General features: G+C 69.3%; 49 protein-coding genes (2 of these 49 running past the window's edge). 22 read left to right on the top strand and 27 right to left on the bottom strand.

Going from position 1 to position 57,671, the window contains the following annotated elements; all coding sequences use genetic code 11:
• The 5 genes from K0O62_RS21345 to K0O62_RS21365 all read right to left on the bottom strand — a co-directional run.
• On the bottom strand, nt 1-489 hold the 5' portion of the coding sequence (locus tag K0O62_RS21345; RefSeq protein ID WP_073858309.1) for a cysteine hydrolase family protein. It extends 108 nt beyond the left edge of the window; the window shows 489 of its 597 coding nt (coding positions 1-489); the start codon lies at nt 487-489; its stop codon lies off the left edge, out of view.
• Nucleotides 490-748: 259 nt separating this feature from the next.
• The gene (locus K0O62_RS21350) at nt 749-1,483 is read right to left on the bottom strand and encodes a 3'(2'),5'-bisphosphate nucleotidase CysQ (RefSeq protein WP_073858310.1); all 735 of its coding nucleotides are present in this window, start codon (nt 1,481-1,483) and stop codon (nt 749-751) included.
• A complete protein-coding gene (cysN, locus tag K0O62_RS21355; protein ID WP_073858311.1) occupies nt 1,480-3,330 on the bottom strand; it encodes a sulfate adenylyltransferase subunit CysN in 1,851 nt (616 codons plus the stop codon). The genes K0O62_RS21350 and cysN overlap by 4 nt, the downstream gene beginning before the upstream one ends.
• Complete coding sequence (cysD, locus tag K0O62_RS21360) at nt 3,330-4,259, bottom strand: sulfate adenylyltransferase subunit CysD (protein WP_073858312.1); 930 nt, start codon at nt 4,257-4,259, stop codon at nt 3,330-3,332. The genes cysN and cysD overlap by 1 nt, the downstream gene beginning before the upstream one ends.
• Before the next feature lie 95 nt (nt 4,260-4,354).
• Nucleotides 4,355-5,683 (bottom strand): MFS transporter, encoded by a 1,329-nt coding sequence (locus K0O62_RS21365; RefSeq protein ID WP_073858313.1) that lies wholly within the window; start codon nt 5,681-5,683, stop codon nt 4,355-4,357.
• Between the two features lie 215 nt (nt 5,684-5,898).
• Between K0O62_RS21365 and K0O62_RS21370 the strand changes: the two genes are divergently transcribed.
• Nucleotides 5,899-7,284, top strand: coding sequence for an LLM class flavin-dependent oxidoreductase (locus K0O62_RS21370; RefSeq protein ID WP_079244421.1), 1,386 nt, complete (start codon nt 5,899-5,901; stop codon nt 7,282-7,284).
• Here K0O62_RS21370 and K0O62_RS21375 read toward each other — a convergent pair.
• From K0O62_RS21375 to K0O62_RS21390, 4 genes are all read right to left on the bottom strand, one after another.
• Nucleotides 7,281-7,772 (bottom strand): beta-class carbonic anhydrase, encoded by a 492-nt coding sequence (locus K0O62_RS21375; RefSeq protein WP_073858314.1) that lies wholly within the window; start codon nt 7,770-7,772, stop codon nt 7,281-7,283. The two genes, K0O62_RS21370 and K0O62_RS21375, sit on opposite strands and share 4 nt — an antisense overlap.
• A gap of 86 nt (nt 7,773-7,858) precedes the next feature.
• A complete protein-coding gene (locus tag K0O62_RS21380; RefSeq protein ID WP_073858315.1) occupies nt 7,859-9,355 on the bottom strand; it encodes a sensor histidine kinase in 1,497 nt (498 codons plus the stop codon).
• A gap of 5 nt (nt 9,356-9,360) precedes the next feature.
• A complete protein-coding gene (locus K0O62_RS21385; RefSeq protein ID WP_073858316.1) occupies nt 9,361-10,065 on the bottom strand; it encodes a response regulator transcription factor in 705 nt (234 codons plus the stop codon).
• A 118-nt stretch (nt 10,066-10,183) separates the two neighbouring features.
• A complete protein-coding gene (locus K0O62_RS21390; RefSeq protein ID WP_131817447.1) occupies nt 10,184-10,402 on the bottom strand; it encodes a hypothetical protein in 219 nt (72 codons plus the stop codon).
• A 123-nt stretch (nt 10,403-10,525) separates the two neighbouring features.
• Between K0O62_RS21390 and K0O62_RS21395 the strand changes: the two genes are divergently transcribed.
• Genes K0O62_RS21395 through K0O62_RS21410 form a run of 4 tightly spaced genes read left to right on the top strand, consistent with a single transcriptional unit; the run spans nt 10,526 to nt 15,910 of the window.
• Nucleotides 10,526-11,503, top strand: coding sequence for an oligopeptide ABC transporter permease OppB (locus tag K0O62_RS21395; RefSeq protein ID WP_073858318.1), 978 nt, complete (start codon nt 10,526-10,528; stop codon nt 11,501-11,503).
• Nucleotides 11,500-12,399: an oligopeptide ABC transporter permease OppC gene (locus K0O62_RS21400; protein WP_073858319.1), complete on the top strand. Its 900-nt coding sequence runs from the start codon at nt 11,500-11,502 to the stop codon at nt 12,397-12,399. The genes K0O62_RS21395 and K0O62_RS21400 overlap by 4 nt, the downstream gene beginning before the upstream one ends.
• The gene (locus tag K0O62_RS21405) at nt 12,396-14,231 is read left to right on the top strand and encodes an oligopeptide ABC transporter ATP-binding protein OppD (protein ID WP_073858320.1); all 1,836 of its coding nucleotides are present in this window, start codon (nt 12,396-12,398) and stop codon (nt 14,229-14,231) included. The genes K0O62_RS21400 and K0O62_RS21405 overlap by 4 nt, the downstream gene beginning before the upstream one ends.
• A gap of 11 nt (nt 14,232-14,242) precedes the next feature.
• The gene (locus K0O62_RS21410; RefSeq protein ID WP_073858321.1) at nt 14,243-15,910 is read left to right on the top strand and encodes an oligopeptide ABC transporter substrate-binding protein OppA; all 1,668 of its coding nucleotides are present in this window, start codon (nt 14,243-14,245) and stop codon (nt 15,908-15,910) included.
• Here the strand turns inward: K0O62_RS21410 and K0O62_RS21415 are convergent.
• Nucleotides 15,897-17,177, bottom strand: a complete 1,281-nt coding sequence (locus tag K0O62_RS21415) for an alpha/beta hydrolase (RefSeq protein ID WP_073858322.1) — start codon at nt 17,175-17,177, stop codon at nt 15,897-15,899. The genes K0O62_RS21410 and K0O62_RS21415 overlap by 14 nt on opposite strands.
• A 103-nt stretch (nt 17,178-17,280) precedes the next feature.
• On the opposite strand from K0O62_RS21415, the gene K0O62_RS21420 reads away from it, so the two are divergent.
• Nucleotides 17,281-18,492 (top strand): acyl-CoA dehydrogenase family protein, encoded by a 1,212-nt coding sequence (locus K0O62_RS21420; protein WP_207551000.1) that lies wholly within the window; start codon nt 17,281-17,283, stop codon nt 18,490-18,492.
• Nucleotides 18,493-18,553: 61 nt separating this feature from the next.
• Here the strand turns inward: K0O62_RS21420 and K0O62_RS21425 are convergent, their stop codons facing one another.
• Both K0O62_RS21425 and K0O62_RS21430 read right to left on the bottom strand, forming a co-directional pair.
• On the bottom strand, nt 18,554-21,166 hold the full coding sequence (locus K0O62_RS21425; RefSeq protein WP_073858324.1) for an AAA family ATPase: 2,613 nt from the start codon (nt 21,164-21,166) through the stop codon (nt 18,554-18,556).
• Complete coding sequence (locus K0O62_RS21430) at nt 21,163-22,332, bottom strand: metallophosphoesterase family protein (protein ID WP_073858325.1); 1,170 nt, start codon at nt 22,330-22,332, stop codon at nt 21,163-21,165. Before K0O62_RS21430 ends, K0O62_RS21425 begins: the two co-directional genes overlap by 4 nt.
• 113 nt (nt 22,333-22,445) lie before the next feature.
• Here K0O62_RS21430 and K0O62_RS21435 point away from each other — a divergent pair, with 113 nt between their 5' ends.
• Nucleotides 22,446-22,946: a SixA phosphatase family protein gene (locus K0O62_RS21435; protein ID WP_205870672.1), complete on the top strand. Its 501-nt coding sequence runs from the start codon at nt 22,446-22,448 to the stop codon at nt 22,944-22,946.
• A gap of 20 nt (nt 22,947-22,966) precedes the next feature.
• On the opposite strand, the gene K0O62_RS21440 is transcribed toward K0O62_RS21435, so the two are convergent.
• On the bottom strand, nt 22,967-23,473 hold the full coding sequence (locus K0O62_RS21440) for a DUF3558 domain-containing protein (RefSeq protein ID WP_372512878.1): 507 nt from the start codon (nt 23,471-23,473) through the stop codon (nt 22,967-22,969).
• Between the two features lie 59 nt (nt 23,474-23,532).
• Nucleotides 23,533-24,060, bottom strand: a complete 528-nt coding sequence (locus K0O62_RS21445; RefSeq protein ID WP_073858328.1) for a DUF3558 domain-containing protein — start codon at nt 24,058-24,060, stop codon at nt 23,533-23,535.
• 170 nt (nt 24,061-24,230) lie between these two features.
• On the opposite strand from K0O62_RS21445, the gene K0O62_RS21450 reads away from it, so the two are divergent.
• The 3 genes from K0O62_RS21450 to K0O62_RS21460 all read left to right on the top strand — a co-directional run bounded on the left by K0O62_RS21450 (nt 24,231) and on the right by K0O62_RS21460 (nt 30,150).
• A complete protein-coding gene (locus tag K0O62_RS21450; RefSeq protein WP_073858329.1) occupies nt 24,231-25,955 on the top strand; it encodes an ABC transporter ATP-binding protein in 1,725 nt (574 codons plus the stop codon).
• Nucleotides 25,956-26,016: 61 nt separating this feature from the next.
• Entirely contained in the window at nt 26,017-27,906 is a 1,890-nt protein-coding gene (locus K0O62_RS21455) for an ABC transporter ATP-binding protein (protein WP_073858330.1), read from the top strand.
• 63 nt (nt 27,907-27,969) lie between these two features.
• Entirely contained in the window at nt 27,970-30,150 is a 2,181-nt protein-coding gene (locus K0O62_RS21460) for a molybdopterin-containing oxidoreductase family protein (RefSeq protein WP_073858331.1), read from the top strand.
• 21 nt (nt 30,151-30,171) lie between these two features.
• On the opposite strand, the gene abmR is transcribed toward K0O62_RS21460, so the two are convergent.
• Both abmR and K0O62_RS21470 read right to left on the bottom strand, forming a co-directional pair.
• Nucleotides 30,172-30,702, bottom strand: a complete 531-nt coding sequence (gene abmR, locus K0O62_RS21465) for an ATP-binding transcription factor AbmR (protein WP_073858332.1) — start codon at nt 30,700-30,702, stop codon at nt 30,172-30,174.
• A 67-nt stretch (nt 30,703-30,769) separates the two neighbouring features.
• Nucleotides 30,770-30,973, bottom strand: a complete 204-nt coding sequence (locus K0O62_RS21470; protein ID WP_073858333.1) for a hypothetical protein — start codon at nt 30,971-30,973, stop codon at nt 30,770-30,772.
• A gap of 68 nt (nt 30,974-31,041) precedes the next feature.
• Here K0O62_RS21470 and K0O62_RS21475 point away from each other — a divergent pair, with 68 nt between their 5' ends.
• Nucleotides 31,042-31,929, top strand: coding sequence for an AIM24 family protein (locus tag K0O62_RS21475; protein WP_073858334.1), 888 nt, complete (start codon nt 31,042-31,044; stop codon nt 31,927-31,929).
• A 3-nt stretch (nt 31,930-31,932) separates the two neighbouring features.
• On the opposite strand, the gene K0O62_RS21480 is transcribed toward K0O62_RS21475, so the two are convergent.
• Nucleotides 31,933-32,565: a DUF305 domain-containing protein gene (locus tag K0O62_RS21480; protein WP_073858335.1), complete on the bottom strand. Its 633-nt coding sequence runs from the start codon at nt 32,563-32,565 to the stop codon at nt 31,933-31,935.
• Nucleotides 32,566-32,626: 61 nt separating this feature from the next.
• On the opposite strand from K0O62_RS21480, the gene K0O62_RS21485 reads away from it, so the two are divergent.
• Together K0O62_RS21485 and K0O62_RS21490 are read left to right on the top strand one after the other, a co-directional pair.
• Nucleotides 32,627-32,836: a cation transporter gene (locus tag K0O62_RS21485; protein WP_073858336.1), complete on the top strand. Its 210-nt coding sequence runs from the start codon at nt 32,627-32,629 to the stop codon at nt 32,834-32,836.
• Between the two features lie 201 nt (nt 32,837-33,037).
• Nucleotides 33,038-35,290, top strand: coding sequence for a heavy metal translocating P-type ATPase (locus tag K0O62_RS21490; protein WP_073858337.1), 2,253 nt, complete (start codon nt 33,038-33,040; stop codon nt 35,288-35,290).
• Here the strand turns inward: K0O62_RS21490 and K0O62_RS21495 are convergent.
• On the bottom strand, nt 35,247-36,362 hold the full coding sequence (locus tag K0O62_RS21495) for an adenylate/guanylate cyclase domain-containing protein (RefSeq protein WP_073858338.1): 1,116 nt from the start codon (nt 36,360-36,362) through the stop codon (nt 35,247-35,249). The genes K0O62_RS21490 and K0O62_RS21495 overlap by 44 nt on opposite strands.
• Nucleotides 36,363-36,399: 37 nt before the next feature.
• Here K0O62_RS21495 and K0O62_RS21500 point away from each other — a divergent pair, with 37 nt between their 5' ends.
• A complete protein-coding gene (locus K0O62_RS21500; protein ID WP_073858339.1) occupies nt 36,400-36,891 on the top strand; it encodes a DNA-deoxyinosine glycosylase in 492 nt (163 codons plus the stop codon).
• Here the strand turns inward: K0O62_RS21500 and K0O62_RS21505 are convergent.
• Nucleotides 36,888-37,169 carry a ribosomal protein L7/L12 gene (locus K0O62_RS21505; RefSeq protein WP_073858340.1) on the bottom strand — a complete coding sequence of 94 codons (282 nt, stop codon included), beginning with the start codon at nt 37,167-37,169 and terminating at the stop codon, nt 36,888-36,890. The genes K0O62_RS21500 and K0O62_RS21505 overlap by 4 nt on opposite strands.
• A 40-nt stretch (nt 37,170-37,209) precedes the next feature.
• Here K0O62_RS21505 and K0O62_RS21510 point away from each other — a divergent pair, with 40 nt between their 5' ends.
• Nucleotides 37,210-37,647, top strand: coding sequence for an HIT family protein (locus tag K0O62_RS21510; protein WP_073858341.1), 438 nt, complete (start codon nt 37,210-37,212; stop codon nt 37,645-37,647).
• 11 nt (nt 37,648-37,658) lie between these two features.
• Nucleotides 37,659-38,108, top strand: coding sequence for a nitroreductase family deazaflavin-dependent oxidoreductase (locus K0O62_RS21515; protein WP_079244775.1), 450 nt, complete (start codon nt 37,659-37,661; stop codon nt 38,106-38,108).
• Here the strand turns inward: K0O62_RS21515 and K0O62_RS21520 are convergent.
• Both K0O62_RS21520 and K0O62_RS21525 read right to left on the bottom strand, forming a co-directional pair.
• Nucleotides 38,105-39,157: an LLM class flavin-dependent oxidoreductase gene (locus K0O62_RS21520; RefSeq protein ID WP_073858343.1), complete on the bottom strand. Its 1,053-nt coding sequence runs from the start codon at nt 39,155-39,157 to the stop codon at nt 38,105-38,107. The two genes, K0O62_RS21515 and K0O62_RS21520, sit on opposite strands and share 4 nt — an antisense overlap.
• 68 nt (nt 39,158-39,225) lie before the next feature.
• A complete protein-coding gene (locus K0O62_RS21525; RefSeq protein WP_073858344.1) occupies nt 39,226-40,077 on the bottom strand; it encodes a uracil-DNA glycosylase in 852 nt (283 codons plus the stop codon).
• A gap of 76 nt (nt 40,078-40,153) precedes the next feature.
• Here K0O62_RS21525 and tap point away from each other — a divergent pair, with 76 nt between their 5' ends.
• Genes tap through K0O62_RS21540 form a run of 3 tightly spaced genes read left to right on the top strand, consistent with a single transcriptional unit; the run spans nt 40,154 to nt 45,388 of the window.
• Entirely contained in the window at nt 40,154-41,377 is a 1,224-nt protein-coding gene (tap, locus tag K0O62_RS21530) for a multidrug efflux MFS transporter Tap (RefSeq protein ID WP_073858345.1), read from the top strand.
• 56 nt (nt 41,378-41,433) lie between these two features.
• Nucleotides 41,434-44,013, top strand: a complete 2,580-nt coding sequence (locus K0O62_RS21535) for a helix-turn-helix transcriptional regulator (RefSeq protein ID WP_327084766.1) — start codon at nt 41,434-41,436, stop codon at nt 44,011-44,013.
• Nucleotide 44,014: 1 nt separating this feature from the next.
• Complete coding sequence (locus tag K0O62_RS21540) at nt 44,015-45,388, top strand: FAD-binding oxidoreductase (RefSeq protein ID WP_073858346.1); 1,374 nt, start codon at nt 44,015-44,017, stop codon at nt 45,386-45,388.
• On the opposite strand, the gene K0O62_RS21545 is transcribed toward K0O62_RS21540, so the two are convergent.
• Genes K0O62_RS21545 through K0O62_RS21555 form a run of 3 tightly spaced genes read right to left on the bottom strand, consistent with a single transcriptional unit; the run spans nt 45,385 to nt 51,201 of the window.
• A complete protein-coding gene (locus tag K0O62_RS21545; protein WP_073858347.1) occupies nt 45,385-46,812 on the bottom strand; it encodes an aldehyde dehydrogenase family protein in 1,428 nt (475 codons plus the stop codon). The genes K0O62_RS21540 and K0O62_RS21545 overlap by 4 nt on opposite strands.
• 49 nt (nt 46,813-46,861) lie before the next feature.
• Nucleotides 46,862-48,601, bottom strand: coding sequence for an ABC transporter ATP-binding protein (locus tag K0O62_RS21550; protein WP_073858348.1), 1,740 nt, complete (start codon nt 48,599-48,601; stop codon nt 46,862-46,864).
• Nucleotides 48,598-51,201, bottom strand: a complete 2,604-nt coding sequence (locus tag K0O62_RS21555) for an ABC transporter ATP-binding protein/permease (RefSeq protein ID WP_073858349.1) — start codon at nt 51,199-51,201, stop codon at nt 48,598-48,600. Before K0O62_RS21555 ends, K0O62_RS21550 begins: the two co-directional genes overlap by 4 nt.
• 184 nt (nt 51,202-51,385) lie before the next feature.
• Between K0O62_RS21555 and K0O62_RS21560 the strand changes: the two genes are divergently transcribed.
• Genes K0O62_RS21560 through K0O62_RS21570 form a run of 3 tightly spaced genes read left to right on the top strand, consistent with a single transcriptional unit; the run spans nt 51,386 to nt 54,453 of the window.
• A complete protein-coding gene (locus K0O62_RS21560) occupies nt 51,386-52,600 on the top strand; it encodes a hypothetical protein (RefSeq protein WP_131817448.1) in 1,215 nt (404 codons plus the stop codon).
• 24 nt (nt 52,601-52,624) lie between these two features.
• Nucleotides 52,625-53,863 (top strand): cytochrome P450, encoded by a 1,239-nt coding sequence (locus tag K0O62_RS21565; RefSeq protein WP_073858351.1) that lies wholly within the window; start codon nt 52,625-52,627, stop codon nt 53,861-53,863.
• Nucleotides 53,863-54,453, top strand: a complete 591-nt coding sequence (locus tag K0O62_RS21570; protein WP_073858352.1) for a TetR/AcrR family transcriptional regulator — start codon at nt 53,863-53,865, stop codon at nt 54,451-54,453. The genes K0O62_RS21565 and K0O62_RS21570 overlap by 1 nt, the downstream gene beginning before the upstream one ends.
• Here the strand turns inward: K0O62_RS21570 and K0O62_RS21575 are convergent.
• The 3 genes in view from K0O62_RS21575 to K0O62_RS21585 are tightly spaced (at most 55 nt apart) and all read right to left on the bottom strand, a layout consistent with a single transcriptional unit that may run on beyond the window.
• Complete coding sequence (locus K0O62_RS21575) at nt 54,438-55,139, bottom strand: siderophore-interacting protein (RefSeq protein ID WP_073858353.1); 702 nt, start codon at nt 55,137-55,139, stop codon at nt 54,438-54,440. The genes K0O62_RS21570 and K0O62_RS21575 overlap by 16 nt on opposite strands.
• A gap of 55 nt (nt 55,140-55,194) precedes the next feature.
• Complete coding sequence (locus tag K0O62_RS21580; RefSeq protein ID WP_073858354.1) at nt 55,195-56,349, bottom strand: acyltransferase family protein; 1,155 nt, start codon at nt 56,347-56,349, stop codon at nt 55,195-55,197.
• Nucleotides 56,346-57,671 carry the 3' portion of a DEAD/DEAH box helicase gene (locus K0O62_RS21585; RefSeq protein ID WP_073858355.1) on the bottom strand. The gene runs 354 nt beyond the window's last position, so the window shows 1,326 of its 1,680 coding nt (coding positions 355-1,680); the start codon falls outside the window, past its right edge; it ends in the stop codon at nt 56,346-56,348. Before K0O62_RS21585 ends, K0O62_RS21580 begins: the two co-directional genes overlap by 4 nt.

Consider the following 57,671-nt stretch of genomic DNA (forward strand, 5'->3'; position numbering starts at 1 on the left):
GCCGGGCAGCGGCCGGGTGGCCGTCGCGGCGGCCACCACGGTCGGCGCGTAACCGAGGTTGAACGCACCGCGCGCGGTGGAGTTGATGCACATGTGCGTCATGAACCCGGCCAGCACCAGGTTGGTCGCGCCGACGGCCTTGAGCTTCTCGTCGAGATCGGTCTGCACGAACGAGTTCGGGTACTGCTTGACCACCACCGGTTCGTCGCCACGCGGTGCGACGGAGTCCACGATCGCGCCGACCTCGGCGGTGATGTCATACGGCGACCCGACCCCGCCGTTGTGCTGAATGTGGATGATCGGGATGCCGGCGGTGCGGGCCCGGTCCAGCAGTGCGGCGGTCTCGTCGAGCGCGGCCTGCACACCGTCGAGTTCCATCACGCCGTAGGTGTAGGTGTTCTGGCAGTCGACGAGCACCAGGGCCGAGTCCTTGAGCGACGACGGGGCGGAGGGCAGGTTTTCCAGGGTGCGCAGCGTGGGTCGGCTCATGTGGTCAGCTTACGGACGCCGGGGTTGCCGGAACAGCAATCCGCGGGACCCGACGGCCGGACTGGCCTCATGGCCGATACCCCGCCGCCGCGCACCGGAGCCGGTGAGACCGAGACGCTGCGCGAGCTGATCGACGGCACGGCCGGGCGGTGAGGGCGATGTGGCATCGCAAAAGGTAGTACTGCCCGTAGTACTACACGCAGGACGGTACTGCCGGTAGTACTGCATCCGACACGGCATTGTCGGCGCCGAAACTCCGCTACTGCGCTCGGGTCACCGCGAGCACCGCATCCGCCAACTCCGGGCGGCACACGATGAGATCGGGCAGCGACACATCGGACTGGTTGTAGACCAGCGGCGAGCCGTCGATGCGCGAGGTGAACAGCCCGGCCGCCCGGGCCACCGCCACCGGCGCGGCCGAATCCCATTCGTACTGGCCGCCGGCATGCACGTAGACATCGGAGATACCCTGCACCACCGACGCGACTTTGGCTCCGGCCGAACCCATTTCGACCAGGGTGCCGTCCAGCGCGTCACGGACCGCGAGGGCCACCGCGGGCGGGCGGGTGCGCGACACCACTACCCGTGGGGCCGCCGAGGTCGTGGCGGGCGCGGCCACCGTCGGGGTGGCCAGGGTGACGCCCTGGGCCGGCAGCGCGACCGCGCCGGCGACCAGGTCACCACGCTCCCACAGGGCGACGTGCACCGCCCAGTCGTCGCGGCCGAGTTCGGAGAACTCCCGGGTGCCGTCCAGCGGGTCCACGATCCACACCCGCTGCGCGGTCAGCCGGGCCTTGTCGTCGGCGCCCTCCTCGGAGAGCACCGCATCCCCGGGCCGGTGCTGCGCCAGCGCGGCCATCAAGAACTCATGGGAACGCTTGTCCCCGGCCGCTTTCCGGTCGGCCGCATCGGCGCCGGCCAGTTCGGCGCGCACCCCGAGCAGCAGGTCGCCGGCCTCGGTGGCGAGCCGCGCGGCCAACTCGTGGTCGCTCATCCCCGACTGCTCAACAGATCGATGACCTGCTGCGCCAACTCATCCGGCGACTGGTCCGGCGTCAGCCGCAGATCCGGGTTCTTCGGCCGCTGATAGGGGCTGTCGATCCCGGTGAAGTGGGTGATCTCGCCGCGGCGGGCCTTGGCGTAGAGCCCCTTGGGGTCGCGGCGTTCGCAGTCCTCCAGCGGGGTGTCGCAGAACACCTCGTAGAAGTCGTAGCCCTGCTCGGCGTGCACCTTGCGGGCCAGTTCCCGGTGCGATTCCAGCGGACTGATCGCCGGCACCAGCACAATCTGGCCGGAATCGGCGAGCAGCGTCGCGATATGGGCGAGCCGGCGCAGGTTCTCGGCGCGGTCATCCATCGAGAAGCCCAGATCGGCGTTCAGGCCGTGGCGCAGGTTGTCCCCGTCGAGCACATACGCGGGCCGGCCCGCGGCCAGCAACTTCTGCTCGACAAGCATTGCCACCGAGGACTTCCCGGATCCGGACAGCCCGGTGAACCACACCGTGGAGCCCTTGGACAACCGGTCGGCGGCGGTGACCAGATTCTGGTGGCGTACCGCGTTGGGGCTGGCGGACCGGTTCGCGGCCGGCTCGGTGTCACGCACCATGCCCGCGGCGACGGTGCCGTTGGTGTCCGGATCGATCAGGATGAACGATCCGGTCGCCGCGTTACGCGAATATTCGTCGAGCAGCAGCGGCACCTGGGTGCGCAGCGTGACGCGGCCGAGTTCGTTGATCTTCAACGCCGTTGCGCTCTTGTCGCGGTGCAGCGTGTTGACATCGAGCCGGTAGTCCAGCGCCGCCACCCGGGCCCTGGTGGTGCGGGTGGTGTGCTTGATGATGTAGTCGCGGCCCGGTTCCAGCGCGGCGTCATCGGCCATCCAGCACACGGTGGCGTCGAAGTCCTGGGTGACGTGCGGCTGGTTGTTGGGCCTGGCGATCATGTCGCCGCGCGAGATGTCGATATCGTCGGCGAGGCTTATCGACACCGCCATCGAGGCAAAAGCCTCGTCCAACGGACCGGACGGCCCGGCAATCTCGGTGATACGGCTGGTCTTTCCCGCCGGCAGCACCACGATCTCATCGCCGGTACGCATGACGCCGCCGGCAATGGTGCCCGCGTAGCTGCGATGGTCGGCGTGCTCGTGGGTCTGCGGCCGGATCACATACTGCACCGGGAAGCGGACGTCGACCAGGTTGCGGTCACCGGCGACGTACACCTCTTCGAGATGGTTCAACAGGGCCGGGCCCTCATACCAGGGCGCGACCTCGGACTTGGTGACCACATTGTCGCCGTTGAGCGCCGACATCGGGATGGTGGTCACGTCGTGGATGTCCAGACGCGCGGCGAACTCGTGGAAGTCATCGCGGATCTTGTTGAACCGCTGCTCATCCCAACCCACGAGGTCCATCTTGTTGACGGCCAGCACGATGTGCTGGATGCCGAGCAGCGATGCCAGGAAGGCGTGTCGGCGGGACTGCTCCAGCAGACCGTGACGGGCGTCGACCAGCACGATCACCAACTGTGCCGTCGAGGCACCGGTGACCATGTTGCGGGTGTACTGCACATGGCCTGGGGTGTCGGCGATGATGAATTTGCGCTTGGCCGTGGCGAAGTAGCGGTAGGCGACATCGATGGTGATGCCCTGCTCACGCTCGGCGCGCAACCCGTCGGTCACCAAAGCCAGGTCGGTGTAATCGTTTCCGCGTTCCTTGGAGGTGCGCTCGACGGCCGCCAACTGATCCTCCATGACGGCCTTGCTGTCATAGAGCAGCCGGCCGATCAGGGTGGACTTGCCGTCGTCGACCGAGCCGGCGGTCGCGATACGAAGCAAAGTAGCCATCAGAAGTACCCCTCGCGCTTACGGTCTTCCATACCGGCCTCGGAGATCCGGTCATCGGCGCGGGTGGCGCCGCGCTCGGTCAGCCGCGACACCGCGGTCTCGGCGATCACCTCGGCCACGGTGCCGGCCAGCGACTCCACGCAGCCGGTGCAGGTGACGTCGCCGACGGTACGGAACCGCACGGTCTTCTCGATGATGGGTTCGTCCTTGCGCGGCTGCAGGTACTTGTGCACCGCGAGCAGCATGCCGTCGCGCTCGAAGACCTGCCGTTGATGCGCGTAGTAGATGGACGGCAGTTTGATCTTCTCGGCCCCGATGTAGGACCAGATGTCGAACTCGGTCCAGTTGGAGATGGGGAACGCGCGGATGTGCTCCCCCTTGCGGTGCCGCCCGTTGTAGAGGTTCCACAGCTCGGGACGCTGGGCCTTGGGGTCCCACTGGCCGAATTCATCGCGGAAGCTGAACACCCGCTCCTTGGCGCGGGCCTTCTCCTCGTCGCGCCGCGCCCCGCCGAACGCAGCGTCGAACTTGTTCTCCCGGATGGCGCGCAGCAGCGTGAAGGTCTGCATCGGGTTGCGCGACGGGATGGTCTCGACGACGCGGCCTGCGTCGATATCGTCCTGCACCTTGGCGACGACCAGCCGCACGCCGCTCTCGGCGACCAGCTCGTCGCGGACCTGCAGCACTTCATCGAAGTTGTGCCCGGTGTCGACGTGCATGACCGGGAACGGCAGCCGGCCGGGCGCGAACGCCTTGACGGCCAGGTGCAGCATCACGATGGAGTCCTTGCCGCCGGAGAACAGCAGCACCGGCTTCTCGAACTCCGCGGCGACCTCACGGATGATGTGGATGGCCTCGGCCTCCAGCGAGCGCAGGTGGCTCAGCTCGTAGCGGGCGGCGGCCGGGTCGAGATCGGCGGGCGCGGTCATCGCATCTCCATAAAGTTGGTAGATATGACCAGAATTGCAATCATGGTTGGGTATTTAACAGCCGCGACCCCACCGCGTCAAGACTTAAGCGCAGGTCAGTTGCCGGTCACATGCGCCGCGGCGCGCCGCGGCAACCGGACCGATTCGATGAGCGTCACCGCCAGCAGCGCGCCGAGCACCAGGAATGTCACCGAGTACGAGGCGAGCTGGCTCACCAGCAGGGCGGCCACCGCGACCCCCAATCCGGCGGCGAGTTCCTGCACCGAGGCGTTGAGCGTGTTGGCGTGGGTGAGTGTGTCGCCCTCGACATCGGAGAAGGCCAGGGTGTTGTAGGCGGTGAACCCGATCGAGCGCAGCGCCCCGCTGAGATAGAGGATGCCGCCGATGAGCGCCACCGGCATCCCGGGCGCCACCAGCGCCAGCAGACCGAAGCAGGCCACCGAGGCGATGCCGTTGACCACCAGCACGGTGCGGATACCGAGACGACGCATCAGCGGCGTGGTGGCGGGCTTGATGGTCAGGTTGCCCGCGAACAGCACGGCCACCATCAGCCCGGCCTGGAACGGCGTCCAGCCGAACTCCAGGACGAACATCAGCGGCAGCAGGAACGGCACCGCGGTGATGACCATCCGGTACAGCGATCCGGCGGTCACCGTGATGCGCAGCGTCCGCACCCGCAGCACCGCCAACCTGATCAGCGGCGCGGATGTCCGCAGCAGGTGCCACAGCGCCAGGCTCAGCAGCACCACGGCGCCCACACCGCAGGCGCCGACCAGCAGCCAGTCCGTCCCGGACACCCGGATGCTCTCCAGGGAGATCAACGCCGCGGCGATACCGCCGCCGAGCAGCAGCATGCCCGGCCAGTCCAGTTTGCGCGCGGAGTCGACAGGACCACCCCGAACCAACCTGAGCGCCAAGGCGAAACCGATGATGCCGAGCGGGATGTTGACGAGGAAGATCCACCGCCAGCTACCCAGCGTCGCGATCGCCCCGCCCAGCACCGGCGCCAGCACCGGCGCCGTCATCGCCGGCCAGGTGAGCAGCGCGATGACCCGCACCCGGTCGGTGGTGGCGCTGTTGCGCAGGACCGCCAACCGCCCGACCGGCACCATCATCGCCCCGCCGATCCCCTGCGCCACGCGCATCGCCACCAGCATCGGCAGCGAGGTGCTCAGCGCACAGCCCACCGAGGCCAGCGTGAACACCACGATCGCGGCGAGAAACACCCGCCGCACCCCGAACCGGTCGGCCATCCACCCGGTCGCCGGGATCAAGACGGCGACGGTCACCAGGTAGGCCGAGATCGCGACGTTCACGTCGACCGCGCCGACCCCGAACGAGGCGGCGATCAGCGGGATGGCCGGCGTGATGATCGTGGCGTCGAGGATTTCCATGAACATCGCGCCGGCCACCAGCAGGGCCATGCCCCGGGGAAACGACTGCGAGTGTTGAGGCGCGGACACGGCAGGAAATCTAGTCCGCGCACAGCGATTCGCGCACATCGCCGGCCGACTAAAAATCGCCGATCGCCGAAGGGTTGTCAGCGCGCTGCCGGGCTCACAGGATCACCTGGATGCGGTGGACGCTCGCGCCGCTCCCGCATTCCGGGGAAGTCACGTGCGGCAGTGAGAAGGTAGGAATGTCAAAGCAGTTACACCTCAACGCCTTCCTGATGGGTGTCGGCCACCACGAGGCGGCCTGGCGGCATCCCCGCACCCGGGCGCACAACCTGCTCAGTGTCGAACACTTCCAGAATCTGGGCCGGATAGCCGAGCGCGGCCGCCTGGACTCGGTCTTCTTCGCCGACGAACTCGCGATCAGCCCCCGCATCGAACACAACGCCCAGGCCATCTTCGAGCCGATCACCCTGCTCACCGCCATCGCCACGGTGACCGAACGCATCGGTCTGATCGCCACGGCATCCACCGGATACCACTCGCCGTACACCCTGGCGCGCAGCTTCGCCTCGCTGGAGCAGATCAGCGGCGGGCGGGCGGGCTGGAACATCGTCACGTCGGCGCGCGAGGCCGAGGCGGCCAACTTCGGCCTGGACGGTATCCCCGACCACACCGGCCGCTACCGGCGCGCCGACGAGTTCGTCGATGTCGCGACCGCGCTGTGGGACAGCTGGGATGACGACGCCGTCGTCCTGGACCCGGAGACCGCGACGTTCGCCGATCCGGACAGGGTGCACACCATCGACCACGACGGCGACCTGTTCCGGGTGCGCGGGCCGCTGAACGTGCCCCGCTCACCGCAGGGCCGGCCGGTCCTGGTGCAGGCCGGATCCTCGGAGACCGGAAAGGATTTCGCCGCGCGGTACGCCGAGGCGATCTTCACCGCGCAACGCACCGTCGAGGAGGGCGTCGCGTTCTACCGGGACGTGAAGGCCCGCGCTGTCGCGTACGGCCGCAGCGCCGACGAGATCAAGATCCTGCCCGGCATCGTGCCCTACATCGGTCCGACCGAAGCCGCCGCACAGGAGCTCGAGCAGGAGTTCACCGATCTGATCACCCCGGAGTTCTCGCTGCGCCAACTCTCCGAGGTGCTCGGGGTGGACCTCACCGAGCACGCCCTCGATGCACCGCTGCCCCCGCTGCCGCCGATCGAGCAGATCCACGGCAACAAGAGCCGCCACCAGCTGATCAAGGACCTGGCCGCCCAGGAATCGCTGACGGTGCGCCGGCTGATCGCCAAACTCGGTGGTGGGCGCGGACATCGGACGTTCGCCGGGACCGCCGAACAGGTGGCCGACAATCTGCAGGAGTGGTTCGAGGCGGGCGCCGCGGACGGGTTCAACGTGATGCCGCCCTATCTGCCCGGCGGTCTGGAGGACTTCGTCACGCAGGTGGTTCCGATCCTGCAGCGGCGCGGCCTGTTCCGCACCGAATACACCGGGGAGACCCTGCGTGACCATTACGGGCTGGTCCGGCCGGCGGGCAGGTTCTCCTCGACGGCCGTGACCACCCGCGATTTCCGCACATCCACCGGCGGTCAGCGCCGGTGGATGTGCGCAAGTCGCTAGAGGGTGACCTCCTCCAGCTTCCCGGTCGCGACGTCGAAGATGAATCCGCGCAGCGACTCGTGTCTGGTGACGAACGGGCTGGCCTCGATGCGGCGCAACGACTGCCGCACATCCTCTTCCAGATCCGGGAACGACTCGGCGGCCCACTCCGGTTTCAGGCCGGTCTCGTCCTGGATGGACCGCTTGAACTCGTCGTCGGTGAAGGTCAGCATGCCGCAGTCGGTGTGGTGGATCAGGATGATCTCCCTGGTGCCGAGCAGTCGCTGACTGATGGCCAGCGAGCGGATCTCGTCATCGGTGATGACACCCCCGGCGTTGCGGATGACGTGCGCCTCGCCGTCACCCAGGCCCAGGACGCGGTACACGTCGAGGCGGGCGTCCATGCAGGCGACGACCGCGACGTGCTTGCTCGGCGGCAGCGGCAGGGGTCCGGTGAACGTCTGCGCGTACACCTCGTTGTTGGCCAGGTACTGATCGGTGACAGACATAGGCGGCAGACTAGACCCTGACGGCACCGATCCGTACCCACCAGAATCACGATGAGCCGATCCCCTCCCCGCGAGCGGGAGCGAGGTCAGCCAGGGTTCGCCGGGGGCAGCGTGACGACGAAGCGGGTATCGCCGGGCGCACTGTGCAATTCGATGGTCCCGCCGTGGGCCTTCACCACCGCGGCGACGATGGCCAATCCCAGACCGGTGCTGCCACCGCGGCGCGACCGCGACGAATCGCCGCGGGCGAACCGCTCGAACACCTCGGGCTGCAACGCCTCCGGGATACCCGGTCCGTCGTCGGCCACGGTCAACACCGCCTCGCCGCCGTCGGCGACCGTGACCGAGGTGGTGACGGTGGTGCCGGGCGGAGTGTGCACCCGGGCGTTGGTCAGCAGATTGGTCAGCACCTGGTGCAGCCGCGCCTGGTCGCCGGTGACCAGCACCGGTTCGTCGGGCAGATCCAGCGTCCACTCGTAGTCGGGTCCGGCGGCGTGGGCGTCGCCGACCGCGTCGAGCACCACCTGGGCGAGGTCGACGGGGGTGCGTTCCAGCGGGCGGCCCTCGTCCAGACGGGCCAGCAGCAGCATGTCCTGCACGAGCGCGGTGAGCCGCTGCGTCTCGGATTCCACGCGCCCGATCGCGTGCGCGACGTCATCCGGGAGCTGCGCCCGGTTGCGCTGGGCCAGTTCGGTATAGCCGCGGATGGCGGCCAGCGGGGTCCGCAGCTCATGGCTGGCGTCGGAGACGAACTGGCGCACCCGGGTCTCGCTGGCGTACCGGGCCGACAGCGCCGCGGCGATCCGGTCCAGCATCCGGTTGAGCGCCGAGCTCAACTGGCCGACCTCGGTGTGCGCGGCTGCCGGGTCGACGGGCACGATCGACGTCGGCAACTGCACCTCGCCCTTCTCCAGCTCGAGATGGGCGACATGCCGGGCGGCAGCGGAAACCCTTGCCAGCGGTGCCAATTGACGTCTGATGATCCAGACCCCGATGATGGCCGCCGCGATCAACGCCACCGCGGCGATCACACAGAACATCAGCAGAACCCACAGCATGGTGTCGTCGACAAAGGTGGTGGGGAGCCCGACGACGATGGTCTGGGCACCGCGGGTGGCCGGCCGCGCCACCACCCGATAGCTACCCAGCCCGTCCAACTGGACGCTCACCGGGGTACGGGTCGGCGGTACCTCGGCCAACTGCGCCGCGGCCTGCGAACTGATCTCGGCGGTGTCGCCCTGCGCGGTGATCACGCCGGCGTCGACCGCCCCGTCCTGCCTGATCACCGCGCCGACGGTCTGGACCTCCTGGCCGGGTGCGTTGAGGAACCCGGGTCCGGGACCCTGCTCCGGGTCGAACGGAAACCGCATCGGCATGCCGGGCGGCGGCAGCATCGGCGGCAGCGGCCGTTCCCCGATGACCACCGAGCGCCGGGCGGCGGCCAACAGCTGGGAATCCAGCTGTTGCATGAGAAACCGGTGCAACGCGAACTCGGTGGCGACACCGATGGACACACAGACGAAGGCAAGCAGGGCGACCTGGGTGATCAGCAGTCGGGTGCGCAGCGACCAGGAACGCGGCATCGGGATCAGCGCGGCGGACGCAGGACGTAGCCGGCGCCACGCAGGGTGTGGATCATCGGTTCGCGCCCGTTGTCGATCTTCTTGCGCAGATACGACACATACAGTTCGACGATGTTGGACCGGCCGCCGAAGTCGTAACTCCAGACCCGGTCCAGGATCTGGGCCTTGCTCAGCACCCGTTTGGCATTGCGCATCATGAACCGCAGCAACTCGAACTCGGTGGCGGTCAACGAGATCGGGTCACCGCCGCGAGTCACCTCGTGACTGTCCTCGTCGAGGACGAGGTCACCCACCACGATCTGCGCGTCACTCGCGTCATGGGCCACCCCGGTGCGCCGCAACAGTGCGCGCAGCCGCAGCACCACCTCTTCGATGCTGAAGGGTTTGGTCACGTAGTCGTCACCGCCGGCGGTGAGGCCGGCGATACGGTCCTCCACCGAGTCCTTGGCGGTCAGCAACAGCAGCGGCAGTCCGGGCTGCAGCTCGCGGAGCCGGCGCAGCACATCGAGACCGCTCATATCCGGCAGCATCACGTCGAGCACCACCACATCCGGCGGGTTGTCCCGGGCCAGTTCGATGGCGGTGGCGCCGTCACCGGCGGTGGTGATGTCCCAGCCCTCGTAGCGCAACGCCATGGACACCAGTTCAGCCAGCACCGGCTCGTCGTCCACGACGAGAACGTGAATCGGTTTACCGTCGGCCCGGTGCATCACTGCGCGCACTGGAACGTCGTGAGTCGATGCTCCGGCTGAAGAGGCCATGCTCTCATTATTCGCGCTCCGGTGAGCGCAACATGTGCCGTTCCTGTGAGCTGGCTATGAAATATTGCTACTCGCCCGAGTCAGCAGACTCGGGCGCGGTCGTGGTGGTGGTCGTGGTCACCGGGGCCGGGGAGGTCGGCGAGTACGTCTCCGACGGCAGCGTCGGCTCCGGCAGGGCCGGGTCGGCACTGAAGGTGGTGGTCTGGACGACGGACACGCCGGTCATGGCCAACACCGCACCGACGCCCGCGCTCGCGCACAGCAGCTTCACTTTGTTCGATGTCATGCCCGGTGGGTTACCCGCCGCCCGGATGCGGAAACACCGGCGCGCCGGGACCCCGTCTGACCCGCCCACTTCCCTGCCGATCTCATACCCTGTCCGAATGCAGCCCAGCAGCGGATCCGCCGGATGACCCGCTTCCTCGCGCGCCGGCTGCTCAACTACGTGATCCTGCTGGCCCTGGCATCGTTTCTGACGTTCACGCTGACGTCGTTGACCTTCTCCCCGCTGGACAGTCTGCTGGAGCGCAACCCGCGCCCACCCCAGGCGGTCATCGAGGCCAAGGCGGCCGAACTGAACCTCGACAAGCCGATCCCGGTGCGCTACGCCGACTGGGTGTCCGGTGCGGTCCGCGGCGATTTCGGCACCACCGTCGCCGGCCAGCCGGTCAGCGACGAACTGTGGCGGCGCATCGGGGTGAGCCTGCGACTGGTGCTCATCGGCTCGGTGGTCGGCACCCTGATCGGCGTGGTGGTCGGCGCGTGGGGCGCGGTACGTCAGTACCGGCTGTCCGACCGGACGATCACCCTGGCATCGCTGCTGATCATCAGCGCACCCACCTTCGTGATCGCCAACCTGCTGATCCTGGGCGCACTGAAGGTGAACTCGATCCTGGGGGTGCAGTTGTTCGAGTACACCGGCGAAACCTCGGCCGACGCCGTCGGCGGCGGGTGGAACCAGTTCGTGGACCGCGCACAACACCTGGTGCTGCCGACGTTCACGCTGGCACTGACCGCGATCGCCGGGTTCAGCCGCTACCAGCGCAACGCGATGCTCGACGTGTTGGGCCAGGACTTCATCCGCACCGCCCGCGCCAAGGGCCTGACCCGGCGCCAGGCCCTGTTCAAGCACGGCCTGCGCACCGCGCTGATCCCGATGGCCACCCTGTTCGCCTACAGCGTCGGCGGGCTGTTCACCGGCGCGGTGTTCGTGGAGAAGATCTTCGGCTGGCACGGCATGGGTGAGTGGGTGGTGCAGGGCATCACCACCCAGGACACCAACATCGTCGTCGCCATCACGGTGTTCACCGGCGTGACGATCCTGCTGGCCGGTCTGCTCTCCGACGTCATCTACGCAGCGCTCGACCCCCGGGTGCGTGTCTCGTGACCGATACCGAATACCAGTTCGTCTCGCGGCGCTCGCTGGTGCTGCGCCGGTTCCTGCGCAACAAGCCCGCGGTGGTCTCGGTCGTCGTGCTGGCATTGCTGTTCGTCGGCTGTTGGGTCCTGCCGCCGCTGCTGCCCTACTCGCACACCGATCTGGACTATTACGCGCTGCAGCAGCCGCCCAGCGCGCAGCACTGGTTCGGCACCAACTCGATCGGCCAGGATCTGCTGGCCCAGATCGTGCGCGGCATGCAGAAATCGCTGCTGATCGGTGTCTGCGTCGCGTTCATCTCGACGCTCATCGCCGCCACCGTCGGCGCGGTGGCCGGCTACTTCGGCGGCTGGCGGGACCGGACGCTGATGTGGATCGTGGATCTGCTGCTGGTGGTGCCCAGCTTCCTGCTCATCGCGATCGTCACCCCGCGCACCCGCGAGTCGGGCAGCATCCTGTGGCTGATCCTGCTGCTGTCGGTGTTCAGCTGGATGATCAGTTCGCGCATCGTCCGGGGTATGACCATGAGCCTGCGGGAACGCGAATTCGTCGCCGCGGCAAGGTACATGGGGGTCTCGAACCGGCGCATCATCGTCCGCCACATCCTGCCCAACGTGGCGTCCATCCTGATCATCGACACCGCGCTGAACGTCGGCATGGCCATCCTGGCCGAGACCGGATTGAGCTTCCTCGGTTTCGGGGTGCAACCCCCGGACGTGTCGCTGGGCACCTTGATCGCCGACGGCACCCGGTCGTTGACGACGTTCCCCTGGGTGTTCCTGTTCCCGGCCGGGGTGTTGGTGTTGATCGTGTTGTGTGCCAACCTCATCGGCGACGGGCTTCGCGATGCCCTGGACCCGGCGGCGCGCCCCGGCCGGCGCCTGCCCCGGCGGGGCCGATCATGACCCTGTTGGAGGTCCGCGACCTGCGGGTCGAATTCCCGACCGATACCGAGACCGTCGCCGCGGTGCGCGGATTGAACTATCACGTGGACTCCGGCGAGGTGGTCGCCCTGGTCGGCGAATCCGGTGCCGGTAAGTCCGCCGGCGCGATGGCCGTCGTCGGGCTGCTTCCCGAGTTCGCCGACGTCTCCGGTTCGGTGCGCCTGCAGGGCGACGAACTCATCGGGTTGCCGGACGCCCGGATGTCGCGGATCCGCGGGACCCGGATCGGCACCGTGTTCCAGGACCCGATGTCGGCGCTGACCCCGGTCTACACCGTCGGCGACCAGATCGCCGAGGCCATCCGGATCCACCACCCCGACGTCGGTGCCCGAGCGGCCCGGACCCGCGCGATCGAACTGCTCGAACTCGTCGGGATCCGCCGGCCCGAGCAACGCGCCCGCGCCTTCCCGCACGAGTTGTCCGGCGGGGAGCGCCAACGCGTGGTCATCGCCATCGCCATCGCCAACGATCCGGACCTGCTGATCTGCGATGAGCCGACGACCGCGCTGGATGTGACCGTGCAGGCCCAGATCCTCGACGTGCTGCGCACCGCACGCGATGTCACCGGGGCCGGGGTGCTCATCATCACCCACGACCTCGGGGTGGTCGCCGAGTTCGCCGACCGCGCGCTGGTGATGTACGCCGGCCGTGCGGTCGAGGCGGCGCCCGTCGCCGAGTTGTACCGCAACCGCCGGATGCCGTACACCGCAGGGCTGCTCGGGTCGGTACCCCGCCTCGACGCGCCGCGCGGTGAACGGCTGGTGCCCATCCCGGGGGCGCCCCCGTCGCTGGCGGCACTGCCGCCGGGCTGCCCGTTCGCACCGCGCTGCCCGCTGGCGATCGACGCCTGCCGCGCCGCCGAACCGGAACTGCTCACCGTGCGGCCGCGCCATCAGGTCGCCTGCATCAGACACGATCAGGTCGACGGGCGCAGCGCCGCCGACATCTACGGCGTGCCGACCGCGCCGGCGGCCGAACCCGCCGACACCGCGGGCGAGGTGGTGCTGAGGGTCCGGGATCTGGCCAAGACCTACGCGCTCACCAAGGGTGTGGTGTTCCGCCGGCGCGTCGGCGAGGTGCGCGCGGTCGACGGGGTGAGTTTCGACCTGGAGCAGGGCCGCACCCTGGGCATCGTCGGCGAATCGGGGTCGGGTAAGTCCACGACACTGCACCAGATCCTGGACCTGAGCACGCCGCAGGCGGGGACGATCGAGGTCCTCGGCACCGACGTCGCGACCCTGGACCGCCGGGGCCGCCGGGCGCTGCGCGGCGACCTGCAGGTGGTCTTCCAGGACCCGGTCGCCTCCCTGGACCCACGGCTTCCGGTGTTCGACGTGCTCGCCGAACCGCTGCGCGCCAACGGGTTCGACAAATCCGCCGCCGGCGACCGGGTGGCCGAACTGCTCGGCCTGGTCGGTCTGCGCCGCGAGGACGCCGGCCGCTACCCGGCGGAGTTCTCCGGTGGGCAGAAGCAGCGGATCGGCATCGCCCGGGCGTTGGCCCTGCAGCCGAAGATCCTGGCCCTCGACGAACCGGTGTCCGCACTGGACGTGTCGATCCAGGCCGGGATCATCAACCTTCTGCTCGATCTGCAGGAGCGGTTCGGGCTGGCCTATCTGTTCGTCTCCCACGACCTGTCGGTGGTGCGGCATCTGGCTCATCGGGTGGTGGTGATGCACAAGGGCAAGGTGGTCGAACAGGGCGACAGTGAGCAGGTGTTCGGCGCCCCTGGGCACGAGTACACCCGTCGCCTGCTGTCCGCGGTCCCCCGCCACCGGCCCGAAGGCGGTTAGAGTCTGAGCGCATGAGTGCGATATCGCGTCTGCTCGCGATGGGTGCAGCGGTGGCGCTGACCCTGACCGGTTGTTCCAGCCCGGATACCTCGATCCCGTCGGCCGGGGGTAATGCCGAGATCGGGGCGACCGCCGATATCAACCCGCAGGACCCGACCACCTTGGCGCAGGGCGGCAACCTGCGTCTCGCGCTGACCGGTTTCCCGCCCAACTTCAACTACCTGCACGTCGACGGCAATCTCGCCGAACTGGGCCGGATGCTGCGCGCCACCCAGCCGCGCGCCTTCGTCATCAAGCCCGACGGTGAGATGACGGTCAACAGCGACTACTTCACCAGCGTCGAACTCACCAGTACCGACCCGCAGGTCGTCACGTACACGATCAACCCGAAGGCGGTGTGGTCGGACGGTTCGCCGATCACCTGGGAGGACATGGCCGCCCAGATCAACGCCACCAGCGGTAAGGACGAGCGGTTCCTGTTCGCCTCCCCGAACGGCAGCGAACGCGTCGCCTCGGTCACCAAGGGTGTCGACGACCGGCAGGCCGTCATCACCTTCGACCGGCACTTCGCCGACTGGCGCGGCATGTTCGCCGGTAACGCCATGCTGGCCCCGAAAGCGGTGACCACCGATCCCGAAGCGTTCAACAAGGGCTTCCTCAGCAGGCCCCCGGTCTCGGCCGGCCCGTTCGAGATCACCACCGTGGATCGTGGCGCACAGCGAATCATCTTGACCCGCAACCCGAAATGGTGGGGCACGCCGCCGCTTCTGGACTCGATCACCTACACCGTGCTCGACGACGCGGCCGTCATCCCGGCCCTGCAGAACAATGCCCTGGATTCGGCCGGAATCGCCTCCCTGGACGATCTGGAGAACGCCCGGCGCACCCCCGGCGTCACCATCCGCCGCGCACCGGCGCCCAACTGGTACCACTTCACGATCAACGGCAACGAGGGTGCGATCCTGTCCGACCCGGGCCTGCGCACCGCGGTCATGAAGGGCCTGGACCGCCAAGCCATCGCCGCGGTCACCCAGCGTGGGCTCGCCGACAAACCGACCGCGCTGAACAACCACATCTATCTGGCCGGCCAGGAGGGCTACCAGGACAACAGCGTCGGTTTCGACCCGGAGGCCGCCAAACACGAACTCGACGAGCTCGGCTGGGTGCAGAACGGACAGTTCCGGGAGAAGGACGGCAAGCAACTCAAGATCCGCAACGTCTTCTACGACGGGGCGAGCACTCGCGCGGTCGCCCAGATCGCACAGAACCAGCTGGCCCAGATCGGCATCAACCTGGAGCTGGTCCCGGCTGCAGGCGGGGCGCTGTTCCCCGACTACGTCACGATCGGCAACTTCGACATGGCCCAGTTCGCCTGGGGCGGTGACGCATTCCCGTTGGCCAGCCTGACTCAGATCTACGCCTCGCAGGGCGAGAGCAACTACGGCAAGGTCGGCAGCGCCGAGATCGACGCCAAGATCGAGCAGGTGCTGTCCGAACTGGAGCCGGCCAAGGCACGCGAACTGGCCAACGAGTTGGACACGATGATCTGGGCCGCGGGGCACAGCCTGCCGCTGTTCCAGGCGCCCGGCAACGTCGCCATCCGCAGCAATCTGGCGAATTACGGGCCCACCGGCATCGGCGACATCAACTATTCGACGATCGGCTTCATGAAACCTTGATCCGGGACACGATCCGCGGCACCGCCGCGGGCAGCGTCGATTCGACGGCGGCTGCGGCGGTGATCACCGTGATCGCAGCCCGCACAAGCGGATTGACGGGCAGCCGGTCGAGTTCGGCGCCCCGCTCGGCCAGGGTGTCCAGCAGCCCGATCCGCAGCGCCCCGATGACCTCGAGTGCGGCCCGCTCCCGGGTGTCCAGCACGCTGTGACCGGCCGACGGCAGCGTCACCAGGGTGGCCCCGGGAATCAGGTCGACCACCTGCTGTGCCACCGCGGGCGGCGTGGTGAGATCGCGGCCGCCGGACAACACCGCGGTGGGCCAACCGAAACCGGGCATCTCGGCGGTCAGATCGAAGGGCTCCTTCTCGAATTCCACTGACGGATCGTGGATGTCACGCATCACCACCGATGGGTCCAGCGGGAGACCGTCCGGTTCCCCGGCGAAGTTGAGTTCGCGGAAAGCGATTCGCGACACCAGGTCGTCCTCGTGCCGGTAGGGGGCCTTGCGCAGGCTGATCCGCAGCGCGCGGCTCAGGCCCTGCCACAGCAGTGTCCGACCGCGCAGCAGCAACTCCAGCTGACGGTCGAGCAGGCGGGTACCGCCGTACTCGTAGACCAGGCTGGCGACCTGGGCCGACCCGTCCAGCCGCATCCCCTCGCCGGCCAGCTTGCGCACCTTCAGCGCCAGATCCGGGCTCTGGTCGTCGGCGCCGTCGGTGCTCTCGGCATCCTCGGTGCCATCCCAGAGCAGCCCGCGGATGGCCGTGCGCATCTCGTCGATGTCGCCGGCCGAGTGCACCGGGGAATCCAGCACCATGCCGGCGACCCGGTCGGGATGGCGCACCCCGACCCCGGCGGCGATATAGGAACCGTAGGAACTGCCGTAGATGTGCGCGGTCTGCACGCCGGCGTCGTCGAGCACCGCCGCGATGTCGTCGACCACCTGCTTGACGGTGATCGCCTCGGGCGGCAGGTCCGCGCCGTCGTCGTCGTGCCGGGACAACCCGACGCCCCGGTGCTCGACCATGATCACGTCGTACCCGGCCGCCGCCGCATGCCTACGGAAGGCCCGGTAGGGCGCTACCGAGGCCAGCCCCGGCCCGCCCGGGATGACCACCACCGGATGCGCCGATTTCCGGCCGACCCGCACGTAGAACAGGTCGAACATCCGATCTCCGCCACGGGTCACCGGCCGGCGGACGGGACGGACGCCGGGCAGGGCAGCCAGTTTGTCGTGCGCCCGGCGACGTTTGGCGGACATGGTCATCACCGCTCATTGTGCCCCGCGCGCCCGGCCGGGGCACTGCCAGATTGCTCTTAGGTTCGCGGTGATCGCAAGCAGTGCGCCCAGCGGACCGTGATCAGTAGAAATGGTCGATATGACAACCGTCGAGAATACGAACAGAATCCTGCCCGGAACACCGGAGTGGAAGGATCTACTGCGCACCATCGGATCTGGATCCAAAGATCGAGATCTCAACGACGAGAACCCTTTTGACCAGGTCGCCGCGCTCAAACGCGCCGGTTTCGGTACCCTGCGGCTGCCTGCCGAGTTCGGCGGCGCAGGACTGACTGTGCCGCAGCTGTTTTCCGCGGTGATCGACGTCGCCCAGGCCGATCCGATCGTCGCGCACATCTTCCGCGCGCACTTCTGGTTCGTCGAGGAGCGGCTGCGCTCACGCTCGCACAAGTGGCTGGACCTGGTGTCCGACGGCAAGATCTTCGGCAACGCGTTCAGCGAGAAGGGCTCGGCGGCCGTCGGTAGCCTGGTGTTCAACACCCGGCTGCTGCCCAGCCCGACCGGGGGGTTCCGGCTGGACGGCGAGAAGTTCTACAGCACCGGCACGCTGTTCTCCGACTACCTGACCACCACCGCGACCACCGACCACGACTCCGCGGCCGTCGTGGTGGTGCCCGCCGACCGTGCCGGGGTGAAGATCATCGACGACTGGGACGGGTTCGGGCAACGGCGCACCGGCACCGGGACCACCACCTTCACCGCGGTGGCGGTGGCCGAGGACGAGGTGCTCAGCGACAGCCCTTATGACGCCGATCCGGTTCCCACCGTCCAGTACGCCTCACTGCAGCTCTACATCCACGCCGTGGTGGCCGGCGTCCTGGCCAACGTCGTCGACGACGGCGTCGCACTGCTGCGCTCGCGGGAACGCAGCTTCAGCCACGCCCTGGCCGAGCGGCCCACCGACGACCCGCTGCTGCAGCGTCAGCTCGGTGAACTGGCGTCGGTGGCCTACATCGCCCGGACCGCGGTGCTCGACGCCGCCGAGGCCGTCGCCGCGGCCACCGACTCCGAGATCGACGGCGTGCCGGACGCCGACCTGGCGGCCGAGGCACAGTTGAAGGTGTCCAAGGTCAAGGTGCACCTCGACGACGTGGCGCCGGTCGCGGCCACCCGGCTGCTCGAGCTCGGCGGGGCCAGCGCGTCCAGCCGGCAACGCAACCTGGACCGGCACTGGCGCAACATCCGCACCATCACGTTGCACAACCCGGTCGGCCTCAAGGCGCGGGTGATCGGGCAGAACCTGCTGCACGGCACCGCGATTCCGGCGAACGCCTACTTCTGATCCTGCTCCGATCTGCGCACATGCACCGGCGCTCACCGCCGCTGCATGTGCGCAAATCCGCCTAGGCGGACAGTTCGATGAGCTGGGCGTCACCGATCCCGGCGTAGCGGTCCGGGCTGCAGGTCAGCACGATGACCTGCCCGTCACCGCCGACGGTGTCGAACACCGCGGACATCCGGGTCAACCGTTCCGGGTCGGTGAACCCCAGCGCATCGTCGATGACCACGGGCACGGTGTCCTCCTTGGCCACCAGCGAGGCGCACGCCAGCCGGGCGACGATGCCGATCTGTTCCTTCGCCCCGCCGGACAGCGATTCGTAACCCACCGTGCGGCCGTCCAGGGTGCGGCTGCGGATGGTCAGATCGGAGTCGATGTCGACCTCGAAGTCGGCGCCGAACACAATGCGGCCCAGCCGTTCGATCTCCCCGCGGAACGGGGCGACGTAGCGGGCGCGGGCGGAGTCGCGGTGCCGCAGCATCACCTCGCGCAGCGTCTGCGCCGCGCGGGCCCGGCGCTGCACGCGCTGATGCTCACCGTGGGCGTGCTCACGCTCGGTGAGGGCGGCATCGAGGGCGCCCTTGCGCCCCTGGGTGCCGTAGACCTTGAGGGTGGCCGACAGTTCGGTGAGCGCCGCGGCAGCGGCCTCGCGTTCGCGCAGCAGGGCCTGCGCCGCGCGGGCCGCCGCGTCGAGTTCCGCGGCGACCGCGTCCGGCTGGGCGGCGGCCAGTTCGGCGTCCAGGCGGGCCAGCTCCGCGGCGGCCCGGCCGGACCGCTCGGCCTCGGCCTCGGCCGCCACGCTCAACGCGTCATCGGCCGCGGTGCGCCGTTCGGCGGCCAGCCGGTCGTTGGCCGCGGCCAGTTCGGCCTGGGCGGCGCCCAGCTTCTCCCGCTGCACCCCGGCGGCGACCGCGGCGTCGTTGCACCTGGTGACCGCCGCCGCGGCGAGCGCACGCTGCGCTTCGGCGTGCTGGGTGGCGGTCCGGTGCGCCTCCTGGGCGGCCTCCAACGCCGCCCGCGCGCCATCGGTGTCACCATCGATATCCGGTTGTCCGGCAGTCAGTTCCGCGTACCGCGCGCGTAGCTGCTCCGGGCTTTCGTCCCCGGCGAGCGCGCCGATGGTGGACTGTAGCCGGCCCTGCTCCGAGCGCAGTTCCCGACGGCGGGCGTCCTTGTCGCGGGCCTGCTCGACGGTCTCGGCTCCGGCCCGCCGCAACGCCTCGGCCAGAACCTGCTGTGCGGCGACGAGTTGGGCGTGGGTATCCAGGGCGTCGGCCCCGGGCACCACCCGGGCCCGCAGCAGCCCGGGCAGTTCGATCTCGGTCGGGGCACCGGCACTCAGCGACCAGTCCCGGCCGGCGGCAAGGTCGACGTCCTCGTCCCCGACGCGCAGCCGGATATCGGCCAGCGCCACCAGTTCGATGTGCGCGGAGGCGAGTTCGGCCTGATCGGCGGCCCGCTCGACGGCCCGCGCGGCGTTCTCGATCTCGCGCATCAGCGCGTCGGTCATGGTGTTGCCGAGCAGTTCGCGCTGCACCTCGGCGAGCGCGGCGGTGGCCTCCTCGAGCCTGTCGATCCGGACGGTGAGCCGGGCGGCCTCGTCACGGGCGACCAGCGCGGCCAGCGTGGTGCGCGCCTCCTCCACCGCGGCCGCGGCGACCTCGGCGGCGGTGCGCGCCTGATCGGCGGCCGCCTCAGCGGACTCCACGGCTTGCCGGGCCGTCGTGTGCGCCTGCGCCGACTCGGCGGCGACGGCGATCAGATCGGCAGCAGACGTGGACCTTTCCTCGATCTCGGCGCGCAACCGGCGCCGTTCGTTGACCGCCGCGACGGAGGCGGCGTGTGTCGCGGTGGCGGCGTCGGCCACCACGCGGGCGGTGTCACGTTGCCGGGTCAGCTGCGCCACCGCGTCGGAGGCCTGCTGCGCGGCGGCGAGCCGGGCCCGCGCCGACTCGACCCGGGTGGCGGATTCGGCGAGTTCGGCGGTCAGCGTGGCGTGCCGCCGCACCGCCTGCTCCACCTCGGCGACCGCCTCGGTGGCGATCTTCACCTCGGCCTCGGCCGCCTTCAGCCGGGTCCCGGCCACCGCCCATTCCCCGGTGGGGCGGCCGGTGGGGGTGAAGTACTTCAGGTACTCGCCCTCGATCCGGTCGACCAGCAGCGGGTCGGCGTCCCCGGCATCGCCGGCGCCGTCCCCGGCCGCCACGTCGAGTGCCCGCGACAATGCGTCGCACCCGGACAGGTCGACCGGGGAGGTGGCCGAGGCCTGCAGCACCCGCTGCGCCTCCCACAACGCGGTGTCCACCGTCTCGGACAGGATGGCCAGCACCCGGTCGTGCGCTTCGTCCCCGGTGAGCTGCTCACGCTTGGGCTCGGTGATGGTCAGCTCGGTCTCGGCGCGCTTGTGGAAGCGCTTGCGGTACACGAAACGGTAGGGGCCCGTGGAGATTTCGGCCAGCACCTCGGCACCCACATCGGCGTGGGTGGGTTTGACGGCCTTGACCTCCTTCTTGGTGGACCGGTCCTTGATCGTCAGCAGCAGATCCAGCGCCTCGATCATCGACGACTTGCCGATCTCGTTGGCGCCACTGATCACCACGACCCCGCGCTCGGGAAACGCGATGTCGCGGTGGGCGACTCCGCGATAGTTGGTGAGTACCAACCGGTGCAATATCACGCGACGTTTCCTTCCAGGGCGCCACCGGACAGGCGCAGCAGCAGCGCGAGCGCGGAGCGCGCATCCTCGGCCTCGGCACCGTCTGCGCGCGCGGCGGACACCAGTTCTGCGACCGCACCGGCGGCGAACCCCCCGATCGGCAGATCGTCGAACTCCCCGTCGGCCGGCAGCACCACGATGTCGGAATGTCGCTCCCACAACCGCAGCGAGGCGAACACCCGGGCGTACCGGTCCAGGCACAGGTCCAGCTTGGCCTTGTCGGTGACGGTCAACGAACCGGTCAGCACCAACCGCACGACGGTGCATTCCTTGTCCGGCAGCTGATCCAGGTTGACGTCGAGACCGGCGATGTCGCGGTCGTCGTTCACATCGTGGCGCAGGGTGAGAAAGCGCCACCGCCCCACCCGGCGGGCGGACACCTGCACCGGATGCGCCGGATCCTGTTCGTCGATGTCGACGATCAGCACGTGGCCGGGATCGGCTTCGATGTCGTCGTAATTGGTGACCTCGGGCGAACCCGAGTACCACACCCGGCCGGTGTCGCCCACCTCGGTACGAGAATGCTTGTCGCCCAAGGCGACATAGTGCACGGCGCCCCGTTCGAGGGTGGCCGCCAGCCCGGCCAGCCGGATCAGTGAGGGCTTCCCGGGATCCGGGTCGAGGATGTCGACGCCGCCGTGTGCGACCAGGATGCGCACCGTTCCGTCGGCGGGCAGATCAGCGGTCACCGCGGCCGCCAGGTCCGTGGTCGGCGACTTGGAACGCCAAGGTGCGGCGACGATTTCCAGCCCCGGCCGCACCTCGAAGACCCCATCGGAGTCCAGCACGGTGACGTTGTCCGGGCACTCGGCGAGAAACAGCGTGCTGGTGTACACCGACCCGGCGTCGAGCTGATCATGGTTGCCGGGCAGCAGATATACCGGAACCCGGATCGCGCGGATGGCCTCCAGCGCCAGGCTCACCTCGCGCGGGGCCAGCTGGTTGTCCTCGAAGACGTCGCCGGCGACGACGACGAACTCGGCACCCACCTCATCGGCGAGTGCACCGAGCCCGGAGACGGCCTCCCGGCGCGCCGCCGAATAGCGCGATTGTGCCTCACCGCCCCCGACACTGAGGAAGTGCCGTGTCATACCGAGCTGCCAGTCGGCGGTATGCAGAAAGCGCATCTGCGCACTCCCTTCCGGGTCGGTGGTCATCGTTCGTGGCGGGTTGCCGCTTGTTCGTGGAGTCTAGGTCCGGTGTCCGACAAGTCCCGGGACGTGCCCCGGCATGGCCTAGCCTGATCGAGATGAGAACCCTTGTGCTGCTGCGGCACGCCAAATCGGACTATCCGGGCGGGGTCGCCGACCATGACCGGCCGCTCGCGCCGCGCGGTGTCCGCGAAGCCGGGCTCGCCGGCGACTGGTTGCGCGCAGAGCTGCCCGCCATCGATGCGGTGTTGTGCTCCACGGCCACCCGCACCCGGCAGACGCTGGAACGCACCGGGATCGAAGCCCCGGTCAGCTTCGTCGACCGGCTCTATGACGCCACCCCGGGCATCGTGCTGGCCGAGATCAATGCCGTCGCCGACGACGTGCAGACGCTGCTGGTGATCGGGCACGAGCCGGTGATGTCCGGGCTGGCGCTGGCCCTGGCCGACGACAGCAGTGACGCCGAAGCGGTGTCCGGCATCGAATCGAAGTACCCGACCTCGGCGCTCGCGGTGCTGCGGGTGCCGGGATCGTGGGCTGAGCTCGAGTTGGGCGGCGCACGGCTCACCGCGTTCCACGTGCCGCGCTGAGCCACACGCCGTGAGATCGACTACGAGTTGGTGGCCAGCGTCAGCTCCATCAGCTTGATCGCCATCGCGCAGGCGTCGATACCGGGCGCCTGCGGGTTCACCCACCAGCCGACGACGCCGCTGGCGTCGCTGGCCACCCCGCACGCCCCGTTGGCCGCCGGGTTCTTCATCACGATCGACTGCACACCGGCGACCCGGCGTTCCTCGATCGGGAACTTCATCTCCTCGGCGACGGCGCGCTCGGTGTCCAGGCTGCCCAGCTCGAACCAGAACCGGGTGATGTCGACCAGGCCCGACGGGTTGGCGGCCTGCCAGCGGCACACCGCGCCGACGAAGGTGCTCTGGATGTCGAGCGGGTCGGCCCCGACCGTCTCGGCCAGGATGTCCTCGGTCAGGACGTCGCATTCCTTGAGCAGGTTCGGGTAGGTCTTCTCGGAGTCGTTGTTGCGCGGCCCGGCGCTGCCGGAGCCCGCCTTCGCCGCCGTCCCGTCCACCGAACGGGAGCAGCCCTGCACGCCGAGCACCATGGTCAGCGCCGCCAGCAGCGCGATCACCACGGTCAGCGGACGTTTCACGGCGCGGCCCATCATTTGGCGTTCACAATCGATTGGCGGGTCAGTTCCTTGGCGACTTCGCAGGCATCCGGGTACGGCTTCTGAGCGAAGCTGACCGACCATTCGATGAAGTCGTCGTCGAACTGGATGCCGATCTCGCACAGGCTGGGCCCGAGCACCATGTCCTCGCCGATCGCGATGAACCCGTCGTGGCCCTCGATGTTGATGTCCTCGACGCTGGCGCGGGACAGTTCCTCGGTCTTGCGTTCCCGCCCGATCGGGCTGCCACGGAAGTGGGTGAACGAGAAGTGCGGGCCGACGATCCCGCCGCCGGCCAGCCACTGGCAGCCCACCGAGGTGCGCGCCGTGTTCACCAGCCCGACGACCTCGGTCAGCTGCGAGACGGTCTGGTCGCTGATGCCGCCGCATTCCGGGAACACCGGGCCGTGCTGGGCCTCGGGCGCCGCCTCGACACTCGGGGGCACCGACGGGGCACTCGGGCTCTCGGAATCGGAGCAGGCCGCCAACACGGGGAGCACCGCAACGGCGGTCACCAGCATCTTCGCCGCACGACCGATCCGGCCGTGGGCAATCGCAGGTCCGCTTCTGGGAATCACGACATGCACTGTAGCCGCCACCCGCTGAGGAACCGCTGAATTGCGGATTGACCTGCATTTTCGTGTCCCGGTCCGGAACCGCGGCCTGCAGGTGGGTGTGCGACAGTAGCCAGATGCTGCTCGCCCTGCTGCGCCGTTACGTGCAGCCGTACCGCGGGCTGCTCGCCGTGGTCGCGGCCCTCCAAGTGGTCAGCACGCTGGCGTCGCTGTACCTGCCGACCGTCAACGCGGCGATCATCGACGAGGGTGTCGCGGTCGGGAACACCGGACGGATCGTGCACCTGGGCCTGATGATGCTGGCGGTGACGGCCCTGCAGGTGGTGTGCGCCGTCGGCGCGGTGTTCTTCGGGTCCCGGGCCGGCATGGGGTTCGGCCGCGATCTGCGGGCGGCGATCTTCACCCGGGTGCTCGGCTTCTCCGCCGTGGAGACGGCCCGGTTCGGCGCCCCCACCCTGCTGACCCGCACCACCAACGACGTCCAGCAGATCCAGCTGCTGGTTCAGATGACGGCCACCATGCTGATCACCGCGCCCATCATGGGCCTCGGCGGCATCGCCATGGCCATCCACCAGGACGCCGGGCTGTCCTGGCTGCTGCTGGTCAGCGTGCCGATCCTGGCGCTGGCCAACGGGTTGCTGGTGTCGCGGCTGATGCCGATCTTCCGGACCATGCAGCGGGTGATCGACAACATCAACCGGGTGATGCGCGAACAGCTCGCCGGTATCCGGGTGGTGCGCGCGTTCGCCCGGGAGTCGCTGGAGCGCAGCCGGTTCGAGGAGGCCAACCGGGCGCTGACGGACACCGCCCTGACCGCCGGGCGCTGGCAGGCGCTGATGTTGCCGGTCACCACCCTGGTGATCAACGTCTCCAGCGTCGCGCTGATCTGGTTCGGCGGGCAGCGCATCGACGCCGGGCAGATGCAGGTGGGTTCGCTCATCGCCTTCCTGGCGTATTTCATGCAGATCCTGATGGCGGTGCTGCTGGCCACCTTCCTGGTGGTGCTGCTCCCCCGCGCGTCGGCGTGCGCCGAACGGATCACCGAGGTGCTGGGCACCGAACCGGAGATCACCGCACCGCCGGACCCGGTCGCGGTCGGTGCCGTCACCGGCGAGGTCGGCCTCGACCGCGCCACCTTCAGCTATCCGGGCGCCGACCGGGCGGTGGTACAGGAGGTTTCGTTCACCGCCCGGCCCGGCACCGTCACCGCGATCGTGGGCAGCACCGGGTCCGGCAAGTCCACGCTGCTGTCGCTGATCAGCCGGCTCTACGACGTCACCGACGGCGCTGTACGGCTCGACGGTCTGGACGTCCGCTCCTTCGATCCGGAAGAACTGTGGGCGGCAATCGGATTGGTGCCTCAGCGCGGCTATCTGTTCTCCGGGACCATCGCCGACAACCTGCGGTACGGGAAGGCCTCTGCCACCGAGGACGAGATGTGGGACGCGCTGAGGGTGGCCGCCGCCGACGATTTCGTGCGCGCGCACCCCGACGGCCTGCAGATGCGCGTCGCGCAGGGCGGTGTCAACTTCTCCGGTGGTCAGCGCCAGCGGTTGGCCATCGCCCGTGCGGTGGTCCGCCGCCCGGCGGTGTACCTGTTCGACGATGCCTTCTCGGCGCTGGACGTGCACACCGACGCCCGGGTCCGCACGGCACTGCGGGACGTCTCGGCGCAGGCGGCGGTGATCATCGTGTCGCAGCGGATCTCCACGGTCGCGCAGGCCGATCAGGTGCTCGTACTGGAGGACGGCCGGGTGGTCGGTGCGGGCACCCACGAATCGCTGCTCGCGGACTGCCCGACCTACATCGAGTTCGTGGACTCCCAGTCGGTGCACGCGTGACACCAGCGAGTAGCGGAGCGGGATCGCGCATCAGCCCAGCGAGTAGCGGAGCGAATCGCCTATGACAAGGCCCATCCGGGGTATGGCCGAACCACCCAAGGCGCGCTCTCGCGATTTCCGGGGCTCGGCGATCCGCTTGCTGAAAAGGCTGGCCCCGCAACGCCGCCTGACCGCGCTGGTGATCGCGCTGGCCGTCGGCGGCATCGCGATCGGGGTGATCGGGCCGCGTATCCTCGGCCACGCCACCGACCTGCTGTTCAACGGTGTCATCGGACGCGAACTACCGGCCGGGCTGAGCAAGGAGCAGGCCATCGAGGCCGCCCGGGCCCGCGGTGAGGACACCTTCGCCGATCTGCTGTCCGGCATGAACGTGACGCCCGGCCAAGGTGTGGACTTCACCGCCGTCGCGCACACACTGTTGCTCGCACTGGGCCTGTATCTGATTGCCGCACTACTGGTCTGGATGCAGGCACGCATCCTCAACGTGGTGGTGCAGCGCACCATGGCGGACATGCGCACCGAGGTCGAGCACAAGGTGCACCGGCTTCCGCTGTCCTACGTCGACGGCCGGCAGCGCGGCGAACTGCTCAGCCGGGTCACCAACGATGTCGACAACGTGCAGTCCTCCCTGGCCATGACCATCAGCCAATTGCTGACCTCGCTGCTGACGGTGGTGGCGGTGCTGGTGATGATGGTGACGATCTCGCCGCTGCTGGCGCTGATCACGGTGGTGACGGTGCCGGCCTCGCTGCTGGCCACCCGGGCCATCGCCCGCCGCTCGCAGAAGCTGTTCGTCGCGCAGTGGACCAACACCGGGCGGCTCAACGCCCACATCGAGGAGACCTACAGCGGTTTCACCGTGGTGAAGACCTACGGACACCGGGCCGCCGCCGTCGAGAAGTTCGGCGAACTGAACGGGGAGGTGTACCGGGCCAGCCTGGGCGCGCAGTTCCTGTCCGGGCTGGTGTCCCCGGCCACCACGTTCATCGGCAATCTGAGTTACGTCGCGGTCGCGGTCGTCGGCGGCATCCAGGTCGCCACCGGCCAGATCACGCTGGGCAGCATCCAGGCCTTCATCCAGTACGTCCGCCAGTTCAATCAGCCGTTGACCCAGGTCGCGTCGATGTACAACTCGCTGCAGTCCGGGATCGCCAGCGCCGAACGCATTTTCGACCTGCTCGACGCACCCGAGGAATCCGCGGCACCGGCCGCGGCCACTGTCCCGTCCACGGCGGCGGGCCGGGTGGCGTTCGAGCACGTGTCGTTCTCCTACCAGCCCGGCACCCCGGTGATCGAGGACTTGTCGCTGGTCGCCGAACCCGGGGCCACGGTGGCCATCGTGGGCCCCACCGGCGCGGGTAAGACCACGCTGGTCAACCTGCTGATGCGGTTCTACGACATCGATGCCGGACGGATCACGCTCGACGGCGTGGACATCGCGGCCATGCCACGTCAGGCCCTCCGATCCCGGATCGGGATGGTGCTGCAGGACACCTGGCTGTTCGGCGGCACCATCTACGACAACATCGCCTACGGCCGGCCCGACGCCACCGCCGAGGAGGTGTACGAGGCCGCCCGGACCGCACACGTCGAGCGGTTCGTGCAGACCCTGCCGGAGGGCTACCAAACCCGGGTCGGCGATGACGGCGGCGCGATCAGCGCCGGGGAGAAACAGTTGATCACCATCGCCCGGGCGGTCCTGGCGCAACCGCAGTTGCTGATCCTGGACGAGGCGACCAGCTCGGTGGACACCCGCACCGAACTGCTGATCCAGCAGGCGATGGCCGAATTGCGGCGGGACAGGACCAGTTTCATCATCGCGCACCGGTTGTCGACCATCCGCGACGCGGATCAGATCCTGGTGATGGAGGCCGGGCGCATCGTCGAGCGGGGTACGCACGCCGAACTGCTGGAACGCCACGGCGAGTACTGGGCGATGTCGCGAGCGTAATCAAGCGGTCTGCTCAATCCCAATTGCCAGACAGTGTCGGATCGGTGTTGACAGGATCACGATATGACTGCGGCGACGGTGCACACCTTCTGCCGGTACTGCCTGGCGTCATGCGGCGTGGAGGTCACCGTGCAGGACAACCGGGTCCGCAGGATCGCCGCCGACAAACTCAACCCGCACAGCTGGCACGACTTCTGCGCCAAGGGCCGCACGGCCGCGGAGGTGGTCGAACATCCCCGCCGCATCCTGGCGCCGATGCGCCGGGTCGGCGACGGGTATGTCGAGGCCGACTGGTCAGAGGCGTTGCGGGACATCGCCGACCGGATGAACCGGCTGATCGGATCGGACGGCCCGGAGGCCGTCGGCGCCTACTACGGGAACCCGGCCGGGTACTCGTCGTCGAACCTGATCTTCATGAACGGCTGGCTGGACGCGATCGGCACGCACAACCGGTACGCGGTCGGCTCGGTCGACCAGAACGCGGTGCACGTGGTGGCCCAGGCGATGTACGGGTCACCGCTGATGGTGCCGGTCTCCGATATCGACGACTGCGACTTCTTCCTGCTGGTCGGGGCGAATCCCGCTGTCAGTGCCTGGAATTGGCTGGAGTCCGCACCGGGCGGATGGCGCCGGGCGCTGGAGCGGCAACGTGGCGGGGCACGGATCGTGGTGGTCGACCCGGTGCGCACCGAGTCCGCGGACAAGGCCGATACCCATCTCGCAGTGCGCCCGGGCCAGGACTGGGCGCTGCTGCTGGCGATGGTGAAAGTCATCCTGGACGCCGGCCTGCAGCACCGCGACTGCACCGAACTGGCCACCGGAAGTGCCGAGGTCCGCGCCCTGGCGGCGGCGGCAGACCTGGACGACCTGGCCGCCCGCTGCGATATCCCCCGCGATGGGATCGAGTGTTTGGCAAGGGATTTCGCGGCTGCCCGGACGGGTATGGTGATCACCCGGACCGGTGTGTCCCTGCAGGAGTCGGGGACCGTCGCCGAATGGCTGGGCCATGTGCTCAACGTGATCACCGGCCGGATGGACCGCCCCGGCGGGCGGCGCTTCGAGCCCGGTTATGTCGATACGCTGCGCCTCGCCGGTCTGGCGCAGACACCGCCGCACCGCAGCCGGGTCGCCGGGCGCGAGATGGTGGCCGGCGCGCACGCGCTGGCCGAGCTGCCCGATGAGATCACCACCGGCGGGCCCGGCCGGCTCCGGGCGTTGGTGATCAATTCCGGCAACCCGGTGATCGCCGGGCCGGACGGGTCCCGGCTCGATGCGGCGCTGGAGCAGCTGGATCTGTTGGTGGCCATCGACTTCGTGCAGCGGGAGAGTCACCGCCACGCGGATTGGCTGCTACCCGCCGTGCACTGGCTGGAGCGCGAGGACCTGCTGGCGTTCACCAGCGGCATGCACGACGAGCCGTTCGCCCAGTTCGGCGCCCGCGCCGTGGCCCCGCCGCCGCAGGCCCGCGAGGAGTGGCGGATCTTCGTCGACCTGGCGTTGGCCATGAAGCGTCCGCTGTTCGGCGCACGGGCCGTGAACGGGTTCATCCGGGCCAGCCGCCGAGTCGCGGCGTGGTCGGGGCGACCGGGGCTGGAGTTCAGTCCCCGCTGGATCGACCGGTTGATGATCGCAACATCACGGAAGGTCAACGGCCGCAGGCTCAGATGGCGGGATCTGCGCGACAATCCGCACGGTCTGGTGCTCGGCCCCCGCGAGTTCGGACGCTTCCGGAACGCGTTGCGTACCGAGGACAAGTTGGTGCGACTGGCCCCGCCGGAGTTCCTGGCGCGGGCACGCGATCTGCTGGCCGCGCCGGCCACCACGCCCAGCGCGGACTTCCCGTTCCTGCTGGGCAACCGACGCAACCGCCATGCCATGAACTCCTGGCTCAACGAGTTGCCCGGGCTGCATCCGTCGGGCAAGCGCAATGTCGTGTTCATCCATCCCGAGGACGCGTCCATGCTGGGCGTCGAGGACGGCGACCAGGTGCGGGTGTGCTCTGCGAGGGGGTCGGTACAGACCGTCGCGGCGCTCTCGGACCGGCCCCGCCGCGGGCTGGTGATCATGGAACACGGCTGGGGCTCAAGGGTGTTCGATCCGCGCGGCGGCGCGGCGCCAGAGGTCTACGGCGTCAACCGCAATCTGCTGGTCGGCGCCGCCGCGATGGACCCGCTGTCGCAGACCTCGGCGCTGGGGGGCGCGCACGTCCGCATCGAGCGACTCGGGCGCGCTCACGTTCGTTAAGTGAATGCGAGCGCGCCGAAATCACTGGAGGTCGGGGCCGTCGGCGCGGACGTCGTCGACCGCGGTCATCGCCTCGCGCAGCCGGGACAGCCAGTCCTCGGTGTGCTGCCCGACCAGCTTGACCGACCAGGCCAGCGCGTCCGAGCGGGACCGGGCGACACCGGCGTCGACGAGGGTGTCGAGTACCTGTCGTTCCGGCTGTTTGAGTCTGGTCATCACCGGCACGGCGATATGGGTGAACAGGGTGCGTTCGGCGCCGGCCTGCACACCCCAGGACACCTTGCGGCCGAACCTGTCCTGAGCCTCGTCGGCGATGCGCATCCGCTCGCCGCGCGTCTCTTCGCGGAACTTCGCGACCCGACCCGAGGTCCGGGCCGCGCTCTCCTCTTCGGCGGCCTCGGGCAACTGCCCGATGACCGTGATCTCTTCGCGGTCGACCACGACGGTCGGATCGCCGGTGAACCAGGCGTCGGGCAGGCGCCCGGCGAACCAGTCGGCGATATCGGTGGCGGCGTCGTCTGTGCTGCGCCGCCCGTGCTGATGGCGTTTCATGATTACATGATTACACCGTTACAGGACCGTGCGGGCGCGTTCACGCACGGCGTAACCGACACCGCCGCTACTTCTTGCGGAGCAGGACCAGTCCACCGCCCAACACCAGGGCCACCAGCAGCAATCCCGCCCAGCCGGGGCCGGCCAGCCACCACACCGCGGCGAGGGCGATGATCCCGGGCGAAGCCAGGAACAACACCATGCCCGGATGCTGTTTGACCACGTCAAGCGCGCTCTTGGCCCGCACGCGGTCGATTTCGTCACCTGCCATAGGACCCAGGATGCCAGCCTATGGTGGTGCTGTCCGGGATGAATCGACGTCACAGTTGAGGAGCGCACGTGAGTGGTCAATGGTTGCGGGATCCCGAAGGGCGCTACGAGTACCGCTGGTACGACGGCCAGAACTGGACCGATCAGGTGTCCCACCAGGGCCAGATCGGCCAGGTACCGCTGAGCGGCGCGCCCGCCGGTGGACCCCAGTCCCATGACGCACCGCCCCACGCCCAGGCCTACGCCGCACCGCAGCCCGAAAACCCGGCGCCGGCCCCCGGTGACGGTTTCGCCGGGATCACCGGCGACCTCATCGACGGCCGATTCAGCGAGAAGGAATCCGCCGCGATCGCCAACCAGAACGAGAAGCTACTGCGGGTGCGCCTCGGCGAGCCGTTCATGGCGCGGCAGGGCTCCATGGTGGCCTATCAGGGCAATGTGGACTTCGCCTTCGAGGGCGGCGGCGCGGGCCGATTTCTGAAGAAGGCCTTCACCGGCGAAGGACTGCCGTTGATGCGCTGCCAGGGCCAGGGCGACGTCTTCCTGGCCGATCAGGCCAACTACGTGCACCTGTTGCACCTGAACAATTCCGGGCTGTCCATCAGCGGCAAGAACGTGCTCGCGTTCTCGGCGAGCCTGGACTGGAACATCGAGCGGGTCCGGGGCGGCAGCATCGCCACCGGCGGATTGTTCAACACCACGTTGCGGGGCAGCGGGTGGGTCGCGCTGACCACCGACGGCCCGCCGGTGGTGCTCAACGCCGCCGAGGCGCCGACCTACGCCGACACCAATGCGGTGGTGGCGTGGTCGGCGAACCTACAGACCCAGCTCAAGACCAGCTTCAAGGCCGGCGCCCTGATCGGGCGCGGGTCCGGCGAGGCGCTGCAGGTCGCCTTCCACGGTCACGGCTTCGTGATCGTGCAGCCCTCCGAAGGCGTCGCGGTCCCGGTCCAATAGCCGCTAGAGCGACTCCAGAATCTGCTTCATCTCGTCGATCTCGCGCTGCTGGCTGTCGATGATCGCGCGGGCCATGGCGATCGCCGGTTCGTGCTGACCATCGTCGATCTCGGTCTGCGCCATGGTGATCGCACCCTCATGATGACCGATCATCTGGGTCAGGAACAGCCGGGCGGCCTCGGGGCCCGGCGCCGACCGCAGCTTCTCGATATCGGCCGGCGCGACCATGCCTTCCATCGAGCCGTGGTCCATATCGGGCATGGGCGGGTTGCCCCAGCTGGTCAGCCAGCTTTGCATCTGCTCGATCTCGGGCGCCTGGGCCGCCTTGATCTCTTCGGCGAGCTTGCGAACCCGCGGGTCCACGTCCTGTTTGAGCAGCAGGATGTCCGACATCTCCACGGCCTGACGGTGGTGCGGGATCATGTGCTGCGCGAACATCACGTCCGCGCCATTGTGGGCGCCGTCGTGGGCGCCGTCGACCGGGCCGGGACTCGCTCCGCTGCCGCTGTGATGGCTGGTTCCGTGGTCATGGTCGGTGTGTCCGTCGTCGCTGGTCTCGGCGGACTGGTTGGTACAGCCCGCCGCGATCAGGGCGGCGACCGCCGCCGTCGCGACCATGATGGCCGGTTTGCGCATTGTGTCTCTCCTCGCACCCGTGGACGTTTACCCATACCCCCTACCGGTATATCATGGCGGTATGAGCATCGTTCTCAAGGTCCAAGGTATGAGTTGTGGGCACTGCGTGTCGACGATCACCGCCGCCGTCAGCCCACTGGCCGGTGTCAGCGGGGTCGAGGTCGACCTGGCCGCCGGGCAGGTCACGGTGGACGGCACCCCCGACAGCGCGGCCGTCACCGCGGTCATCGAAGACGCCGGTTACGACGTGAGTCCTGCGGTATCGGCCTGAGCGCACACCGCCCCGGCCCACATCTCATATTGAACGGGAGGCAAGCCATGAGCCCGCGCAGCCGACCGCAAGTGAGGATCGCAGCGAGGTACGAGCGAGGACCGGAACGAACGGGAGGCAAGCCATGAGCCCGCGCAGCCGACCGCAAGTGAGGATCGCAGCGAGGTACGAGCGAGGACCGGAACGAACGGGAGGCAAGCCATGAGCACCGTCACCCTCGATGTCGGCGGCATGACCTGCGCATCCTGCGCGGCGCGGATCGAGAAGCGGCTCAACCGCATCGACGGCGTGCAGGCCAGCGTGAACTTCGCCACCGAACAGGCCCGCGTCGACTTCCCCGACACCGTCTCCCCCGAGGAATTGGTGGCCGCGGTGGAGGCCACCGGGTACACCGCGGCACTGCCCGCGGAGGCCGCGTCCGACACCGCGCCCGAGGACGACGAACCCGACGAGTCCGCGCCGTGGCGCCAACGCCTGACGATCTCCGCGGCACTGTCCATCCCGGTTGTGCTGCTGTCGATGATCCCGGCGCTGCAGTTCAACAACTGGCAGTGGCTGGCGTTCACCCTGGCCTCCCCCGTGGTGGTGTGGGGCGCCTGGCCCTTCCACCGGGCCGCCTGGGCCAATCTGCGCCACGGTGCGGCGACGATGGACACCCTCATCTCGGTCGGCGTGATCGCCGCGTACGCCTGGTCGGTGTGGGCGCTGTTCTTCACCCACGCCGGCATGCCCGGCATGAAGATGCCCTTCGAGCTGATCTCCACCAGCTCCGAGCCGCACCTGTACCTGGAGGTGGCGGCGGCCGTCACCACCTTCCTGCTCGCCGGCCGCTACTTCGAGTCCCGCGCCAAACGCCAGTCCGGCGCCGCGCTGAAGGCGCTGCTGCACATGGGCGCCAAGGATGTCGCGGTACTGCGGAACGGGGCTGAAACACGAGTTCCGATAAGCCAACTCGCCATCGGCGACGTATTCGTGGTGCGCCCCGGCGAGAAGATCGCCACCGACGGGGTGGTCACCGCCGGCACCTCGGCCGTCGACACCTCGATGCTCACCGGTGAGCCGGTGCCCGTCGAGGTCGGCGAGGGTGACACCGTCGTCGGCGCGACGGTGAACGTGGGCGGTCGGCTCCAGGTGCGGGCCACCCACATCGGCGCCGACACCCAGCTGGCCCAGATGGCGCGGCTGGTCACCGAGGCACAGAGCGGCAAGGCCGAGGTGCAGCGGCTCGCCGACCGGGTGTCGGCGGTGTTCGTGCCCATCGTGATGGCGTTGTCGGTGCTGACCCTGCTGGGCTGGTTGTTCCTCGGGGACGGTTCGGTCGCCGCGGCGTTCACCGCCGCCGTCGCCGTCCTGATCATCGCCTGCCCGTGCGCACTCGGGCTCGCCACCCCGACCGCGCTGCTGGTCGGTACCGGCCGGGGCGCCCAGCTCGGCATCCTGATCAAGGGCCCGCAGGTGCTGGAATCCACCCGGCGGATCGACACCGTGGTGCTGGACAAGACCGGCACGGTGACCACCGGGCGGATGTCGGTGGTCGACGTGCACGTGGCCGGCGGTGAATCCCGCCCGGACATCGTCCGGCTGGTCGGCGCGCTGGAGCACGGCTCCGAACATCCGATCGCCCGCGCGATCGCCGGATACGCCGCCGCACAGGGATCGTTGCCGGAGGTCACCGACTTCCGTAATCACGGCGGGCTCGGCGTCGCCGGTATGGTCGACGGCCACCCGGTGGCCGCCGGACGGGTCGCCTGGTTGCGTGACGACTGGTCGCTGACGCCGCCCGAGGACCTACTCGCTGCCGCCGATGCGGCTGCCGCACAAGGACATACACCGATCTGGTTTGCCTCCGACGGTCAGATCCGCGCCGTCGTGGTGGTGGCCGACACCATCAAGGACACTGCCGCCGAAGCCATTTCGGGTTTCCGTGCGCTGGGCCTCACGCCGGTGCTGCTCACCGGTGACAACCGCCGCGCCGCCGAAACCGTGGCCGCCGTGCTGGGGATCGAGCGGGTGGTCGCCGATGTGCTGCCCGCAGGCAAGGTCGACGAGATCAAACGGCTGCAGGCCGACGGCCGGGTGGTCGCGATGGTCGGTGATGGCGTCAACGATGCCGCGGCACTCGCGCAGGCCGACCTGGGGTTGGCCATGGGCACCGGTACCGACGTCGCCATCGAGGCCTCCGACCTGACGCTGGTGCGCGGCGATCTGCGGGCGGCGGTCGACGCGATCCGGTTGTCACGCGCGACGTTGGGCACCATCAAGGGCAACCTGTTCTGGGCGTTCGCCTACAACGTCGCGGCACTTCCGCTGGCCGCGGCCGGGCTGCTCAATCCGCTGATCGCCGGCGCCGCGATGGCCTTCAGTTCGGTGTTCGTGGTGACCAACAGCCTTCGGCTGCGGCGGTTCTCGTCTACTGCGTCCGGCGGGCCCGGAACAGCTTCACCTCGTCCTTGATGCCCTTGAGTCGTTTGGCGCCGGCAAAGGACCATTCGACGCCGGTGTCTTCACCGACCTCCGCGCGCACCGTCTCGGTCACCAGCACCGCACCGGGCCGAGCCGCGCCGGTCACCCGGCTGGCCAGATTGACCGGGCTGCCGAACCAGTCACCGCCCCGGCTGACGGCCATCCCGGAGGCCAGGCCCACCCGCAACCGGGGGAAGTCCTCGTCCGCGGCGGCCGCGTCCAGCAAGGCCAGCGTTGCGGTCAACAACGGTTCGGCCTCCGGGCTGACCAGCATCACCGCGTCGCCGATCGATTTGATGAACCGGACCGGCGGGGCCACCACCTCGTGGGTGAGCTCGACGAGGTGATTGGCCAACCCCTCCAGTTCCTCGGGCGGCACCGCCTCCCCCAGCCTGGTGAAGCCCACCAGATCCGCGAACGCCACGCTGACCTGCCGGGCACCCGGCAGCGGCAGTCCCTCGGCGCGCTCCCCCGCGGTGACCGCCTCGGTCTCCATGGTGCGCCGCAACTCGAGGCGCAGCATGTCCTCGATCATCGGCCCGAGCAGTGGATTCACCCGTTGCAGAAGCGCTTCGGAGGAGGCCGCCACCTCCAGTTCGGTGACACCGGGCGCCATCACCGCCGACATCGAGGTGAACCGCATCGCCTCGGCGGTCTTGGCCAACCCGTCGGCCAGGGCGCGCACCACCATCACCAGGTTGTCCTCATCGATGCCAATCTCGACGAACTGCTGTGCGTACCTGGCGATCTCACCGTCGACCCGGAGGTGTACGGGCTCATCGGGATCATCCACCCGGGGCAGCCCGAGCACCCGCTGAATACGCTGCAGCAGAGCCAGATCGATTCCGGTGTTCGCGCTGATCTGCCGCGCCGAGACGTACTCGCCGTCATCGCCGAGGATGCGCCGCGACGCCAGCAACACCGGCGTATAGGACTCCCGGATCTGCTCGATGGTCACACCGTGTGCCAGCAGCCACGGGATGAGTTCGGCGCGCTCGGCTCTGGCCTGGCCCTCGAGCCCGTCGAGCAGCCCGGATGACTCGATGTCGAAGTCCGCACCCACCGGGCCAACCTATACCGGCGGCGGGCATCATCGATGTGTGACCGACCTTCTGCGCGGGCTGCCGCCGCTCATCGGGCCGGCGCCGCGCACGCTGATCCTGGGCAATATGCCCAGCGTGTTGTCGCTGGCCTCGGGGCAGTACTACGGCAATCCACGCAATGCGTTCTGGCGGATCGCCGCCGACATCCTGGGATTCGACCCGCAGGCCGCCTACGCCGACCGGGTCGAGGCGCTGACCGCGCACGGTCTGGCGGTCTGGGATGTGCTGGCGGCCTGCCGCCGGATTGGCAGCCTGGACTCCGCGGTGGAGCGGGACAGTATGGTGCCCAACGACTTCCGCGCCTTCCTGACCGAACACCGGCAGATCCGACTGGTGGTGTTCAACGGTGCCGCGGCCGAGACGAACTACCGGCGACTCGTCCGGGACGCGCCCTCGATCACGAGCGTCCGGCTGCCCTCGACCAGTCCGGCCCAGACCATGGCCTACGCCGACAAACTCGCGCACTGGCGCACGGCGTTGAGCGGTTAGGCCAGCCCGTCGACCACATCCTTGGCCTCGCGCAGGCCGAGGCCGGTCTCATCGCGCAGCAGCTTGATGGCCGCGATCTTGTCACCCCGGATCGCCAACTGCCGCACCAGATCGCTCACACCGGACTGCGGCTTCAGGATCTCCACCCCGGGCGCCTCGGTGAGCTCACCGGTCGGGCGCGGCCCGCTGCCGAGCGCCCGTTCCAGCGCAATGACCCGGCGCTCCAACTCCTGCACCCGCCGCCGCAGATCCTCGTCCGAGCCACCGAACAGTCCCATGACCGCACAGTAGAGGACCGGCAGCCGCTACCGTGGCCTGATGTCCTGCGTGTTCTGCGCGATCACCGCCGGTGACGCCCCCGCCATCCGTATCTACGAGGATGAGGATCTGCTGGCGATCCTCGACATCCGGCCGTTCACCCGCGGCCACACCCTGGTGTTGCCCAAACAGCACACGGTGGACCTGACCGACACCCCACCGGAGACGGTGGCCGCGATGGTCACCCTGGGGCAGCGCATCGCGCGGGCCGCCCGGATCTCCGGCCTGCACGCCGACGGCAACAACATCGCCATCAACGACGGCAAGGCCGCGTTTCAGAGCGTGTTCCACATCCATCTGCACGTGGTGCCCCGGCACAGCGGCGACAAGCTGTCCTTCGCCAAAGGCATGCTGGTGCGCCGCGACGCCGACCGCGAGGAATCCGGGCGCCTGCTCCGTGAGGCACTGGCGCAACTCGACGAAGCCACGCAGGATTGACCGGTATGAGCATGCCCCCGTGGGAGAAGTACATCGGACTGCCGTTGCTGCTGCTGCACGACAAGGTCTACAAGGCGACCGACGGACGGATCGGGCACACCATCCCGTTCGGTCCGCCGGCGCTGATCCTGCACACCGTCGGCGCCAAGACCGGCCTGGCCCGGGCGAACTCGCTGACCTATGCCCGCGACGGGAAGAACTACCTGGTGGTGGCCTCCAAGGGCGGTGAGCCCACCGCCCCGGGCTGGTACCACAACCTGAAGAAGAACCCGCAGGTGGAGATCAACGTCGGCCCCAGACGCTTTCCGGTGACCGCCAGGGCGGTGTTCCCCGACGACCCGGAGTTCCCGCGGCTGTGGGAGCTGGTGAACAACATGCGCGGCAACAAGGACCGCTACATCGGATACCAGAAGCGGACCACCCGGCCGATCCCGGTCATCGTGCTGACGCCCAACGACTAGAGCAGTTCCTTGGCCAGCAGTTCCAGCGTCTGATCCCGGCCCGGCGCACTGCGCGCGTCGGTGCCCCGGAACGCCGAGGCCACCGGTGAGACCATCACCTCGTCGACATCGAATTGCGCTGCCACCGAACGGATCTGATCGGCCGCCTGGGCCGGGTCGCCGACCACGGTGCGGGCCAGCCCGGAGTCCACGATGAGTTGTTCCTGAGCGGACAGGTCGGCGGCCTCGGCGTCCTCGACGAGGTCGAGCGGGCCCAGCGGGCGACCGGTCCGCAACCGGGCCATCATCTGCAGGTTCGGCAACAGCAACCGCAGCGCTTCTTCCCGGGTGCCGGCCACCGACGCGTTGATGGTCATGAAGGTGACCGGTTCGGCGGTGAGCGCACTGGGCCGGAACTCGCTGCGGTAGGTGGCCAGCGCCTCGGCGGTGCCCTGGCCGGAGAAGTGGTTGGCGAACACGTAGGGCAGCCCCTTGGCGGCGGCCAGGTGCGCGGAGTACATCGAGGATCCCAGCAGCCACAACCGGGGCTCGCCGACCGCGGCGGGGGTGGCCTTGAGGACGTAGTCCTGCTGGGCGAGCCTGCCGCCGGACAGGGCCACGTGCGCCCCGTCGGCACTCATCAGCGCGGCGACATGATCCAGATACTCCGGGAACCGCTCGATGTCCTCGTCGTTGTGGGCGCGGACCCCACGCAGCGCCATGGAGGTCACCGGGTCGGAGCCGGGCGCACGACCGATGCCCAGGTCGACCCGGCCCGGCGCGGCGGCCTCCAGCAGGGCGAACTGTTCGGCGACGGCCAGCGGCGCGTGGTTGGGCAGCATCACCCCGCCCGAGCCGAGGCGTACCCGGGAGGTCTGGGCGGCCAGGTAGGCCAGCAACACCGGTGGGCTGGTGGCCGCCACCGAGGCCATGTTGTGGTGCTCGGCCACCCAGTACCGGGTGTATCCGAGCCGGTCGGCGGTCTGCGCGAGGCGCACCGTGGCCGCCAGCGCATCCGAGGTGGTCTGGTCGGTACGGACCGGAACGAGGTCGAGGACAGAGAGGCGCACGACGGGAACAACGCCGGCTCCGGCGTGTTCGTTCCCTCGCGCCGCGATTTGCGCACACCTAGCGGCGCTCACCGCCGGTGGATGTGCGCAAATCCCGCGGCGGTGGTGAACACGTCATCGAGCATCGCCGGGGTGAGCCGGCCGGTGAACATGTTCTGCTGGCTGGGGTGATAGCAGCCCAGCAGGGTCAGCCGCGGGTCCAGCCGGTACTGCGCGGCGTGCCCGAACACCGGTCTGGGTTGCCCGACGAGCCGGTCGGCCAGCAGCCCGAGCACCACCTGCCAGGCGAACCCGCCGAGCGCCACGATCACCCGCACATGCGGGGACATCAGCCGCCATTCGGCCTGTAACCAAGGTGCGCAGGTGGCCCGCTCGGCGGGTGTCGGTTTGTTGGCGGGCGGGGCGCAACGTACCGGCGCGACGATGCGAACCCCCTTGGCGCGCAACCCATCCGCGGCGTCCACGCTCAGCGGCGAGTTGACCAGTCCGGCCCGGTGCAGGGCGGCGAACAGCTGGTCGCCGGACCGGTCCCCGGTGAACACCCGCCCGGTCCGGTTGGCCCCGTGCGCGGCGGGCGCCAACCCGACGATCAGCACCTTCGGCCGCCGCGCGCCCCAGCCGGCGATCGGCCGCCCCCAGTACGGTTCGGCGGCGAAGGCCCGCCGCTTGGTGACCGCAACCTCCTCTCGCCAGTCGACCAGCCGTGGGCAGGCGCGGCACACGCTGACCTCGGCGTCCAGGCCGGCGACGGTGTCCAGTCGACTCGCCAGCCCCGCCACCTCGTCGGCGTCGTGGGCCACCGGGGTGTCCGGCGTGGCCGGGTCCCCCGGCCATCCCGAGCCCGGCGGCACCGGCGAGGGAAACAGCCGTCCGGTCCTGGGGTGCGGCAGGCGGGCGGCGCCTCGCGGTTCCGAGTCCACCGATCCATCCTGCCGGGTTGGGTGAAATTCGCTCGCCGAGTGGCGGAATCCGCTGCTAGATTCGCCGCGACAGCCCATGAACACACGCAGCCGCGGTCCGGCGTTCCTGATTCTGTTCGCCGCACTGATGGCCGGTGCGGGCAACGGCATCTCGATCATCGCGTTCCCCTGGCTGGTGCTGCAACGCAACGGCTCCGCGATGGAGGCCTCGGTGGTGGCGATGGCCGGCACGCTGCCGCTGCTGGCCTCCACGGTGATCGCCGGCGCCGCGGTGGACTACATCGGACGACGCCGGGTGTCGATGATCTCCGACATGCTCTCGGCGCTGTCGGTGGCCGCCGTCCCGCTGACCGCGCTGGCCTTCGGCGCCGACGCCATCAATGTCGCGGTCCTGGCCACGCTGGCCGCATTCGGGGCGGCCTTCGACCCGGCCGGGATGACGGCCCGCGAGACGATGCTGCCCGAAGCCGCCAAACGTGCCGGCTGGACGCTGGATCACGCCAACAGCGTGTACGAGGCGGTGTTCAACCTGGCCTACATCGTCGGCCCCGGCATCGGCGGCGTGCTGATCGCCACCCTGGGCGGCGTGCAGACCATGTGGGTGACCGCGGCGGCCTTCGGTTGCTCCATCGCCGCGATCTCGGTGCTGCGGCTCGAGGGCGTCGGGAAACCCGACCGCAGCGAGCTCCCGGACCGGGTGTGGGCCGGGGTGGTCGAAGGCCTGCGGTTCGTGTGGAACCTCAGGGTGCTGCGCACGCTGGCGATCATCGACCTGTCCGTCACCGGCCTGTACATGCCGATGGAAGCCGTACTGTTCCCGAAGTACTTCACCGACCGCGACGAACCCGCCCAGTTGGGTTGGGTACTGATGGCGCTGTCGATCGGCGGGCTGATCGGGGCGCTGGGGTATGCGGTGACCGCCAGGTTCATCAAGCGGCGGACCACCATGCTGATCGCCGTCATCACCCTCGGCGCGGCGATGACGGTCATCGCATTCCTGCCGCCGCTACCGGTGATCCTGTCGCTTTCGGTGGTGGTCGGACTCGTCTACGGGCCGATCCAGCCGATCTACAACTACGTCATGCAGACCAATGCGCCGCAGCACCTGCGCGGCCGGGTGGTCGGGGTGATGGGCTCACTGGCGTATGCGGCCGGACCGCTGGGCCTGCTGCTGGCCGGGCCGCTGGCCGATTCCGCGGGGTTGCAGACCACCTTCCTGGCGCTGGCCGTCCCGATGCTGGTGCTGGGAATTACGGCGATCGGCCTGCCGTCGCTGCGCGATCTGGACCGTGACCGCTAGAACTCGGCATTTGGCCTGCGCACCGTCGCCCCCGCTCCTACCCTTTGGACGTGCGCGTGAGTTGGCCGCTCGTGGGGAGGGCGGCAGAGGTCCACACCCTGCGATCGGCGGTGTCGGCCCCGGGGCTGAGCGGGATCGTGGTGTCCGGGGTCGCCGGTATCGGCAAGAGCAGGGTCGTCCGGGAGGCCCTGGCCGGCGCGAACCCGCACTGGATCGTCGGGACGACCGCGGCGCGCGGTCTGCCGCTGGGCGCGTTCGCCGCCTGGGCCGACCATCTCGACGGCGACCGTCTGCAGCTGGTGCGCGGGGTGATCGACGCGATCACCGCCACCCCGACCGGCGGTCCGGCGTTCCTCGTCGTCGATGACGCCCAACTGCTCGATGACCTGTCGGCGTTCGTGCTGCACCAGATCGTGCAGCGCCGCGCGGCCCGGGTGGTCCTGACGGTGCGCGACGGTGACCCGGTCCCCGACAGCGTCCGTGAGATCTGGAAGGACCACACCTTCGACCGGCTGGACCTGCGGCCGCTGCGGGAGCAGGAATGCGCCGAGTTGCTCAGCGCGGCGCTGCAGGGACCCGTCGACGCCGACGCCGCCCACCGGCTCTGGCAGTTGACCCGCGGCAACGCCCTCTACCTGCGCAACATCGTCGAACAGGAACTGACCGACGGCCGGCTGCAGCAACACGACGGCGGCTGGCAGTGGGTGGGCCGGCCGGTGCTGCCGACCGGCCTGGTCGAACTCATCGAGTCGCGGTTCGGCGATCTGAGTCCCGCGGTCGGCGATGTGGTGGACGCGCTCGCCGTGGCCGAGCCGCTGGAACTGTCGATCCTGCAGCGGATCACCTCCATCGAGGCGGTCGAGGAGGCCAACGTGCGCGGGCTGATCACGCTGCAGGAGACCGGCCACGGGATCGAGGGACGCGTCTCGCATCCGCTCTACGGGGAGATGCGCCGGACCCGGACCCCGGTGGCCAGGCTGCGCAGGCTGCGCGGCCGGATCGCCACCGAACTGTCCGCCCTACCCAATGCCGACGACCTGCGGGTGTCGGTGCGTCGGGCCTCCCTGGGCATCGACTCCGATCTGGCACCGGACCCGGCGCTGCTGGTGCGGTCCGCGCAGGGCGCCACCCGACTGGCCGATCTGGCCCTGGCCGAGCGGTTGGCCACCGCCGCCGGCGCGGCGGGGGCGGGCCCGGAGGCCACCTACCTGCGGGCCCATGCGCTGTCCTGGTCGTTCCGCGGCCAGGAGGCCGAGGAGGTGCTCGCCGGGTTCGACACCACCGGGCTCAGCGACACCGAGCGCGCCCGGTTCGCCCATCTGCGCGCGAGCAACCTGTTGTGGGCGCTGGGCCGCCCGGCCGACGCCAAGAGCCACATCGACGACATTTCCGACGAGCTCGGACCCGAGGGACAGCATTGGCTCGACGCGTTCCTGACCGTCTACTGGTTCGCCATGGACCAGCCCACCGAAGCCGAAGCCTCCGCAAAACTTCTTTCGCTACACGACCTTCCGGAGTTCGTCGGGACCGAAGCCGCCTGGGCGCTGGCCACCGTCGCGGCGGAGGCCGGCCGCACCGCCCAGGCGCTGGAACTCACCGCGACGGGGTACCGGACGTCGACGCACGCCTTCGACACACCACACATCCGGTTCAATCTGGCCGACACCGAGGTGACGGCGTATGCCCTGGCCGGCTGCCTCGCCGATGCCGAACGGGTCACCGAGCGGGTCCGGCTGGAGGCCACCGATCTGCCCGGCGCGGCCCGGTGGCTGGCCACCGCGATCGCCGCCCGGGTAGCGCTGGCCCGGGGTGAAGCCGACTCCGCAGCAACCCTTTTCGATCAGATCGCGGCACCGATGGCCGATCACGCCAACGGCTGGGGGTTCCGGTACAACGTGGCCCGCGCGACGACGGCGGCGATGCGCGGGTGCACCGCCGAGGCGGCCGAGATCCTGGACAGCCTGGACGCCATCAAACGCCCGTTCCGGTCCCTGGACCACGAACGCAGCCTGGCCCGGGCCTGGGTATCGGCCGGCGAGGGTGCGGTCGGCGAGGCCATCGGGATCCTGGGCGAGACCGCCGCGAAGACCGCGGCCGACGGTCAGTACGCGGCCGAGGTGCTGTGCCGGCAGCTCGCCACGCAACTCGGCGACCGCACGCACGCGGACCGCTTGAGTGAGTTGGCCGACCTGGTGGAAGGCCCCCGGGCCACCCTGGCCGCCCGGTTCGCCGCCGCGCTGCGTGACCACGACGCGCACGAATTGAGTTCGCTGGCAGACGCATTCGAATCCATCGGTGATCGCGTCGCCGCAATGGACGCGTGTGCGCACGCCGCGATCGTCTACCGGCAGCAGGACCGGCGGGGATCGGCGCTGACCTGCTCCACCCGCGCGGACGCACTGGCCGCCGAGTGCGGCGTGATGACCCCGGCGGTGGATCAGGCCAGCGAACGCATCCCGCTCACCCCGCGCGAACGCGAGGTGGTGGCGCTGATCGAGTCGCCCAACCGGATCATCGCCGAACGGCTCAACCTGTCCACCCGCACGGTGGAGGGCCACATCTACCGAGCCATGGGTAAGACGGGCACCACCAGCCGGGAGGAACTGGCCCAACTGTTCAAGAGGCGGCGACCCTAGACTGGCGGCCGTGAGTTCCGCGCTGGATGACCTGTTGGCCGCACTACCCGAGGGCACGGTCGTCACCGATCCCGACATCGTGGCGTCCTATCGCCAGGACCGCGCCGCCGACCCGAACGCGGGTACCGCGCTGGCCGTGGTGCGTCCCCGGCGCACCGAAGAGGTGCAGACCGTGATGCGCTGGGCCACCGCCAACCGCGTCGCGGTGATCCCGCGCGGCGCGGGCACCGGGCTCTCCGGTGGTGCGACGGCCCTCGACGGCGCCGTCGTGCTCTCGACCGAACGGATGCGCGACCTCACCGTCGACCCGGCGACCCGCACCGCCGTCGCCCAACCGGGTCTGCTCAACGCCGAGGTCAAGAAGGCGGTCGCCGAGTACGGGCTGTGGTATCCGCCGGACCCGTCCTCGTTCGAGATCTGCAGCATCGGCGGCAATATCGCCACCAACGCCGGCGGGCTGTGCTGCGTCAAGTACGGCGTGACCACCGACTATGTGCTCGGCCTGCAGGTGGTGCTGGCCGACGGCACCGCCGTGCGCCTCGGCGGACCTCGACTCAAAGACGTTGCGGGACTGAGCTTGACGAAACTCTTCGTGGGCAGCGAGGGCACCCTCGGGGTGATCACCGAGGTGACGCTGCGGCTGTTGCCACCCCAGCACACCCCGTGCACGGTGGTGGCCACCTTCGCCTCGGTGCAGGCCGCCACTGAAGCTGTAGTTGCCGTGACCTCCCGGATCCGGCCGTCCATGCTGGAGTTCATGGACGCCGCGGCGATCAACGCCGTCGAGGACAAGCTCAAGATGGGCCTGGACCGCAACGCCGCCGCGATGATGGTCGCCGCGTCTGACGACCGTGGGCCGGCCGGCGCCGAGGATGCCGAGTTCATGGCCCGGGTGTTCACCGAGGCCGGTGCGACGGAGGTGTTCTCGACCTCCGACCCGGCCGAGGGTGAAGCGTTCGTGGTGGCGCGGCGCTACGCGATCCCGGCGGTGGAGGCCAAGGGGTCGCTGCTGCTGGAGGATGTCGGTGTGCCGCTACCGGCGTTGTCGGCACTGGTCGCGGGCATCGAGAAGATCGCCGCGAGCCACGATCTGCTGATCTCGGTGATCGCGCACGCCGGCGACGGCAACACCCACCCGCTGATCGTGTTCGATCCCGCCGACGCCGAGATGGCGCGGCGCGCCGAGGTGGCGTTCGGCGAGATCATGGACCTCGCGGTGTCACTCGGGGGCACCATCACCGGTGAGCACGGCGTCGGCCGACTCAAGAAGCCTTGGCTGGCAGGCTATCTGGGGCCCGAGGCGATGGAGTTGAACCGCCGGATCAAGACGGCGCTCGATCCGGACGGCATCCTCAACCCCGGGGCCGGCTTCTAGCTCGTGGGTGCGTAGCCGAGCGCGGCCTTGACCTCCAGGTACTCGTGGAACCCGAAATCGCCCCACTCCCGGCCGTTTCCACTGGTCTTGTAACCACCGAACGGCGCGTTGATGTCGAAGGCATGGTTGATGGCCACCGACCCGGCGCGGATCCGGCGGGCCACCGCGCGGGCCTTCTCGATGTCGGCGGACCAGACGTAGCCGGCCAGACCGTATTCGGTGTCGTTGGCGATCTCCACGGCCTCGTCGAGATCCTCGTAGCCCAGGATGCACAGCACCGGGCCGAAGATCTCCTCGCGGGCGATCACCATGTCGTTGGAGACGTTGGCGAACACCGTCGGCTTGACGTAGTACCCGGTGTCCAAACCGTCCGGGCGCCCGGTTCCGCCGACCACGAGATCGGCGCCGGCGTCGATACCCTGCTGGATCAGGCGCTGGATCTTGTCGTACTGCACCTTGGAGGCGACCGGCCCGATGGCCTTCGCGTCGGACAGGTCCCCCACCTTGACGGAGGCGCCGATCTCCTTGGCGATCGCGATCGCCTCGTCCATCCGGGAATTCGGCACCAGCATGCGTGACGGTGCGTTGCAGCTCTGACCGCTGTTGACCATCATCGTCGTGACGCCGGCCGCGACGCCCTTGGCGAACGCCTCGTCGTCGAGCACGATGTTGGGGCTCTTGCCGCCGAGTTCCTGGCTGACCCGTTTGACGGTGGGTGCCGCGTTGCGGGCCACCTCGATGCCGGCGCGGGTCGAGCCGGTGAACGACACCATGTCGACGCCCGGATGGCTGGAGATCGCCGAGCCGACGCCGGGACCGTCACCGAAGATCATGTTGTACACACCGGCGGGAACGCCTGCCGCATCGATGATCTCGGAGAAGATCTGGCCCGAGTACGGCGCCACCTCGGACGGTTTGAGCACCATGGTGCAACCCGCGGCCAGGGCCGGGTAGACCTTGGCCGCGATCTGGTTCAGCGGCCAGTTCCACGGGGTGATGAGCCCGCAGACACCGATCGGCTCCTTGATCACCCGGGTGGAACCACGGTCGGCCTCGAACTCGAAGTTCTTCAGCGCCTCGATGGCGGCCGCGAGATGGCCGATGCCGAGGTTGACCTGCGGCCCGCCGGCGAGTCCGGGCGGGGCACCCATCTCCTCACCGACCGCGTCGGCCAGGTCGCCCATCCGCTTCTGGTACTCGGCGAGGATCGCGCCCAGGACGGCGAGTCGGTCCTCCCGGGTGGTCGCCGACCAACTCGGGAAGGCCCGCTGCGCCGCCTGCACCGCGAGGTCGACGTCGGCGGCCGACCCGAGGGCGATCCGGCCGGACACCTGCTCGGTCCGGGGGTTGTCGACGTCCAGGGTGGCAGGAACCACCGGGTCGACCCATTTACCGTCGATGAAGAACTGGAGGTATTCGCGCATGGTGACAACCTTCCTCAATCAACCCGGTTTGCGGACGGAATCGCCGGGATCAGCCCGTGATCTGCCAGTCGGCCGCCGCGTGCTGCTGGCTCCAGAACTCCCGGAACCGGTGGTGCGGGCCGTCTTCGGCGAGCAGTTCGGGGATCGTGCCGTCCTCGACGATGCGGCCGCCGTCGACGAACAGCACCCGGTCGGCATGCCGGATGCTGGCCAGCCGGTGCGCGACGATGACCCGGGTGCGGGGGCGGAGGTCGGCGGTCAGCGCGTCGACCACGGCGGATTCGTTCTCGGTGTCCAGCGCGCTGGTGGCCTCGTCGACCAGCAGCACCGGCGCCGGTTTCACCAGCGCCCGGGCGATGCTGACGCGCTGACGTTCACCGCCGGACAGCGCCGAGCCGGCCTCCCCCACCGAGGTCTGCTCGCCGTCGGGCAGCCGGGCCGCCAGTTCGTCCACCCGCGCCAGCCGGGTGGCCCCGGCCAGGGTGTCCGGGGCCGCGGCCGGGTCCCCGACGAGGATGTTGTCGCGTAGCGACCCGTCGAACAGGTAGGGATGCTGGAACACCATGCTGACCGCGGCCCGGCGGGCGTCCGGGTCCAGCGTCGCCAGGTCGACGTCCCCGAACAGCACCCGGCCGTGGTCGGGTTCGTGCAGCCCGGCGATCAGGCCCAGGATGGTGCTCTTGCCCGATCCGGACGGTCCGACGATGGCGGTGGTGGTGCCCGGCTCCAGGGCGAAGCCGACCCCGTCGAGCACAGGGTCTTCGCCGTAACCGAAGGTGACGTCCTCGAAGGTGATGCGCGGTGCCGCAGCGGGATCCGGCAGCGCCGCGGCCCCGGCCGAGCGGGTGGGGGCATCGAGCACCTGCTGGATGCGGGCCAGCGTCGCGCGGGTGGACTCCAACGCACCGGACAGGTCGCTGAGCACCGAGAACGGCTCGAGGTAGCGGGCGATGACGACGATCAGCGCAATGGCTTCGGGCACCGCGAGTTCCCCGCGCACGGTCAGCAACGTGGTGGCGCCCGCGGAGACGATCAGGGCGAGCTGGCTGGCCAGGCTGAACAGCAGCTGCCCGGGGATCTGCATGGTCAGCAGGCGCAGGCTGGCCCCGTGCTGGGCCGCCAGCGCACCACCCACCAGGCTGCGGGCCGGTTCGACGCGCCGCGCCGCCCGCAGCGCCTGCTGGGTGCGCGCGAACTCGATGAGACGTTCGGTGAAGGCGCTGTTGGCCTCCCCTGCGCGGTGGTCCGCGGTGCGGGTCAGCCGCCCGGACAGCCACAGCGCGCCGAGCAGCACCACCACACCGGCGAAGGCCGCCAGCCCGAGCGGCACCGACACCACCAGCAGCGCCGCCGCGATGGCCGCGGGCAGCAGCACCGCACCGATCAGCGGGGTCAGCAGATTCACCACCAGGCCCACGATTTCGGGCCCGGTCGCGGCGATCGCCTGCCGCGTGGTCGCGGTGTTCTCGTGGGTCAGCCAGTCCAACCGGATGTTCGGCAGCCGGTCGGCCATATCGTGCTGGGTGCTGTCGAGCACCGCGAACCCGATGTCGAAACCCAGCCGCGCGGTGCTGGTGTCGACCACCCAGCCGGCGACGGTCAGCACGGTCAGCCAGCCGAGCCAGGGCCACGCGTCGGCCGGGGTGCCGCTGAACAACGCGGCCACCAGCGGCACCAGCAGCACGACGCCGACGGCGCGCAGCAGCACCGATGCGACGGTGAGCACGGTGTAGAGCCACACCCGGCCGCGCCGGTCGTCGGGGATGAGGGCCAGCAGTGTGCGGATCATCGGAGCGCCTCCTGACCGGCCGGCGCCGTACCGGACTGCCACAGCGCGCGGTAGCGCCCGTCGGCGGCCAGCAGTTGGTCGTGGGTGCCGAGCTCGGCGATCTCGCCGTCGTCGAGCACCACGATCTGGTCGGCGTGGGTGATGGTGTGCAGCCGGTGCGCGATGACGAGCACGGTGCGGTCCCGGGTCAGGCGGTTCAACGCCTGCTGGACAAGGTATTCCGACTCCGGGTCGGCGAAAGCGGTGGCTTCGTCGAGGATCAGGACCGGGGTGTCGGCGAGGATGGCCCGGGCGATGGTCAGGCGTTGCCGCTCGCCGCCGGACAGTCCGGAGCCCGCGCCGAGCACCGTCTCGTAGCCGTCGGGCAGCCGTTGGATGCGTTCGTGGATCTGCGCGTCGGTGGCCGCGGCGGTGATGGCGTCGGCGTCGGCGTCCGGGCGGGCCAGCGCGATGTTCTCGGCGGCGGTGCCGTGCACCAGCTGAGTCTCCTGCAGCACGAAGCCGATTCGACGGTACAGCTCGTCGGCGGTCAGCGCGCGGATGTCGGCACCGCCGACGGTGATCGCGCCCTGCTGCACATCGTGGAACCGGGCCAGCAGCGCGGCCAGCGTGGACTTGCCCGACCCGGACGGCCCGACCAGCGCGGTCACCGTGCCCGGCCGCAGGGTCAGGTCGATGTTCTTGATGACCGGGACCTCGGGGCGGTAGCCGAAGGTGACGCCGGAGAACACCACGGTGCCGTCCTCGGTGGCGGGCCGGGTCTGGTCGCGCACCGTGAGTTCGGGTTCGTCGAGCGCGCTCTGCACCCGCCGGGCGGCCAGCATGCCGCCCTGGATGCCGGCCAGGCCGTAGCCGATGCCCAGCAGCCGGGCGCCGAAGGTGGTGCCCAGCAACAGGAACGGCAGCAGATCGACCGGGTCCATCCGCCCGCTGACGATCAGCGGGGTGCCGACGACCATGATCAGCCAGAGGAAGGTGGTCGGCCGGGTCACCAGGTCCATCAGGGTCTTCTTGCCGACGAACGGGCGCTGCCAGTCGACCAGGAAGCCGATGTACTCGTCGAGCCGGTTGCGGAAACTCGAGGAGGCGGCCCCGCCGAAGATCCGCACCACCGGCTGGCCTTCGAGGTAGGCGCCGGCCTCGCCGTTCATCCGCTCGGCCCAGCGCGGCGCGGCGACGATCTTGGAGCCGGACTGGATCGACATCACCGACATCAGCACCAGGTAGGCCAGCACCGGGCCGAACAGGGCCAGCGCGATGCGCCAGTCGACGATGAACAGGTAGACCAGCACCGCGACGGGCGCGATGACCGCGGCCACCGCGTCCGGGATGGCGTGCGTGATCAGGTAATGCAGGGACAGGGTGTCGTCGGCGACGAGCTGTTTTATCGATCCCGACCCGCGGGCGGTGAACCAGCCCAGCGGCAGTCGGGACATCTTGGTCAGCAGTTGGCCGCGGAGTTCGCGGGCGAAATGCGCGTCGACCCGGTGCAGCCAGAATGCCAGCGCGGCGGTCAGGAAGGTGCCGGTGCCCAGCAGGGCGACGGCGGCGATCCCGAGGTCCCACAACCGGTCCGCGTCGGCACCGATGAGCAGCAGCCGGGCCAACTCGACCAGCAGCACGAACGGGGCGAGTTCGATCAGGGTGATCAGCGCCTGCAACACCCCGGAGATGATCAGTTTCTTCTTCAGCGGCGCCAGCAACCGGCCGGCGGCCTGCGCGCGCCAGGTCCCCGACGGTGCAGCGGAGGCAGCGGTTTTCGCGGGCGCCGGCGCAGCCGTGTCCTTCGGTTTGGGCGTGGTGTTCGGCTTGGGCGCCTGCGCCTTCTTCTCGCCGGCCTTCTCGTCGCCGCGCTTGCTGCCCATGGCACGGCCCTCGGTCCAGTAGGCCTGGGCGTGGATCTCCTGTTTGGGGAAGCCGAACTCGTCGCGCAGCCGGGTGCGCAGGTGCTTGAGGGCACCGGCCTCCGGTCCGGCCCACGCGTACCAGTTGGACCAGTCACGGGTTTCGATGGCGGCGGCCAGCGACGCCTCGTCCTCGCGCGGCACCCGGTGCACCCTGAGCCGGGGATGTTCGGCGAGCGGCAGCAGCACATCGTCCTCGTGGTGCTGCTCGAGATAGACCTCGATCGGGATGTCGTGCGGGACAGCCCCGATGATGCTGTTGATGGCGGGCTGCGAAGCGCCGTCACCGATCAGCAGGTAGCCGGCCGGCCGGTCCTCGGGGGCCTCGGGCACCGAGAATCCGCGCGACCCCATCACCATGACGGCGATGGTCGCCCCCGGTTGCACGGTCGCCGCCCAGACCGACGCCGGCCCGGCCGGTTCGTGCAACAGGACGTCGACGGCGAAGTGCCCGGTTCGTGGATCGGCGTCCACCAGGGTGTAGGCCCGCTGGAATTCGGTGTCGCTGCCCTCGGGGTCGGGGAACCAGAACCGCAGCCATGAGGTCGGGTCGGTGTTCGAGTCCTCGAACACCGTGGGTGAGACCATGCGGATACGCAGGCAGTGCGGAGCCAGCCGCTCGGTGCCCAACACCGTGACCTGGTGATCCCGCGCCCCGAAACCGCGCATCATCACGCCCTGGAGTCCGCGTGCCATCGGCGTTCCCCCTTTTCTGTCCAGCAGATGCTTCGACGTTCTGAGCAAGGTTAGCCTTACTTGCCTTTCGGGCGGGTGGTCAGGTGAGCGACGGACAGACACGGAGCCGTTCGCACAGCTAAGCTCCCTGTGCCGTAGATCACTCGGACGGGCGGGGTCCACTCCGTCAAAGGGGATGGACGTGATGGCTGCGAAGAGACGCGACACGAGGTATGCCAGGTCTCTGGCGGTTCGGATCTGGATCTGCGCGGTCCTGGTCGGTGGCACCGCCCTGGCCGGGGCGGGCGTGGCATCCGCCAAGGGTCCCGCGGACAGTGGGACGACGAGTGCAAGCTCGCAGGAGTCGTCATCCTCGTCGGCCCCATCGGGGACCGGATCGGCCACCGCGCGGGACGCTGCGGACAGCGCACCGAACTCACTGCGCAAACCCAAGACCCGTCCGTCCGGGCCGTTGTCGGTGCGTGAATCCCGCTCCCGCGCCGATCTGCGTGCCGCGGCCACCGAGATCCGCCGACCGGGGCTGCGGACGGCGTCGGCTCGAGCCGATGCGGACCCGGCACCGGAAACCGGTGCCGCAGTGCAGCGGGCCGAAGCCGCGGTCACCGCCGAGGCGGCACCCCCGACCCCGTCCCCGGCCGATGCGGCCCCGACGCCGTACGGCGAGATCGGGAAGTGGATGTTGAAGGCGGGCGGCCAGATCGCGAACTGGGGCGGCAAACGCGTCGGCGGCAAGACGCTGCTGGAGGCCGTCAATGTCATCATCGTGGACCCGCATTCGACGACGCCCGGGCAGGCCGCGCGCAATGTCAACAATGCGATGCTGCGGTCCGGTTTCCCGGCGCAGTATCTGCACAGTTTCGGCTTCCGGGGCCGCATCGACGGTGCGACCTACGGGCAGAAGCCGACCGGGCCGCTGCTGGCCTACTCCAACAATTTCTTCCTGTTCCCCAACGATCACGGCCGGCTGTTCGGTCCCGCCCCGATGCAGACCGAGGCCGGGTACGTGTGGACCGGCGCGTTCAGCACCGAGAAGGTGGGTTTCTCCGGGCTGCTGCCCGGCCACGTCTACGTCTCGTCCAACCAGGCCCGGGACGCGTTGGTACAACAGCTGATCTCCAGCGGTCAGGCCACCTACGGCGGGCTGGTGCCGCTGGAGAACGCCTACAACACCGCGTCCACCACGACCGGTGATCATGACGGGTTCGCCGTGGTGCTGGTGCTGACCGGCAATGCCCCATTGGTCCGCCGCGAGGCGGTGCTCGGGGAGTTGCCGCGCTCGGCCGCCGAGACCGGTGATCAGCGGTGTCTCGCGGGTGCCGGTGCCGCGGTGCAGCGGCCGCACGAGCCGGGGCCGTTGACGCTGTGCGGCGCCGGCCGGCCGGCCTCTATTGACAGTTAGCCAAGAGTGTCGTACTCATGAGACATGACGACGCAGATGTCTCATGACTCGGAGCCGGTGTTCCGGCTGGGTAGCGCAGAAACCTGGCCCGACCCGTTCGGCATGTACCGCGCGCTGCGCGACCACGACCCGGTGCACCACGTCGTCACCGGCGACTCCGCCCATGACTACTACGTGATGAGTAGGCACGCCGACATCTGGGCCGCGGCCCGCGACCATCAGACGTTCTCCTCGGCCCAGGGTCTGACCGTCAACTACGGCGAACTGGAGATGATCGGGCTGGCCGACAATCCGCCGATGGTCATGCAGGATCCCCCGGTGCACACCGAGTTCCGCAAGCTGGTGTCGCGGGGATTCACGCCCCGGCAGGTGGAATCGGTCGAGCCGAAGGTCCGCGAGTTCGTGGTGGAACGGATCGAGGCGATCCGCGCCAACGGCGGCGGGGACATCGTGGCCGAATTGTTCAAACCGCTGCCGTCCATGGTGGTGGCGCACTACCTCGGCGTACCCGAGCAGGACCGCGATCGGTTCGACGGATGGACCGACGCGATCGTGGCCGCCAATACCGCCGAGGGTGGGATCGGCGGGGCGCTGGAGACGCTCGGCGATGCGCTCGGCGGGATGATGTCCTACTTCACCGCGCTCATCGAACGCCGCCGCGTCGAACCGGCCGACGACACGGTGTCGCATCTGGTGGCGGCCGGGGTGGGCGCCGACGGCGATATCGCGGGCGTGCTGTCCATCCTCGCGTTCACCTTCACCATGGTGACCGGCGGCAACGACACCAGCACCGGAATGCTGGGCGGCACGGTGCAATTGCTGCACCGCAGCCCCGATCAGCGCCGCAAGCTGGTCGACGATCCAGGGCTGATCCCGGACGCGGTCGACGAGTTCCTCCGGCTCACCTCGCCGGTGCAGGGATTGGCCCGCACCGCCACCCGCGATGTCACGGTGGCCGGCACCGTGATTCCGGAGGGCCGCCGGGTGCTGCTGCTGTACGGCTCCGGCAATCGCGACGAGCGCCAGTACGGGCCCGACGCCGCCGACCTCGACGTCACCCGCCGGCCGCGCAACATCCTGACCTTCAGCCACGGTGCGCATCACTGCCTGGGCGCCGCCGCGGCCCGCATGCAGTCCCGGGTGGCGCTGGAGGAATTGCTCACCCGGATACCGGATTTCGAGATCGACGAGGACCACATCGTATGGGCCGGCGGCAGCTATGTACGACGGCCGTTGTCGGTGCCGTTCACCGTGAGGACCTAGTGGGCGCCGACTGGCTGGCCGAGCGGCGCACCGAGGCCGCCGCCGAACGCATCCTGGACGCGGCCGCCGAGCTGTTCACCCGGCGCGACGCCGCTTCCGTCGGGATGAACGACATCGCTTCCGCCGCAGGGTGTTCCCGGGCGACGCTGTACCGGTACTTCGAAAACCGCGATGTGCTGTTCAGCGCGTACGTGCACCGGGAGACCCACCGGGTGTTCGCCGAGATCGGCAGTCAACTGGCCGGCGTCACCGACCCGGGCCGCCGCGTCGTCGAGGGCGCGCTGGCCGCCCTGCACAAGGTCCGTGAAAACCCGGCCCTGGCATCGTGGTTCGCCAGCACCACCCGGCCGATAGGCGCCGAGTTGGCCGAACGCTCGGAGGTCATCGCGACGCTGGTGCAGGCGTTCCTGGCGTCGCTGGGCGACGGGACCGAACTGGAGTTACGGGCGCGCTGGCTGGTGCGGGTGCTGATCTCGTTGCTGCAGTTCCCCGGTCGCGATGACGGCGAGGAACGCCTCATGCTGGAGAGGTTCGTGGCGCCGCACGTCGCCCCGTCCGTGCGTACAGACCAATCTCAGGCCGCCCAGTAGGCGCGCGCCTTCACCGCACGCCGCGGGATCTTGTAGTCCTCGCGCAGTACCCGGGCCACCTCGCGGGTGGTGCGGTTGTCGCACGCCACCCAACCGAAGTGATCGGTGGCCTCGAATGCCGCTGCGGCCACCGCATCGACGAGCGCACCACCGTTGTCCGCCCGGTCCACCCAGGTGACATCGTCGCGGACGGTGGGCAATTCGCGGTCGTCGTCGTGCGCGGACTCCAGGAACACCCGCGCCGGTGCATCACCGATCGCGTCCAGCAGCGAGTTGATCGCCGGCAGCGAGGCGGCGTCACCGACGATGACGTATCCGGCCGGAGCCGGCGCCGGGATGGCGAAATCGCTGCCCAGCACCGTGACTTCGAGGACGTCACCGGGCCGGGCGGCCCGCGCCCAGCGGGTCGCGACGCCGTCGTGCATGGCGAAGTCGATGTCCACCGTGCCCGCGTCGGGGTCCGGGTTGACCAGGGTGTAGCCGCGCTGATGTGAGCGCGCGCCATCGGGGAACCAGCCGCGGATCCACATCGTCGGGTGGATCGGCTGCTCGGCGAGCAGCCGGGCCCCGGCGAAGTGCACGCGCAGATAGTTCGGGGTGATCTCGGTTCGGCCGGTCACCGTGAGTTCGTAGTCGCCGCCCCGCCAGAGTTTGACGAGCATGCCTTCCAGACCGCGTGTAGCCATCAGCCACCTCCATTACCCAGGTAAGGCTACCCTAATAATGCGAGTCTGACTGTGGTCACTCCCCCCGGACCCGGGTGAACCGGTGCAGCACCCAGGCGAGCGGAATCGTCACCACCATGGTGGCGATGAACAGGCCCATCATCGAGCCGGTGTAGACCGGCTTGCGCAGCACCTCCACCATCACCAGCTCCATGACGATCAGGTGGATCAGGAAGATCTCGTAGGAGATCTCACCGAGGAACACCATCGGCCGGCTGGCCAGCAGCCGCGAGTACCAGGACCGGTCCCCCGCCCGGGTCGGCCCGGGCAGCGCCAGCGGCGCCACGATCAGGGTCGCGATGGCCGCATAGAAGATCGTCTTGACGATGGCCTCACTGAGCAGCGCCGGCGAGGTGGTGGGCTCCCCCGCGATCGGGGTCGACGCGATGAAATAACTGACCACCGCCAGCGGGATGCACACCAGGGCGTAGGCCCGGGCGCCGGTGGTCTCCAGCACCGCCAGCAGCATCCCGCCGACGAACCAGGCCAGATAGGTCGGCAGCCACAGCCGGGCACCGTCGGGCAGGAAGTCGGTGGTGTGCACCAGCGCCAGCCAGGCCGGGCTCACCGCGAACAGCACGGCCAATCCCAGGTACAGCAGACCCGGACGCCAACGACGCCGGCACAGCAACACCAGCAGCAGCCAGGCCAGTGCCGGCAGCGCCACGTAGAACGCCGCCTCGACCGCCAGGCTCCACATCTGGGTGAGGCCCTGATGCAGGAAGGAGTAGACGTAGTTGTCGGCGTAGATCTGGGTCAGAGACAGGTTGCGCAGCAACCCCTCCCAGGTGTGGCCGGGGTTCGGCCCGGCCTCCCGGAAGTGGTAGATCGCGTAGGCGACCAGCACGGTCACCACATAGGCGGGCATGATCCGGCGCACCCGGTGCCAGGCGTACCGACGCACCGACGGGGCCGACCGCCCCGCCGCGGAAGCCTTCACCCAGGGCCGGAACAACAGGAAACCGGACAGCACGAAGAAGATCGGCACCCCGATCTCCGCGCGCGAGAGGGTCAGCCCGTAGTAGCCCTGCGGGTACTTACCCGTGGTGTACGCGGCGTGGGTGAGCACCACCAACAGCGCCGCGACGGCACGGACACCGGTGAGCGCGGCGACCCGACCGGTGGTGGAAACGGACTCCAGGCCTCCCTGGACGTCACGTTGCAGCGTCACGAGTCCTTGCGGCGGGGCTTCTGTCCGCCGCGATCCGGCTGCAGGTTGATCAGGATGCCCTGGATACGGGTCTTTTCGAGGGCCTTGTAGACCTTGGGGGGCAGATTCGCGGGCAACTCCACCAACGAGTGATCGACCCGGATGTCGATGTGCCCGAAGTCGCTGCGGTTGAGGCCGCCCTCGTTGGCGATGGCGCCGACGATCGCGCCGGGGGCCACCTTGTGCCGCTTGCCCACGGCGATGCGGTAGGTCGCCAGATCGCTGCGGGTGCTGTGCTTCTTGTTCGGGGGCCGGTCCTCGCGGGTCCGCTCGGTGCGCTCCTTGCGCTTCTCCGGCGGCGGCTCGGTCATCAGGAAGGCCTCACCGTTGCGCGACTGCACGGCCAGCGCCGCCGCGATATCGGCCAGCGGCACGTCGTTGTCGCGTTCGTAGTCCTCGATGAGCCGGCGGAACAGTTCCACACCCGGCGCATTGAGCGCCTCACTGATCGAATCCCGGAACTTCTCCACCCGCTGGGCGTTCACATCGTCGACCGAAGGCAGCTGCGACTCGACGAGCTTCTGCCGGGTGACCCGTTCGATCGAGCTGAGCAGGTGGCGTTCTCGCGGCGTGACGAACAGGAACGCGGTGCCCGAGCGACCCGCGCGGCCGGTGCGACCGATGCGGTGCACATAGGACTCCGGATCGTGCGGGATGTCGAAGTTCACCACGTGTGAGATCCGCTCGACGTCCAGGCCGCGGGCGGCGACGTCGGTGGCGACGAGGATGTCGATCGACCCGTCCTTGAGCTGGGCGATGGTGCGCTCACGCTGGGCCTGGGCGATGTCGCCGTTGATCGCCGCGGCCGCGAATCCGCGGGCGCGCAGCTTCTCGGCGACCTCCTCGGTGGCCTGCTTGGTCCGGACGAACACGATCATCGCGTCGCCCTGCTCGACCTCCAGCAGCCGGGTCAGCGCATCCATCTTCCGCGGGTAGGACACCTGGAAATAACGCTGGGTGATGTTCTCGGCCGTCTGGGTCTTCGACTTGACCATGACCTCGACGGGATCGTGCAGGTACTTGGCGGTGATCTTCTTGATGGCCGGCGGCATGGTCGCCGAGAACAGCGCCACCTGCTTGTATTCGGGGGTGTCGGCGAGGATGCGCTCCACATCCTCGGCGAAGCCCATCTGCAGCATCTCGTCGGCCTCGTCGAGCACCAGGTAGTCCAGGTGCGAGAGGTCCAGGCTGCCCTTCTCCAGGTGATCGATCACCCGGCCGGGGGTCCCGACGACCACCTGTGCGCCGCGGCGCAGGCCGGACAGCTGCGGGCCGTAGGACGA

The organism is Mycolicibacterium diernhoferi, assembly GCF_019456655.1.
In the GTDB taxonomy this organism is placed as follows: Bacteria; Actinomycetota; Actinomycetes; order Mycobacteriales; family Mycobacteriaceae; genus Mycobacterium; species Mycobacterium diernhoferi.

Coding starts and splice junctions, on each gene's coding strand:
- K0O62_RS21550 (WP_073858348.1), bottom strand. CDS start 48,601: ATGATCCGCACACTGCTGGCCCTCATCCCCGACGACCGGCGCGGCCGG.
- K0O62_RS21515 (WP_079244775.1), top strand. CDS start 37,659: ATGCCCCCGTGGGAGAAGTACATCGGACTGCCGTTGCTGCTGCTGCAC.
- K0O62_RS21455 (WP_073858330.1), top strand. CDS start 26,017: ATGACAAGGCCCATCCGGGGTATGGCCGAACCACCCAAGGCGCGCTCT.
- K0O62_RS21560 (WP_131817448.1), top strand. CDS start 51,386: ATGGCTGCGAAGAGACGCGACACGAGGTATGCCAGGTCTCTGGCGGTT.
- K0O62_RS21510 (WP_073858341.1), top strand. CDS start 37,210: ATGTCCTGCGTGTTCTGCGCGATCACCGCCGGTGACGCCCCCGCCATC.
- K0O62_RS21565 (WP_073858351.1), top strand. CDS start 52,625: ATGACGACGCAGATGTCTCATGACTCGGAGCCGGTGTTCCGGCTGGGT.
- K0O62_RS21350 (WP_073858310.1), bottom strand. CDS start 1,483: ATGAGCGACCACGAGTTGGCCGCGCGGCTCGCCACCGAGGCCGGCGAC.
- K0O62_RS21430 (WP_073858325.1), bottom strand. CDS start 22,332: ATGCGCTTTCTGCATACCGCCGACTGGCAGCTCGGTATGACACGGCAC.
- K0O62_RS21365 (WP_073858313.1), bottom strand. CDS start 5,683: ATGGCCCTGCTGGTGGCCGGCGCGATGTTCATGGAAATCCTCGACGCC.
- K0O62_RS21575 (WP_073858353.1), bottom strand. CDS start 55,139: ATGGCTACACGCGGTCTGGAAGGCATGCTCGTCAAACTCTGGCGGGGC.
- K0O62_RS21555 (WP_073858349.1), bottom strand. CDS start 51,201: ATGGCACGCGGACTCCAGGGCGTGATGATGCGCGGTTTCGGGGCGCGG.
- cysD (WP_073858312.1), bottom strand. CDS start 4,259: ATGACCGCGCCCGCCGATCTCGACCCGGCCGCCGCCCGCTACGAGCTG.
- K0O62_RS21490 (WP_073858337.1), top strand. CDS start 33,038: ATGAGCACCGTCACCCTCGATGTCGGCGGCATGACCTGCGCATCCTGC.
- K0O62_RS21395 (WP_073858318.1), top strand. CDS start 10,526: ATGACCCGCTTCCTCGCGCGCCGGCTGCTCAACTACGTGATCCTGCTG.
- K0O62_RS21450 (WP_073858329.1), top strand. CDS start 24,231: ATGCTGCTCGCCCTGCTGCGCCGTTACGTGCAGCCGTACCGCGGGCTG.
- cysN (WP_073858311.1), bottom strand. CDS start 3,330: ATGGCTACTTTGCTTCGTATCGCGACCGCCGGCTCGGTCGACGACGGC.
- K0O62_RS21405 (WP_073858320.1), top strand. CDS start 12,396: ATGACCCTGTTGGAGGTCCGCGACCTGCGGGTCGAATTCCCGACCGAT.
- K0O62_RS21410 (WP_073858321.1), top strand. CDS start 14,243: ATGAGTGCGATATCGCGTCTGCTCGCGATGGGTGCAGCGGTGGCGCTG.
- tap (WP_073858345.1), top strand. CDS start 40,154: ATGAACACACGCAGCCGCGGTCCGGCGTTCCTGATTCTGTTCGCCGCA.
- K0O62_RS21505 (WP_073858340.1), bottom strand. CDS start 37,169: ATGGGACTGTTCGGTGGCTCGGACGAGGATCTGCGGCGGCGGGTGCAG.
- K0O62_RS21445 (WP_073858328.1), bottom strand. CDS start 24,060: ATGCTGGTGACCGCCGTTGCGGTGCTCCCCGTGTTGGCGGCCTGCTCC.
- K0O62_RS21545 (WP_073858347.1), bottom strand. CDS start 46,812: ATGCGCGAATACCTCCAGTTCTTCATCGACGGTAAATGGGTCGACCCG.
- K0O62_RS21460 (WP_073858331.1), top strand. CDS start 27,970: ATGACTGCGGCGACGGTGCACACCTTCTGCCGGTACTGCCTGGCGTCA.
- K0O62_RS21470 (WP_073858333.1), bottom strand. CDS start 30,973: ATGGCAGGTGACGAAATCGACCGCGTGCGGGCCAAGAGCGCGCTTGAC.
- K0O62_RS21480 (WP_073858335.1), bottom strand. CDS start 32,565: ATGCGCAAACCGGCCATCATGGTCGCGACGGCGGCGGTCGCCGCCCTG.
- K0O62_RS21485 (WP_073858336.1), top strand. CDS start 32,627: ATGAGCATCGTTCTCAAGGTCCAAGGTATGAGTTGTGGGCACTGCGTG.
- K0O62_RS21420 (WP_207551000.1), top strand. CDS start 17,281: ATGGTCGATATGACAACCGTCGAGAATACGAACAGAATCCTGCCCGGA.
- K0O62_RS21380 (WP_073858315.1), bottom strand. CDS start 9,355: ATGCCGCGTTCCTGGTCGCTGCGCACCCGACTGCTGATCACCCAGGTC.
- K0O62_RS21415 (WP_073858322.1), bottom strand. CDS start 17,177: ATGACCATGTCCGCCAAACGTCGCCGGGCGCACGACAAACTGGCTGCC.
- K0O62_RS21370 (WP_079244421.1), top strand. CDS start 5,899: ATGTCAAAGCAGTTACACCTCAACGCCTTCCTGATGGGTGTCGGCCAC.
- K0O62_RS21385 (WP_073858316.1), bottom strand. CDS start 10,065: ATGCACCGGGCCGACGGTAAACCGATTCACGTTCTCGTCGTGGACGAC.
- abmR (WP_073858332.1), bottom strand. CDS start 30,702: ATGAAACGCCATCAGCACGGGCGGCGCAGCACAGACGACGCCGCCACC.
- K0O62_RS21390 (WP_131817447.1), bottom strand. CDS start 10,402: ATGACATCGAACAAAGTGAAGCTGCTGTGCGCGAGCGCGGGCGTCGGT.
- K0O62_RS21440 (WP_372512878.1), bottom strand. CDS start 23,473: ATGGTGCTCGGCGTGCAGGGCTGCTCCCGTTCGGTGGACGGGACGGCG.
- K0O62_RS21375 (WP_073858314.1), bottom strand. CDS start 7,772: ATGTCTGTCACCGATCAGTACCTGGCCAACAACGAGGTGTACGCGCAG.